Annotated in this window: 60 protein-coding genes, 1 tRNA gene, 1 pseudogene and 1 other annotated feature (2 of these 63 only partly in view); of the genes and pseudogenes, 21 read left to right on the top strand and 41 right to left on the bottom strand. The window is 49.2% G+C overall.

Annotated features, from left to right (window positions below; genetic code table 11):
* On the top strand, positions 1-507 hold the final stretch of the coding sequence (locus BZG13_RS05760; RefSeq protein ID WP_077485751.1) for an efflux RND transporter permease subunit. The gene continues 2,622 nt to the left of window position 1, outside the view; 507 of the gene's 3,129 nt are visible here — the last part of the coding sequence; its start codon lies beyond the left edge, outside the window; the stop codon is at positions 505-507.
* Here the strand turns inward: BZG13_RS05760 and BZG13_RS05755 are convergent.
* From BZG13_RS05755 to sohB, 3 genes are all read right to left on the bottom strand, one after another.
* Positions 494-1,417 (bottom strand): TIGR01212 family radical SAM protein, encoded by a 924-nt coding sequence (locus tag BZG13_RS05755; protein WP_077485749.1) that lies wholly within the window; start codon positions 1,415-1,417, stop codon positions 494-496. The genes BZG13_RS05760 and BZG13_RS05755 overlap by 14 nt on opposite strands.
* A gap of 142 nt (positions 1,418-1,559) precedes the next feature.
* The gene (gene topA / locus BZG13_RS05750; protein ID WP_077485747.1) at positions 1,560-4,190 is read right to left on the bottom strand and encodes a type I DNA topoisomerase; all 2,631 of its coding nucleotides are present in this window, start codon (positions 4,188-4,190) and stop codon (positions 1,560-1,562) included.
* Positions 4,191-4,576: 386 nt separating this feature from the next.
* Entirely contained in the window at positions 4,577-5,629 is a 1,053-nt protein-coding gene (gene sohB / locus BZG13_RS05745; RefSeq protein WP_077485745.1) for a protease SohB, read from the bottom strand.
* A gap of 125 nt (positions 5,630-5,754) precedes the next feature.
* Here sohB and BZG13_RS05740 point away from each other — a divergent pair, with 125 nt between their 5' ends.
* On the top strand, positions 5,755-6,498 hold the full coding sequence (locus tag BZG13_RS05740) for a YciK family oxidoreductase (protein ID WP_069362603.1): 744 nt from the start codon (positions 5,755-5,757) through the stop codon (positions 6,496-6,498).
* A 307-nt stretch (positions 6,499-6,805) separates the two neighbouring features.
* Here BZG13_RS05740 and rluB read toward each other — a convergent pair whose 3' ends face one another.
* The 4 genes from rluB to BZG13_RS15575 form a co-directional block, all read right to left on the bottom strand.
* A complete protein-coding gene (gene rluB / locus BZG13_RS05735) occupies positions 6,806-7,783 on the bottom strand; it encodes a 23S rRNA pseudouridine(2605) synthase RluB (protein ID WP_069362605.1) in 978 nt (325 codons plus the stop codon).
* A gap of 308 nt (positions 7,784-8,091) precedes the next feature.
* Positions 8,092-8,712, bottom strand: coding sequence for an L-threonylcarbamoyladenylate synthase (locus tag BZG13_RS05730; RefSeq protein WP_069362606.1), 621 nt, complete (start codon positions 8,710-8,712; stop codon positions 8,092-8,094).
* Between the two features lie 106 nt (positions 8,713-8,818).
* Positions 8,819-9,721, bottom strand: coding sequence for an RNase RNM (gene rnm, locus BZG13_RS05725; protein WP_077485743.1), 903 nt, complete (start codon positions 9,719-9,721; stop codon positions 8,819-8,821).
* Positions 9,722-10,073: 352 nt separating this feature from the next.
* The gene (locus BZG13_RS15575; protein ID WP_274533809.1) at positions 10,074-10,202 is read right to left on the bottom strand and encodes a hypothetical protein; all 129 of its coding nucleotides are present in this window, start codon (positions 10,200-10,202) and stop codon (positions 10,074-10,076) included.
* Positions 10,138-10,232 (top strand) — a sequence feature (Trp leader region). It overlaps the preceding gene by 65 nt.
* Positions 10,233-10,314: 82 nt before the next feature.
* Between BZG13_RS15575 and aroF the strand changes: the two genes are divergently transcribed.
* The 7 genes from aroF to trpA all read left to right on the top strand — a co-directional run bounded on the left by aroF (position 10,315) and on the right by trpA (position 18,133).
* Positions 10,315-11,328: a 3-deoxy-7-phosphoheptulonate synthase gene (aroF, locus tag BZG13_RS05720; RefSeq protein WP_069590121.1), complete on the top strand. Its 1,014-nt coding sequence runs from the start codon at positions 10,315-10,317 to the stop codon at positions 11,326-11,328.
* Positions 11,325-12,929 (top strand): anthranilate synthase component 1, encoded by a 1,605-nt coding sequence (locus BZG13_RS05715; RefSeq protein ID WP_077485741.1) that lies wholly within the window; start codon positions 11,325-11,327, stop codon positions 12,927-12,929. The genes aroF and BZG13_RS05715 overlap by 4 nt, the downstream gene beginning before the upstream one ends.
* Positions 12,926-13,540, top strand: coding sequence for an aminodeoxychorismate/anthranilate synthase component II (locus BZG13_RS05710; RefSeq protein ID WP_077485739.1), 615 nt, complete (start codon positions 12,926-12,928; stop codon positions 13,538-13,540). The genes BZG13_RS05715 and BZG13_RS05710 overlap by 4 nt, the downstream gene beginning before the upstream one ends.
* An 80-nt stretch (positions 13,541-13,620) precedes the next feature.
* Entirely contained in the window at positions 13,621-14,625 is a 1,005-nt protein-coding gene (gene trpD, locus BZG13_RS05705; protein ID WP_077485737.1) for an anthranilate phosphoribosyltransferase, read from the top strand.
* On the top strand, positions 14,622-16,010 hold the full coding sequence (trpCF, locus tag BZG13_RS05700) for a bifunctional indole-3-glycerol-phosphate synthase TrpC/phosphoribosylanthranilate isomerase TrpF (RefSeq protein WP_077485735.1): 1,389 nt from the start codon (positions 14,622-14,624) through the stop codon (positions 16,008-16,010). Before trpD ends, trpCF begins: the two co-directional genes overlap by 4 nt.
* Before the next feature lie 111 nt (positions 16,011-16,121).
* On the top strand, positions 16,122-17,312 hold the full coding sequence (gene trpB, locus BZG13_RS05695; protein WP_077485733.1) for a tryptophan synthase subunit beta: 1,191 nt from the start codon (positions 16,122-16,124) through the stop codon (positions 17,310-17,312).
* On the top strand, positions 17,312-18,133 hold the full coding sequence (gene trpA / locus BZG13_RS05690; protein WP_077485731.1) for a tryptophan synthase subunit alpha: 822 nt from the start codon (positions 17,312-17,314) through the stop codon (positions 18,131-18,133). Before trpB ends, trpA begins: the two co-directional genes overlap by 1 nt.
* 66 nt (positions 18,134-18,199) lie before the next feature.
* Here the strand turns inward: trpA and BZG13_RS05685 are convergent, their stop codons facing one another.
* Positions 18,200-18,505: a hypothetical protein gene (locus BZG13_RS05685; RefSeq protein WP_069362617.1), complete on the bottom strand. Its 306-nt coding sequence runs from the start codon at positions 18,503-18,505 to the stop codon at positions 18,200-18,202.
* A gap of 216 nt (positions 18,506-18,721) precedes the next feature.
* Positions 18,722-20,182, bottom strand: coding sequence for a cardiolipin synthase (gene cls, locus BZG13_RS05680; protein ID WP_077485729.1), 1,461 nt, complete (start codon positions 20,180-20,182; stop codon positions 18,722-18,724).
* Positions 20,183-20,699: 517 nt separating this feature from the next.
* Here cls and BZG13_RS05675 point away from each other — a divergent pair.
* The 3 genes from BZG13_RS05675 to yciA all read left to right on the top strand — a co-directional run bounded on the left by BZG13_RS05675 (position 20,700) and on the right by yciA (position 23,220).
* The gene (locus tag BZG13_RS05675) at positions 20,700-22,043 is read left to right on the top strand and encodes a sodium-dependent transporter (protein ID WP_069362619.1); all 1,344 of its coding nucleotides are present in this window, start codon (positions 20,700-20,702) and stop codon (positions 22,041-22,043) included.
* A 142-nt stretch (positions 22,044-22,185) separates the two neighbouring features.
* Positions 22,186-22,728 (top strand): septation protein A, encoded by a 543-nt coding sequence (locus BZG13_RS05670; protein ID WP_077458921.1) that lies wholly within the window; start codon positions 22,186-22,188, stop codon positions 22,726-22,728.
* Between the two features lie 93 nt (positions 22,729-22,821).
* Positions 22,822-23,220 (top strand): acyl-CoA thioester hydrolase YciA, encoded by a 399-nt coding sequence (gene yciA, locus BZG13_RS05665; protein ID WP_069362621.1) that lies wholly within the window; start codon positions 22,822-22,824, stop codon positions 23,218-23,220.
* A gap of 78 nt (positions 23,221-23,298) precedes the next feature.
* On the opposite strand, the gene BZG13_RS05660 is transcribed toward yciA, so the two are convergent.
* Positions 23,299-23,694, bottom strand: coding sequence for a DUF6232 family protein (locus tag BZG13_RS05660; RefSeq protein ID WP_077485727.1), 396 nt, complete (start codon positions 23,692-23,694; stop codon positions 23,299-23,301).
* A gap of 217 nt (positions 23,695-23,911) precedes the next feature.
* On the opposite strand from BZG13_RS05660, the gene BZG13_RS05655 reads away from it, so the two are divergent.
* Together BZG13_RS05655 and BZG13_RS05650 are read left to right on the top strand one after the other, a co-directional pair.
* Positions 23,912-25,387 carry a sensor domain-containing diguanylate cyclase gene (locus BZG13_RS05655; RefSeq protein ID WP_077485725.1) on the top strand — a complete coding sequence of 492 codons (1,476 nt, stop codon included), beginning with the start codon at positions 23,912-23,914 and terminating at the stop codon, positions 25,385-25,387.
* Positions 25,388-25,508: 121 nt separating this feature from the next.
* Complete coding sequence (locus BZG13_RS05650; RefSeq protein WP_077485723.1) at positions 25,509-26,273, top strand: hypothetical protein; 765 nt, start codon at positions 25,509-25,511, stop codon at positions 26,271-26,273.
* 3 nt (positions 26,274-26,276) lie between these two features.
* Here the strand turns inward: BZG13_RS05650 and BZG13_RS05645 are convergent, their stop codons facing one another.
* The 11 genes from BZG13_RS05645 to BZG13_RS15255 form a co-directional block, all read right to left on the bottom strand.
* Positions 26,277-26,672 (bottom strand): GFA family protein, encoded by a 396-nt coding sequence (locus tag BZG13_RS05645; protein WP_069362625.1) that lies wholly within the window; start codon positions 26,670-26,672, stop codon positions 26,277-26,279.
* Positions 26,669-27,166 (bottom strand): ASCH domain-containing protein, encoded by a 498-nt coding sequence (locus BZG13_RS05640; RefSeq protein ID WP_077485721.1) that lies wholly within the window; start codon positions 27,164-27,166, stop codon positions 26,669-26,671. The genes BZG13_RS05645 and BZG13_RS05640 overlap by 4 nt, the downstream gene beginning before the upstream one ends.
* 12 nt (positions 27,167-27,178) lie before the next feature.
* Positions 27,179-27,580, bottom strand: coding sequence for a hypothetical protein (locus tag BZG13_RS05635; protein ID WP_198935506.1), 402 nt, complete (start codon positions 27,578-27,580; stop codon positions 27,179-27,181).
* Positions 27,581-27,669: 89 nt separating this feature from the next.
* Positions 27,670-27,951, bottom strand: a complete 282-nt coding sequence (locus BZG13_RS15350) for a GNAT family N-acetyltransferase (RefSeq protein WP_198935505.1) — start codon at positions 27,949-27,951, stop codon at positions 27,670-27,672.
* A 226-nt stretch (positions 27,952-28,177) separates the two neighbouring features.
* Positions 28,178-28,474: a hypothetical protein gene (locus BZG13_RS05625; RefSeq protein ID WP_077485719.1), complete on the bottom strand. Its 297-nt coding sequence runs from the start codon at positions 28,472-28,474 to the stop codon at positions 28,178-28,180.
* 99 nt (positions 28,475-28,573) lie between these two features.
* Positions 28,574-28,855: a HigA family addiction module antitoxin gene (locus BZG13_RS05620; RefSeq protein WP_241824781.1), complete on the bottom strand. Its 282-nt coding sequence runs from the start codon at positions 28,853-28,855 to the stop codon at positions 28,574-28,576.
* 15 nt (positions 28,856-28,870) lie between these two features.
* Entirely contained in the window at positions 28,871-29,149 is a 279-nt protein-coding gene (locus BZG13_RS05615) for a type II toxin-antitoxin system RelE/ParE family toxin (protein ID WP_077485715.1), read from the bottom strand.
* A gap of 95 nt (positions 29,150-29,244) precedes the next feature.
* Complete coding sequence (locus tag BZG13_RS05610; RefSeq protein WP_077485713.1) at positions 29,245-30,060, bottom strand: hypothetical protein; 816 nt, start codon at positions 30,058-30,060, stop codon at positions 29,245-29,247.
* 155 nt (positions 30,061-30,215) lie between these two features.
* Entirely contained in the window at positions 30,216-31,103 is an 888-nt protein-coding gene (locus BZG13_RS05605; protein WP_077485711.1) for an IS3 family transposase, read from the bottom strand.
* On the bottom strand, positions 31,045-31,389 hold the full coding sequence (locus tag BZG13_RS05600) for a transposase (RefSeq protein WP_077485709.1): 345 nt from the start codon (positions 31,387-31,389) through the stop codon (positions 31,045-31,047). Before BZG13_RS05600 ends, BZG13_RS05605 begins: the two co-directional genes overlap by 59 nt.
* 177 nt (positions 31,390-31,566) lie before the next feature.
* Complete coding sequence (locus BZG13_RS15255; RefSeq protein WP_131825185.1) at positions 31,567-31,962, bottom strand: hypothetical protein; 396 nt, start codon at positions 31,960-31,962, stop codon at positions 31,567-31,569.
* Positions 31,963-32,126: 164 nt separating this feature from the next.
* Between BZG13_RS15255 and BZG13_RS05590 the strand changes: the two genes are divergently transcribed.
* Complete coding sequence (locus tag BZG13_RS05590; RefSeq protein WP_077458086.1) at positions 32,127-32,405, top strand: type II toxin-antitoxin system RelB/DinJ family antitoxin; 279 nt, start codon at positions 32,127-32,129, stop codon at positions 32,403-32,405.
* Entirely contained in the window at positions 32,398-32,676 is a 279-nt protein-coding gene (locus BZG13_RS05585) for a type II toxin-antitoxin system RelE/ParE family toxin (protein WP_077485705.1), read from the top strand. Before BZG13_RS05590 ends, BZG13_RS05585 begins: the two co-directional genes overlap by 8 nt.
* Here BZG13_RS05585 and BZG13_RS05580 read toward each other — a convergent pair.
* A pseudogene (locus BZG13_RS05580) lies at positions 32,594-33,721 on the bottom strand (ISAs1 family transposase). The gene BZG13_RS05585 and the pseudogene BZG13_RS05580 overlap by 83 nt on opposite strands.
* A 155-nt stretch (positions 33,722-33,876) precedes the next feature.
* On the opposite strand from BZG13_RS05580, the gene BZG13_RS05575 reads away from it, so the two are divergent.
* Positions 33,877-34,017 (top strand): type II toxin-antitoxin system mRNA interferase toxin, RelE/StbE family, encoded by a 141-nt coding sequence (locus tag BZG13_RS05575; protein ID WP_077485703.1) that lies wholly within the window; start codon positions 33,877-33,879, stop codon positions 34,015-34,017.
* A gap of 51 nt (positions 34,018-34,068) precedes the next feature.
* Here BZG13_RS05575 and BZG13_RS05570 read toward each other — a convergent pair whose 3' ends face one another.
* The 10 genes from BZG13_RS05570 to BZG13_RS05520 form a co-directional block, all read right to left on the bottom strand.
* Complete coding sequence (locus tag BZG13_RS05570; protein WP_077485701.1) at positions 34,069-35,088, bottom strand: hypothetical protein; 1,020 nt, start codon at positions 35,086-35,088, stop codon at positions 34,069-34,071.
* 67 nt (positions 35,089-35,155) lie between these two features.
* Entirely contained in the window at positions 35,156-35,980 is an 825-nt protein-coding gene (locus tag BZG13_RS05565; protein WP_077485698.1) for a DUF6602 domain-containing protein, read from the bottom strand.
* Positions 35,981-36,076: 96 nt separating this feature from the next.
* Complete coding sequence (locus tag BZG13_RS05560) at positions 36,077-36,505, bottom strand: hypothetical protein (protein WP_077485696.1); 429 nt, start codon at positions 36,503-36,505, stop codon at positions 36,077-36,079.
* A 169-nt stretch (positions 36,506-36,674) separates the two neighbouring features.
* On the bottom strand, positions 36,675-37,043 hold the full coding sequence (locus BZG13_RS05555) for a VOC family protein (RefSeq protein WP_077485693.1): 369 nt from the start codon (positions 37,041-37,043) through the stop codon (positions 36,675-36,677).
* Positions 37,044-37,162: 119 nt separating this feature from the next.
* Complete coding sequence (locus tag BZG13_RS05550; RefSeq protein WP_131825390.1) at positions 37,163-37,564, bottom strand: hypothetical protein; 402 nt, start codon at positions 37,562-37,564, stop codon at positions 37,163-37,165.
* 108 nt (positions 37,565-37,672) lie between these two features.
* Entirely contained in the window at positions 37,673-38,674 is a 1,002-nt protein-coding gene (locus tag BZG13_RS05545; protein WP_077485687.1) for a DUF4917 family protein, read from the bottom strand.
* A gap of 135 nt (positions 38,675-38,809) precedes the next feature.
* A complete protein-coding gene (locus tag BZG13_RS05540) occupies positions 38,810-39,562 on the bottom strand; it encodes a hypothetical protein (RefSeq protein ID WP_077485684.1) in 753 nt (250 codons plus the stop codon).
* Positions 39,559-40,014, bottom strand: coding sequence for a hypothetical protein (locus BZG13_RS05535; RefSeq protein ID WP_077485681.1), 456 nt, complete (start codon positions 40,012-40,014; stop codon positions 39,559-39,561). The genes BZG13_RS05540 and BZG13_RS05535 overlap by 4 nt, the downstream gene beginning before the upstream one ends.
* 737 nt (positions 40,015-40,751) lie before the next feature.
* Positions 40,752-41,648 (bottom strand): hypothetical protein, encoded by an 897-nt coding sequence (locus BZG13_RS05525; RefSeq protein WP_077485677.1) that lies wholly within the window; start codon positions 41,646-41,648, stop codon positions 40,752-40,754.
* A 118-nt stretch (positions 41,649-41,766) separates the two neighbouring features.
* The gene (locus BZG13_RS05520) at positions 41,767-42,360 is read right to left on the bottom strand and encodes a hypothetical protein (protein ID WP_198935504.1); all 594 of its coding nucleotides are present in this window, start codon (positions 42,358-42,360) and stop codon (positions 41,767-41,769) included.
* A gap of 332 nt (positions 42,361-42,692) precedes the next feature.
* Here BZG13_RS05520 and BZG13_RS05515 point away from each other — a divergent pair, with 332 nt between their 5' ends.
* Positions 42,693-43,652 (top strand): integron integrase, encoded by a 960-nt coding sequence (locus tag BZG13_RS05515; RefSeq protein ID WP_077485674.1) that lies wholly within the window; start codon positions 42,693-42,695, stop codon positions 43,650-43,652.
* A 193-nt stretch (positions 43,653-43,845) separates the two neighbouring features.
* Here the strand turns inward: BZG13_RS05515 and BZG13_RS05510 are convergent.
* The 4 genes from BZG13_RS05510 to BZG13_RS05495 all read right to left on the bottom strand — a co-directional run bounded on the left by BZG13_RS05510 (position 43,846) and on the right by BZG13_RS05495 (position 48,644).
* Positions 43,846-43,936, bottom strand: a tRNA-Ser gene (locus BZG13_RS05510).
* Positions 43,937-44,076: 140 nt separating this feature from the next.
* Positions 44,077-45,279, bottom strand: a complete 1,203-nt coding sequence (gene fabV / locus BZG13_RS05505) for an enoyl-ACP reductase FabV (protein ID WP_077485671.1) — start codon at positions 45,277-45,279, stop codon at positions 44,077-44,079.
* Between the two features lie 211 nt (positions 45,280-45,490).
* Positions 45,491-47,791 carry an acyl-CoA dehydrogenase gene (locus tag BZG13_RS05500; protein WP_077485669.1) on the bottom strand — a complete coding sequence of 767 codons (2,301 nt, stop codon included), beginning with the start codon at positions 47,789-47,791 and terminating at the stop codon, positions 45,491-45,493.
* Between the two features lie 166 nt (positions 47,792-47,957).
* Positions 47,958-48,644, bottom strand: a complete 687-nt coding sequence (locus BZG13_RS05495) for a TetR/AcrR family transcriptional regulator (RefSeq protein ID WP_069361486.1) — start codon at positions 48,642-48,644, stop codon at positions 47,958-47,960.
* A 229-nt stretch (positions 48,645-48,873) separates the two neighbouring features.
* Here BZG13_RS05495 and BZG13_RS05490 point away from each other — a divergent pair, with 229 nt between their 5' ends.
* A complete protein-coding gene (locus tag BZG13_RS05490; RefSeq protein ID WP_077485666.1) occupies positions 48,874-49,134 on the top strand; it encodes a hypothetical protein in 261 nt (86 codons plus the stop codon).
* 183 nt (positions 49,135-49,317) lie between these two features.
* Here the strand turns inward: BZG13_RS05490 and BZG13_RS05485 are convergent, their stop codons facing one another.
* Positions 49,318-50,172 carry an NAD(P)H-binding protein gene (locus BZG13_RS05485; RefSeq protein WP_077485664.1) on the bottom strand — a complete coding sequence of 285 codons (855 nt, stop codon included), beginning with the start codon at positions 50,170-50,172 and terminating at the stop codon, positions 49,318-49,320.
* Between the two features lie 333 nt (positions 50,173-50,505).
* Here BZG13_RS05485 and BZG13_RS05480 point away from each other — a divergent pair, with 333 nt between their 5' ends.
* Together BZG13_RS05480 and pyk are read left to right on the top strand one after the other, a co-directional pair.
* Positions 50,506-51,360 carry a MurR/RpiR family transcriptional regulator gene (locus BZG13_RS05480; protein ID WP_046073477.1) on the top strand — a complete coding sequence of 285 codons (855 nt, stop codon included), beginning with the start codon at positions 50,506-50,508 and terminating at the stop codon, positions 51,358-51,360.
* A gap of 158 nt (positions 51,361-51,518) precedes the next feature.
* A complete protein-coding gene (pyk, locus tag BZG13_RS05475) occupies positions 51,519-52,964 on the top strand; it encodes a pyruvate kinase (RefSeq protein WP_077485662.1) in 1,446 nt (481 codons plus the stop codon).
* Positions 52,965-53,067: 103 nt separating this feature from the next.
* Here pyk and BZG13_RS05470 read toward each other — a convergent pair whose 3' ends face one another.
* The 4 genes from BZG13_RS05470 to BZG13_RS05455 all read right to left on the bottom strand — a co-directional run.
* Positions 53,068-53,667, bottom strand: coding sequence for a GNAT family N-acetyltransferase (locus BZG13_RS05470; protein WP_241824780.1), 600 nt, complete (start codon positions 53,665-53,667; stop codon positions 53,068-53,070).
* A gap of 4 nt (positions 53,668-53,671) precedes the next feature.
* Entirely contained in the window at positions 53,672-55,213 is a 1,542-nt protein-coding gene (gene tyrR, locus BZG13_RS05465; RefSeq protein WP_046073479.1) for a transcriptional regulator TyrR, read from the bottom strand.
* 321 nt (positions 55,214-55,534) lie between these two features.
* A complete protein-coding gene (locus BZG13_RS05460; RefSeq protein WP_077485658.1) occupies positions 55,535-56,554 on the bottom strand; it encodes a YcjF family protein in 1,020 nt (339 codons plus the stop codon).
* Positions 56,555-56,565: 11 nt separating this feature from the next.
* Positions 56,566-57,289, bottom strand: the 3' portion of a protein-coding gene (locus BZG13_RS05455) for a YcjX family protein (protein WP_077485656.1). 668 nt of this gene lie beyond the right edge of the window; 724 of the gene's 1,392 nt are visible here — the last part of the coding sequence; its start codon lies off the right edge, out of view — the gene reads right to left on this strand; its stop codon occupies positions 56,566-56,568.

Below are 57,289 nucleotides of genomic sequence, written 5' to 3'. Positions count from 1 at the left end.
TATGCATTATTGGCCGTGCCCTTAAAAAGCTATACGCAACCACTGATTATCATGTCGGTGATCCCTTTTAGCTTAACGGGGGCTATTTGGGGACATTATTGGTTTGATATTGATTTAAGTATGATGTCGACCTTTGGTTTGATTGCCGCCGCAGGCGTGGTAGTCAACGATGCGCTGGTGATGACGGATTATATTAATCGAGCGCGCAACGCGGGTGTTGCGATCAAACAAGCAGTGATCGACGCAGGCTGTGCCCGTTTTCGGGCAATCACACTGACCTCTATCACCACCTTTGCGGGGGTACTCCCCATTATGTTTGAAACCAGCCTGCAAGCGCGGTTTGTGATCCCAATGGCTGTTGCACTTGGCTTTGCGGTGATGTTTGCCACTTTGCTAACGCTGTTTTTGGTGCCGTGTTTATATCTGATGTTGCAAGATATTGGCCAACTGCTGCGTCGGCTGACTCCCGGCGTATCGTCCTCACAATCAGAGCCTAACGCGCAGTAAAAGCAGTACCGAGCGCGGTGCCTTGTGCGCCATGTTGGTCCAGCTGGTTAGCAATGGCGGTCATCGCTAACCAGCGGTTCTCGCACCATGAAGGGGCCAGTAACGTCGGTGGACGCGCGCTCGCAGACACGCGATGATACACCACCTCAGGGGGCGTTCGCTGGATCATCATAGTGGCGCTGTCGACGTAGGCGTCTAATGTGATTTCGCTTTGACGCCCCGCCCGCCACGCTTTCGCCATGGTACTCCCCTCAACAATATGCAGCGGATGCAATTTGATGCCATCGGTGCCTGTGCTCACGACCCGGTCAATCGTTGTTTGATGATCGGTGATGCCCTCTCCAGGCAGGCCAACAATCAAATGCGTGCATACTTTGATACCGAGCGCACGGGCTTGTTGAGTGATCCGCTCGTACACCGACACATTATGGCCACGGTTAATGCGCTTTAACGTTTTATCATGGCCGGTTTGCAAACCCAGCTCTAACCAGACTTCAAACCCTTGTTGACGATAGTCCGCCAACAGCGTTAACACCTGGTCAGGCACACAATCTGGCCGTGTACCGACACATAACCCGACCATGTTTTCACGCGCTAATGCTTGCTGGTACAAAGCCTGTAATCGCGCGACTTCACCATAAGTACTGGTATAGGCTTGAAAATACGCCAGATAACGACGTGCTCGGTCTACCTCTTTCGAGCGCAGGCGCAGTTGATCGCTAACGGTTTGGTGCTGCGCGGTTTCATCGGAAAACGAGGCGACATTGCAAAAGGTACAACCGCCCCGCCCGAGCGTGCCATCACGATTGGGGCAACTAAAACCACCATGTAGTGTCAGCTTATGGACACGTTCACCATAACGGTGTTTTAAGTCTTGGCCTAGTGTATTAACAAGTTGATGCAGCTCCATGACGCCTCAGCGGTAAAAGACAAAGGCGGGATTTTAACAACTGTTGGCGAGGAGATATTGGTGCGGATCAAGCAAGAGCAAGCTTTCTCTAAAACAACAAACCCGCCTTAGCGGCGGGCTTAATCGTTGGCGCGTGCGCCTATTAGGCTTTGGCTTTCTTCTTGCGCTTATCAGTGACTTCCCACTGACCATCCACAAAGAAGGCTGACCAACCCGTTGGTTTACCGTTTTCTTCGCTGCGCACGTAATTCTCTTTAGTTTTACGCGCAAAACGAACCACAGTAGGACGCCCATCGGGATCTTCCTGCGGGGCATCGGCAAGGTATTTGAACTTGTCCGAAATGCGCTCTTTGAAGCGATGAAGCTCTTCCACCAGCGGTGCGCGTGTCTCGCGGGATTTGGGGAAGTTGCTCGCGGCCATAAACAAGCCTGAAGCGCCATCGCGTAGCACAAAGTAGGCGTCTGAATTTTCGCATGGCAGTTCTGGAAAGTGCACCGGATCCTCTTTCGGTGGCGCCACGTCACCATTTTTGAGGATCTTACGCGTGTTCTTACACTCGTCATTGGTGCACCCCATGTATTTACCGAACCGACCATTTTTCAGCACCATGTCGCTACCACATTTGTCGCACTCCACCACTGGGCCATCATAGCCTTTCGGCTTAAACTCGCCTTTTTCAACCACGTAGCCTTCACAGCTCGGGTTATTACCACACACATGCAACTTACGATGCTGATCAATGAGGTAAGAGTCCATGGCCGTTTCACAAATCGGACAACGCTTCATCGCCCGTAGATCAGCGGTCTCAACGTCCTCTTCGAGCACATTAACAATGCCATCTTCATCCATCAGATTGATGGTGGTTTTACACCGCTCTTTCGGGGGTAATGCGTAACCCGAACAGCCGAGGAACACCCCAGTCGAAGCGGTACGAATCCCCATTTTACGCCCACAGGTTGGACAGTCGATATCTGTCATCACCATGTTATTGGGCGTCATACCACCTTCATCTTCATCCTGCTCGGCTTGTTCAAGCTCTGCGGTGAAATCGGCAAAAAAGTCGTCAAGTACCCCTTTCCAGTCAGCTTGACCTTCCGCGATTTTATCCAGTGATGCCTCCATGCGAGCGGTAAAGTCATAGTCCATCAAATCGGCAAAACTTTGGTTGAGGCGGTCTGTGACAATCTCGCCCATTTTCTCAGCATAGAAGCGACGATTTTCGACCCGCACATAACCACGATCTTGAATGGTGGAAATAATAGACGCATACGTCGATGGACGACCAATGCCCGCTTTCTCCAATTCTTTAACCAAAGCCGCTTCAGTATAACGGGCGGGTGGCTTGGTAAAGTGCTGCTTGGGAGCAAGCTTGTCGAGTGTCAGTGATTCACCGACCTCAACCGCTGGCAAGGTTTGATCTTCATTTTTACCAGAAGGACGCTGTACCCGCGTCCAACCGTCAAAGCGCAGCGTACGGCCTTTGGCTCTCAAGGTGTAATCGCCCGCATCGACCGTCAAAGTGGTCGAGTCATATTTTGCCGGTACCATTTGGCAGGCCACAAACTGGCGCCAAATCAAGTCGTATAGACGATGCGCATCGGGGTCCATGCCCTGCAAATCATCGGCCTTAACCCCTACATCAGAAGGCCGAATCGCTTCGTGCGCTTCTTGTGCGTTGGCTTTAGCCCCGTAGACATTGGCCGACTCAGGTAAATATTTCTCACCGAATTCGCTGGCAATATGGCCACGAGCCGCTTCGACCGCCTCTTTACTGAGGTTGGTCGAGTCGGTACGCATGTAAGTGATATAACCGGCTTCATACAAACGTTGCGCCAGCATCATGGTTTTTTTCACCCCAAAGCCCAGGCGTGTACTTGCCGCCTGTTGCAATGTTGAGGTGATATAAGGCGCTGATGGTTTGCTGGTTGACGGGCGATCTTCGCGATCACGCACCACAAAGCTAGCGTACTCAAGCGCCGATACCGCTGCCATGGCCTCATCTTTGTTCTTCGGCTTAAAAGCCTTGCCGTTGTGCTGCGCCACGAGCAAACGCAGTGCTTGCTCTTTCGGTGTGAGCGTGTCGGCATGCACATCCCAAAACTCTTCGGGAATAAAGGCCTTTATTTGATGCTCTCGCTCAACAAGCAGCTTGACTGCGACCGACTGCACACGACCGGCCGATAGGCCACGCGCCACTTTCTTCCATAGCAGCGGCGAGACCATAAAGCCCACCACACGGTCTAGGAAACGACGCGCTTGCTGCGCATTAACACCGTCAATATTGACGTCACCCGGCGCTTCAAACGCCTGTGTAATCGCATTTTTGGTGATCTCATTAAACACGACACGCTTGAAACGGTCGTTATCACCACCGATAAGTTCGCGCAGGTGCCAAGCAATGGCCTCCCCTTCGCGGTCCAAATCCGTTGCGAGATAAACGTTGTCCGCTTGCTCAGCCAGTGACTTAAGCTCGGCGACGACTTTTTCCTTACCGGGCAACACTTGGTATTTCGCTTGCCAGCCATTGTAAGGATCAACGCCCATCTTATTGATGAGCGCCTTCTGTTCTTTTTCTTTTTTAATTCGCGCTTTTTCTTCGGCGCTGAGCCCTTTCGTGGACACAGGTGCGGCCTTTTTACCGCCTTGCGTCGCTCCAGTTGGCAAGTCACGAACATGCCCGACACTCGACTTCACCACGAAGTCTTTGCCGAGATATTTGTTGATCGTTTTCGCCTTTGCTGGGGACTCCACGATGACGAGAGATTTGCCCATAATGACCTAATTGACGCCCTTTGCGCTAAAACTGTCGAAAATTCGTTGCGTTGCACTTCCATGCTGGAGTGCCGCTATCTGTTTACAATATTGAGCGAGTCTAGCCGAATATCAACTAAATTCGCAGCAAAACACGCTGATTGCTCGTCCCTTCCACAATTGTTACGCAATTGTGATGGTAATGTCCCGGTTGATCTTCATGCCGGTTTCCGGCAGAAACGCGCTAATCATTACCATTGCCGCACGCAAAATAGCTAAATGGATGCGGTAATCTTTGGCTTGGCTCACATTATTATGGCTATTTCGCTCATTATCGTGCGCCTGTTGCCGCTATTTCTCTCCGTTGTCTAACGTCTAGCGCCAACAGACAGCACACAGGAAATGAATTAAACCAACGGACGCTGGCCACGACTAATCCATTTTAGCAGCACGCGATCGGCCACCTCCGCGGATGCGCCAGCCAGTTTTTCCGCAATGTTTTTACGCTGCTGGTACGACACCGACAGCACTTTTCGCTCGTTATTCGCCGCTTGGAATAAATACTCGTCGCTGGTACAGACCTCATCAATCAATCCTCGCTCCAATGCTTGGTTACCAAACCAGTGCTCACCGGTGGCAACCTTATCGACATTGAGAGACGGGCGATATTCGCTGATAAACGCTTTGAACAGGCCATGGGTTTCTTCCAGTTCCGTTTTGAATTTCTCGCGTGCTTTGTCAGTGTTTTCACCAAACATGGTTAGCGTGCGCTTAAATTCACCGGCGGTCAGCTGCTCAAATTCAATATCGTTTTTCTTAAGCAACTTGTTAAAGTTGGGTAGCTGGGCAATCACTCCAATCGAGCCAATGATCGCAAACGGCGCTGCAATCAACTTATCCGCGACGCATGCCATCATGTACCCGCCGCTTGCCGCCACTTTATCGACCGCCACGGTTAAGGGCACCCCTGCTTGACGGAAGCGTGCCAGCTGAGACGCTGCTAGGCCGTAGCCATGCACCATACCGCCACCACTCTCGACGTTGACCAAGACTTCGTCCTGATCGGTTGCTACCGACAAAATCGCCGTGACTTCTTCTCGCAACGCCTCCACTTCGCGAGCATCGATGCTGCCTTTAAAGTGGATCACAAACAATTGTGGATCCCGTTGACCCGTTGGCTCGTTTTGCTTTTTGGCTGCGGCTTTTTGCGCCTTTTCTTCCTTTTTCTTGGCTTTTTTCTCGTCTTTCTCTCGCGCTTTTAACGACGATTCATTGTACAAATGCTGCTCTAACGATTGACGATAATTTTTAAACCGCTCAGTTAAGTCAGTGAGCTTCAGGCTGCCCTTTTGACCCCCTTTGTCACTCGCGGCGCGCACTAAAGCGACCAACACAAATGCCGCCAATAAGAAAGTGACGACTTTGGCCAGAAAAAGCCCATAATCCGCAATGAAATCCAATGTTGTATCCTCTTTTTTATCGCTACGTTGGCAATGCCGTTAACCGTACATCACGCACTTGGTTGTCACACTTTACCTGCAACCTTACAATAATCTACGTTTAACAATAAATAAGGATTTATATCGTGGACTACCAAGTAAGCTCAAACGCGCTTGAAGGGCGTGTGATTTTGGTGACCGGTGCAGGCGCTGGCATTGGCCGCCAAGCCGCACTTAGCTATGCAGAGAAAGGGGCCACTGTCATTCTTCTCGGCCGCACCGTGAAAAAACTTGAAGCAGTATACGATGAAATTGATGCCATGGGCGCGCCACAGCCAGCGATTATCCCACTGGATATGCTGGGTGCCACGCGTCAGCATTATTTGGATATGGCAGATACCATTGAACAGCAGTTCGGGCGCTTAGACGGCGTGTTGCACAACGCTGGCCTTCTCGGTGTGCTTAGCCCATTCGATCAAATTGATGAAAAGTCACATGACGATGTGATGCAAGTGAATGTCAAAGCGACCATGCTGATGACGCAAGCCCTGTTGCCATTATTGAAAAAGTCTGACGATGCTCGCGTGGTGTTTACCACATCGACTGTCGGCCACCAAGGGCGGGCTTATTGGGGCAGCTATGCGATTTCTAAGTTCGCGACCGAAGGCATGATGCAAGTACTGGCAGATGAAATGTCTGATACCAAGGTACGTGTCAACGCCATCAACCCAGGCGGTACCCGCACCAGTATGCGCGCGAGCGCGTTCCCAGGGGAAGATCCAGAAACACTGAAAACACCATTGGATATTATGCCACTCTATCTGTATCTGATGGCACCAGAAGGTATTGGTGAGCACGGACAATGTATCGATGCACAACCTAAGCGCTAAGCACAGCGCCCCCATGGTTGGGGGCGCTCGTTTTAGCAAACCGATTTAAAAATCGATGCTGAGTTTGACTTTGATGTTGCGCTCGTCCCCATACCAACAGTTCAATTCATCAAAACAGCTGTAAGTGGTTTTATCGAACAAGTTTGTCGCAGATAGGGACAGTTTTGCACCTGATAGCGACGGTGATGCTTGCGATCGGCTAGCATGAGATGGCTGCTATCAATAATAAAGAGCAGGACGACAGCGACCCCGTCACACAAAAATAAAACCCGGCACATGGCCGGGCTTTAGCGAACATCACGCAGACTTACTTACGCGTTCTTGGTTTGCCTTTACCACGTGGCGCGCCCGAGCGCTGATTACCCTTTTTCGGGCTTCCGCCTTTCGGCCCTGCTGCGGGTCCATTACCCCGACGAGCCTGGCGTGTTTTCTTCGGCTTATCATTGCTGTCGATACGCTCCTCGTAGCGACGGACCGCACGGCGAATTTTCTGGCGCGATTTTTTACGCTTTTGATCTTCTGGCGTGATCACCGTCTGCGACTCTGGCTTCATCTCTACCATTTCGCGCAGATAGTTGACCTCTTTAAGGTCCATCTCACGCCAACCGCCACGCGGCAAGTCTTTTTCAAGATAGATATCGCCGTAACGCACGCGCTTCAAACGGCTTACCGTCACACCTTGGGTTTCCCACAAACGACGCACTTCACGATTGCGTCCTTCAGTGATCACCACATAAAAGGTGTGATTCATGCCCTCGCCGCCCGCATAAACGACGTCTTCAAAGCGTGCCACGCCATCATCTAGTTCTACGCCGTGAACCAGGTTTTTCACCATATCTTCGTTCACGTCACCAAACACACGCACCATGTACTCACGTTGCACTTGGCGGCTTGGGTGCATCAAGCGATTCGCTAATTCACCGTCGGTCGTGAACAGCATTAAGCCTGAGGTGTTAGCATCCAAACGGCCAACCGCAACCCAACGAGCATCTTTCAATTTAGGTAAGCGATCAAATACGGTACGACGCCCCTCTGGGTCGCTTCGCGTACACAACTCACCCTCTGGCTTGTTGTATGCAAGAACGCGACACACAGACTCAGAAGGCGCATTAAGCTGCACCGCGTGGCCATCAACACGCACCAACGCACTGGGATCATCAAGGCGGTCACCCAGTTTGGCAACAGCACCATTAACACTCACCCGACCGGCTTGGATATAGCCTTCCATCTCGCGGCGTGAACCTACGCCAGCACGCGCTAGCACCTTCTGTAATTTTTCGCTCATGTTTTCTTACCTTACTGTCGCCTTCACAGGCGTCATCACTGTCTCGGTTGGCATAAGAGCTAACGATAATAAGTTAGCCAGCCGTGTATGATACCAATAAGCGTAGAGATAGAGAACCAGTTTCACGCGTTCACGGCATATCAACTGTTGTGGCTGAGTCAATAGCAAAACACCGGGACAAAAAAACGCCCAGCAAGGTGGCTGGGCGGGAATGGAAGGTCAACCACAGGTTGACGCAACATCAGAACAAGAACATTGCATGGATAAGTACGCGCGACACGACGCGTTGGTTCACCTGTCGTCTAGCATTAATCAAACGGGGCGGGATCACCACTGCCATGACGGCGAATTTCAGGCAAGCCTTCGCTAAAATCGACCACTGTAGTGGGGTGCTCACCTAATACACCACCGTGCATAATCAAATCCACACTGTGCTCTAATTGATCGCGAATCGCTTCGGGATCGGATTCGGTGAAATCATTACCGGGCAGAATCAGTGAGGTCGACATTAGCGGCTCACCCAGCGCCTCGAGCAAATCCAGGGCGATTTGGTTATCTGGAACACGAATGCCAATGGTTTTCCGTTTTGGATTCATCAACCGTTTTGGCACTTCTTTGGTCGCTTTGAAAATAAATGTATACGCGCCAGGTGTATTGTTGCGGATCAAGCGAAATGCAACGTTATCGACCCGTGCATACAGTGATAACTCAGACAGATCGCGACATAACAAGGTGAAGTTATGATCTTTATCGAGATCGCGAATACGGCAAATACGCTCTAACGCTTGTTTGTTCTCAAGCTGACAGCCAAGCGCATAGCCCGAATCGGTGGGGTAAATGATCACTCCACCGTTTCGGACAATTTCCACCGCTTGTTTGATCAGCCGCGCTTGCGGGTTCTCTGGGTGGACATAAAAAAACTGACTCATGGTTCCTCCTGCTGTAGCTTGACCCCATCGGGATGCGCACCGCAAATCCAGCGTGAATGGTCTGCGCGCCGGATAATCCTTATCGCTATCAATATAACGTATCTCGTTATTGTAACGCGTCTGGCTTGTCGCTATCTAGTTGATTTGCTGATTGCCATTTTTGTTCCGCTGCGTCTAACCATGTCCAGTCATGCCAAACCGGCTGACTGTCTTTGGGTAGCCATAAATTGCGGCCCAACTCTGTCCACGGAGAGGGATAATGAAAATCCGATCCCAGCGAGGCCAACAAACCATAATCTCGCGCGTAATCGGCCAGCAAGCGACGCTCTTGTTGCGACTGCTGAGGAAGAGCGACTTCGATAGCATCGCCATTGGCGTCAGAAAACGCAGTCAGTAATCGTTTCAACCACTTGGCTTTGAGCTTGTATCGGCCCGGATGAGCAAGCACCGCCTGCCCACCGGCCTCATGGATCGCCGCAACCGCATCTGCAATCGAACACCAATTAGGCGGTGCATAGCCGGTGTTCCCTCGAGTTAAAAAGCGCTTAAAGCACGCTTGCATGGTTTTCGCGTGACCTTGCTCGACCAACCAACGCGCAAAATGCGCACGGGTGAGCGGCGCATCGCCAGCCAGTTCACGCGCCCCCGCAAGCGCCCCTGTGTAATGCGAGCGCTCTAACCGCTCAGCAATCAGCTCAGCACGTTGTTGGCGTCGCTCAGCTTGCTCGGCAATCAATACGGTTAATGCCGGATGCTGGGGGTCGACATTCAACCCTACAATGTGGATATCAAAGTTCTGCCACAAGGTCGAAATTTCAATGCCATTGACCAGTGTAAGAGGCAAGCGTTGATGGTCGATTTCTGCTTGTGCCTCCACCAGCCCAGCGGTGGTGTCGTGGTCGGTAATCGCCAACACGCCCACGCGACGCTCGACAGCGCGCTGCACCAAATCTTTTGGTGATAGGCGGCCGTCGGAGGCAGTGGTATGGCTATGTAAATCAATGATCATGGTGTATCGGGTTTCCTTAATGCGCTCGCGCCTTGGCACTGTCGGTTTGTGTCTTATCAGCCTGAGGCTAAGTACGCGCCATGCGGGCTCAGTCGATGCGAATGCGCCAAGTTAATCAGCGCTCGGCGAGCACGGTGAATATCTTTGTTCTTTATTATCGTGTGCTTATTCCGCACTTTTTCTGCATTCTTTTCGATTTCCCCGTTGACACAGAAGCAAAATATCAGTTTACTAGTACACAAGTTAACGCGCACCGTTTCTCAGTCTTGGGGAGCGATATGGCGCTAAGGGTAACAGTCAAGACGGAGTCTCGCAGCATGTATTTCAACGCCGCGTCTAGATCACATTCGATTCACACCGCACCCACTGCCGCACAGGCCGTGAGTGTGTTGGCGACATCCATGACCTCTGTTGCACTTATTTGGTGGCACGGCTCCTCACGGGCGGTGTGACGCGCTGTATAACCAGCTACCTTATTCACAACGCCCGCCACTGATGCGGGCGTTTTTGTCTCTCAATTTTGCATCACGCGTTATCGTGCCACTACGCATCCAGCCACGGTAACCCGCAACCATAGTTTAAAAGGATATTTAATGATTATTGTACTTAAGCCCCAAGCCACCGAGCAGGATGCCAACGTCCTCCTCAATCAAATCGAGCAATGCGGGTTAAAGCCGCTTTATATGCCGGGTGTGGAACGCATTGTACTGGGCGCACTGGGTGATGAGCGTGTGTTGCAACAATGCCACTTTGAGGCCAACCCGCTGGTTGAGGAAGTCAAACCGATTTTAACTAAGTATAAACGCGTGAGCCGCGATGTGCAGCCGCACGACAGCGTGGTGCATATCGGCAATGTGCCTGTAGGCGGTCAACACTTTGTGGTCATGGCAGGCCCCTGCTCGGTGGAGTCGGAATCTCAATTGCTGTCCGTGGCGGAGCGCGTTAAAACCCATGGTGCACGAGTATTACGGGGCGGCGCCTTTAAACCTCGCACCAGCCCTTATGATTTCCAAGGCATGGGGGTTGAAGGATTAAAACTGCTCAAACAAGCCAGTGAGCTGACTGGCATGCCAACCGTGTCTGAGGTGATGGAAATTAGCCAAGTCGACGCGGTGTGCGAGTACATTGACTGCTTGCAAATTGGCGCACGTAACATGCAAAACTATGGCTTGCTCAAAGCGGTAGGCGAAACGGGCAAACCTGTCTTGTTAAAACGGGGGCTTTCCGCCACTATCGAAGAGTGTTTGCTGGCAGCGGAATATATTGTCGATGCGGGTAACCCCAATGTGATTCTATGTGAACGCGGCATTCGCACTTACGAAACCGCCACACGTAACACCTTGGATTTGAATGCCGTGGCCTTGATGAAGCAGCGCAGCCATTTGCCAGTGTTGGTCGACCCAAGCCACGGAACGGGCGTGCGAGAGCTGGTGACGCCACTATCACGCGCCGCAGCGGCCGTGGGCGCGGATGGCATCATTGTGGAGAGCCACTTAAACCCAAGCGAAGCACTGTCAGACGGTCACCAAGCCCTAACCGGCGATATGTTCGCGCAGCTAATGCAAGAACTCACCCCCTTTGTGCAAGCGGCAGGGAGAAAGCTGTGAACACTCATGATCCCCAACATGGCGAGCTTGATACGCTCCAACTCTCGGTGCCTTATGTCGCCGACCCGACCGAGTTGTATGCCGCCGTGTGCCAAGATAAGCCTTATAGCATGCTGTTGGAGTCGGCAGAGATTGACTCCAAACGTAACCTTAAAAGTCTGATGCTGATCGATGCCGCGGTGCGCATTGAGTGCCGCGGGCAGCGCGTGACCTTACAAGCGCTCACCCATAATGGCAGTCATTTGCTGGAGAGCATCGCCCAGAGCGCAGCGCTGAAAGCCCTCGCCTGTGAGGTAGCGCAGACCAACGATGGAGACTTCCCCGCCCTGACGTTGACCTTCCGCCATCCCAACGACAATGGCGCGCTTTTGGATGAAGACGCCCGTCTGCGCCAAGCGTCGGTGTTTGATGCCCTGTGTGTTATTAAGCAAAGTGTTGCGTTGGATAACCAGCCTGACGATGCGCTCTTTGTCGGTGGGCTCTTTGCCTATGATTTGGTGGCCAGCACTGAAACGCTACCGGCGGTGGACGGCACCGAGCACTGCCCCGACTACCTTTTTTATGTTGCAGAAAGCTTACTGGTGATTGACCACCAGCACCGCCAAGCGCGCTTACAAGGCACCTTATTTGGGGGTGATAACGCCCGCGCTCACTATGTGGATTTATCGCGTCGTTTGCAACGCATCAAAGAAGCCTGCTTATCGCCTGCACCACTTCCAGAAGCGCCCGTGGTGACTGATCACAGCGTCGCGGTTTCTGTCTCCGATTCAGACTTTTGTCAGCAGGTTGAGGCGTTGAAAAAGCACGTGATTGCCGGTGATGTGTTTCAAGTGGTGCCATCGCGCCGCTTTACCCTCGCGTGTCCCTCGTCGCTCAATGCTTATCGAGCGCTGAAGCGCGGCAACCCTAGCCCGTATATGTTTTATCTGCGCGATAGCCAATTTAGCTTGTTTGGCGCCTCGCCAGAAAGCGCCCTTAAATATACTCAAGCGACCAATCAGGTTGAGATTTATCCCATCGCCGGTACACGCCGACGCGGGAAGACCGCCCAAGGCGACATCGATCACGACTTGGATAGCCGCATTGAGCTTGAGCTGCGCAATGATGAAAAAGAAAACGCCGAGCACATGATGCTGGTCGATTTGGCCCGCAACGATGTGGCGCGAATTAGCACGCCCGGTAGCCGCCATGTTGCCGATTTGCTCAAAGTCGACCGCTACAGCCACGTGATGCACTTAGTTTCTCGGGTGGTGGGTCAGCTGAAACCTGATCTAGACGCGCTGCATGCGTACCAAGCCTGTATGAATATGGGCACGCTTACCGGTGCGCCTAAGCTTCGCGCGATGCAGCTCATCCGTGATACCGAACAGTGCCGTCGTGGCAGTTATGGCGGCGCCGTGGGCTACTTTACCGGATCAGGCGAGATTGATACCTGCATTGTGATCCGCTCTGCCTACGTTGAAAACGGCCTTGCCACCGTGCAAGCCGGTGCAGGCGTGGTGTTTGATTCTGACCCACAAGCCGAAGCGGACGAAACCCGCGGCAAAGCACAAGCGGTGATCCATGCGATTCAAACCGCCCACCAAGGAGGCCAATCATGAGTACCCCGTCAATGGACATCGTGCTGCTCGATAACATGGACTCCTTTACCTATAACTTGGTGGATCAATTTCGCGCACTCGGTTACCCGGTCACGGTGTTCCGCAATCATTTAGAGGCCGAGGCGATTGTTCGTCATATTCGTACCCTGCCCCAGCCGCTACTGGTGCTCTCGCCCGGCCCAGGTGCGCCTTCCGATGCCGGCTGTATGCCCGCGTTGATTGAAAGGCTGCGCGGCCAGGTGCCGATGCTAGGGATTTGCCTGGGTCAGCAAGCGATCGTCGAAGCCTACGACGGCAAAGTAGCGGGTGCCGGCACCATCATGCACGGCAAGGCCTCGGCCATGCATCACCAACAGCATCCGGTATTTGGCCCATTGGCATCCCCGCTCACCGTGGCCCGTTACCACTCGCTGGTGGCGACTAATGTGCCTGCCAGCTTGGATGTCATCGCCACGACCTTGGATGGCGACGATCAGAAAGTGATGGCGGTGGTGAGCAATACCGACTACGTGGTCGGTTATCAATTTCATCCAGAGTCCATTTTGACCGCACAAGGCGCCGCCCTGCTCACCCACACCATCGATTGGGCCAGTGGCTACTATCAGCGCTAACAGCAACATCAGCGCTAACAACAACACGTGCCAGATAGGCACGGGGCTAGAACAGACAAATACCGAGGTTAAGTACAGTGATGGATCAACTACTAGAAACGCTCTACCAACAACAGTCACTCAGCCAAGCGCAAAGCGAGCAGCTGTTTAGTGCGATCATTCAGGGCGAACTCGAGCCAGCGCGATTAGCGGCCGCATTAACCGCATTAAAGATTAAAGGGGAAACGCCTGAAGAAATCGCGGGCGCGGCAAAAGCACTGACTGACAACGCCGAACCTTTCCCCCGCCCCAGTTATCCGTTTGCCGATATCGTCGGCACAGGAGGCGATGGCGCGAACACCATTAATATTTCCACCACGGCCGCCTTTGTCGCCGCCGCCTGTGGCGTGAAAGTGGCCAAACACGGTAACCGCGGAGTGTCGAGCAAATCGGGCTCATCGGATTTACTCGCCGCCTTTGGCATTGATTTAGCGATGCCTGCCGATCACGCCCGCGAGGCCTTGGATAATCTAGGCGTTTGCTTTTTGTTCGCACCGCAATACCACACCGGCGTACGACACGCGATGCCCGTGCGCCAAGCAATGAAAACACGCACCATCTTTAATCTACTTGGGCCGTTAATTAACCCAGCGAAACCTAGCATTGAGCTGATGGGCGTGTACGACCAAGCCCTAGTTGCGCCGATTGCACAAACCATGCAAAACCTCAACATGACGCGCGCAGCCGTGGTTCATGGTGACGGTCTGGATGAAGTGGCTATCCACGGCCCCACAACGGTGGCAGAAATCACCCCGACCCAAATTGAGCATTACACCTTAACCCCCAGCGACTTTGGTGTATCCCAATACCCGCTGGACAGCATTGCCGGGGGCACGCCGGAGCAAAACCGCGCAATGATCAGCGCGATTTTGCAAGGTAAAGGCACCGACGCCCAGCAAGCCGCGGTGGCCGTCAATGTGGCACTATTGCTACGCTTATTCGGACAAGAAGACTTGAAAGCAAACACTCAACAGGCCTTGGACGTGATGGCGTCGGGCAAGCCTTACACCATCATGCAAGCGTTAGCACAAAGGAGCGCAGTATGACCACCTCAGCCCTCAACGACACCATTTTAGGCCGCATTGTCGATGACAAAAAACGCTGGGTAGCCACGCGCAAAAGTGCTCAGCCGCCGGATAGCTTTATCGACCAACTAACGCTCAGTGATCGTGATTTTCGTGCTGCACTGGCCGCGCCGGGGTCACAGTTTATCTTGGAGTGCAAAAAAGCCTCGCCTTCAAAAGGCCTGATCCGAGAAGACTTCGATCCAGCCAGTATCGCCCGTGCTTACCAACCCTTTGCCGCGGCCATTTCAGTCCTAACGGACGAGGACCACTTTCAGGGCAGTTTTGATTTTTTACCTATCGTGCGCGCACAAGTCGATGCGCCTGTGCTTTGTAAAGATTTTATTATCGACCCGTATCAGGTTTACCTCGCACGTCATTATCAAGCCGATGCGATCTTATTGATGCTATCGGTACTCGACGACGCCGAATACCGCGAGCTGGCCGATTTAGCCGAGTCGCTAAAGCTGGGCGTGCTTACTGAAGTGAGCACCGAAGACGAGCTCGCGCGTGCCAATGCCTTAGGGGCGGTGGTGATTGGGATTAACAACCGGAATCTGCGTGATTTAAGCATCGATCGCGATCGCACCAAACGTTTAGCACCACAAGTGGGCGAAAAAGCGATCGTGATTTCAGAAAGTGGCATTCATAGCCACCGCCATGTACGCGATCTTGCCCACCACGCGGATGGCTTTTTGATTGGCAGTGCATTAATGGCAGAGCCCGATCTCACCCTCGCGCTACGTAAAGTGATCTTGGGAGAGAATAAAGTCTGTGGGCTCACCACCGCCGACGATGCCCTCGCAGCCTTCAACGCTGGCGCTGTCTACGGCGGACTTATTTTTGTTGAGCACTCCCCGCGCGCGGTGGCACCCGCCGTGGCCGAGCGCGTACAACAAGGCGCACCGCTTTGCTATGTGGGCGTGTTCCAAAATCATGCGCTAGACACCGTGGCTGAGTACGCACAACAGCTCAGCCTTCATGCGGTGCAACTGCATGGTGATGAAGACGCGGCGTATCTACAAGCATTGCGTGAGAAGCTCCCTGAGCACTGTGAAATTTGGAAAGCACACGGTGTCTCTGATGTCGCACCGGCTTTAGACGGCGTGAATGCTGACCGCCACCTCATCGACAGCCGAGTCGGCCAACATTCTGGCGGCACGGGCAAAACCTTTGATTGGCATCTGATCCCTAAAACTGCCAAAGACAAAGTCATGATTGCCGGCGGGCTCACCCCCGAGAATGCGGCCAAAGCGGCCGAACAAGGCTGCCTTGGGCTGGATTTTAACTCCGGCGTTGAGCATGCGCCCGGCGTGAAAGATGCCAACAAGTTAAACGCGGCGTTCCACGCCCTTCGCCGCTATTGATTTACCAAGAGATGGTTGATTTTCCGAGATGATTGATTTGGCTGAGAGGATAGATGTCGCTAAGACAGGCAACGTATCTCGGCCCCCAGTTAAAGACGTAAAAGGATAATTATGAGCAAGCTTAACCCGTATTTTGGCGAATTTGGTGGTCAGTACGTGCCCCAAATTCTGGTGCCTGCGCTCGATCAGCTCGAACAGGCGTTTATTGATGCCCAAGAGGATCCCACTTTTAAAGACGATTTTATTCGCCTGCTGCAAGAATATGCCGGGCGACCCACCGCGTTGACGCTTTGCCGTAACCTCACCAAGGGAACGAACACCAAGCTATATCTTAAGCGGGAAGACTTGCTGCACGGTGGGGCGCACAAAACCAACCAAGTACTGGGCCAAGCCATGCTTGCCCAGCGTATGGGCAAATCAGAAATCATTGCTGAAACCGGAGCCGGTCAACACGGTGTGGCAACCGCGCTGGCGTGTGCGCTACTGGGATTGAAATGCCGCATCTACATGGGGGCCAAAGACGTAGAACGCCAAAGTCCTAATGTGTTTCGGATGAAGCTGATGGGCGCGACCGTGATCCCCGTCCATGCGGGCTCCGCGACGTTAAAAGATGCATGTAACGAAGCGATGCGCGACTGGTCAGCCAACTATGATACCGCCCACTATTTGCTCGGCACTGCGGCGGGCCCGCACCCCTTCCCGACCATTGTGCGCGAGTTTCAACGCATTATTGGTGAGGAAACCCGTGCGCAAATTCAGCAGGTAGAAGGCCGCTTGCCGGATGCGGTAATCGCTTGTGTGGGTGGCGGCTCTAACGCCATTGGTATGTTTGCTGACTTTATCGATGACAAAGACGTGCGTTTAATTGGTGTGGAACCGGCGGGTAAAGGGCTCGATACCGATCAACACGGCGCGCCCTTAAAGCACGGCAAGCCCGGTATTTTCTTCGGGATGAAATCGCCATTGATGCAAGATGAATATGGTCAAGTGGAAGAGTCGTATTCAGTGTCTGCGGGGTTAGACTTCCCGTCTGTGGGGCCACAGCATGCGCACCTTAACGCCACTGGTCGTGGCGAATATCCGGCGGTCACCGACGATGAAGCCTTAGAAGCGTTTCAATCTCTCGCGCGCAACGAAGGCATTATTCCCGCGCTGGAGTCGGCCCATGCCATTGCCCATGCACAAAAGATGATGGCGGCGGAGCCGGACAAAGAGCAGCTTTTAGTGGTGAATCTATCCGGACGTGGTGATAAAGATATCTTCACTGTATATGACATTCTAGAAGGCAAAGGAGAGCTGTAATGACGGCACCATCTACTCGATATCAAGCGATGTTCGCAAACCTGGATGCCAAACAGCAAGGCGCCTTTGTTCCTTTTGTCACCTTAGGGGATCCAAACCCAGAGCAATCACTCGCCGTGATCGATGCATTGGTTGAAGGCGGCGCCGATGCGCTGGAGCTTGGCATGCCTTTTTCCGACCCATTGGCCGACGGCCCCACGATTCAAGACGCCACTATCCGAGCACGGAAAGCAGGGACCACGCCCGATACCTGTTTTGAGATATTGGCAGCGATACGCGAAAAACACCCTCACGTGCCGATTGGGCTGCTGATGTACGCCAACTTAGTCTACGCCCGTGGCATTGAGGCCTTTTATACTCGCTGTGCGGATGTCGGCGTCGATTCGGTACTGGTGGCAGATGTGCCACTTACTGAATCTGCACCATTTCGTGATCACGCTTTGGCACAGGGTATTGACCCGATTTTTATTGCCCCGCCTAACGCAGACGATGCAACCTTAGCTCAAGTTGCAGAGCTGGGTCGTGGCTATACCTATCTGGTATCGCGCGCCGGGGTCACAGGGGCAGAGGCTAAAGCAGGGGCGCCGGTTGAACACCTGCTCGGCACCTTGCATCATCATGAGGCACCGCGCCCGCTACTTGGCTTTGGCATCTCAACCCCTGAGCAAGTCAAAGCGGCGATCAGCGCCGGGGCGGCAGGTGCCATCTCTGGCTCGGCGGTGGTGAAGATCATCGAGCAGCATCAACATGATGTGCCAACAATGCTCCATGCGCTCACTCAGTTTGTCCGAGAAATGAAAACGGCAACAGCCCAAGGCTAGCCAAGGCCTAATAAAAAAGACCCACCAGTCGTTGTACTGGTGGGTCATGCATTAGTGTCTCACGTTTTAGCTTAGGTCGCGCATTAATATCTCAAACTCTTCTTGCGCTTGGTCAATCAATGTCGCGAGCTCGTTGGCATCGCCATGGTTCAAAGGTAACGCCCAATTATCATGTTTGCCGGGCTCAATATGCTCAGCCAGCAACTGGGTGATTTTGCCTTTGCGCTGAAACGTCACTTCATCAAATTCAGCGAGGTGGGGGCTTTCCTCGTCGGCGATGTGAACCATCACATTGCCATTGGGGATCACCCGCACATGCGCTTGACGCGCGGGAGTGGTGTTTAAGGTGTAACTCCGTGAATGGATAGACATGTCAGCCTCCTCTCACTCGACTTGGGGCACTCCCTATTATAGTGCTTCACCAGCAGGGATGACTGACTATCCCGCTCCGTATTGCGTAAGGTCATAGGTGGTTACACTCTTGTGGCATCACTCCATGCAAATACATATACTTATGCAATAATACTGTATACGGTAAATGAGTTAGCCCGCCGGTGTCATCGCGTATCGCCCAACAACTCAGCCCCCTTACAACAGCGGGCTAAACATGTAAAAGAACTGCTCGATCGGCTTATGATAAACGGGTCTTTGTTGCCAGGCTTCAGCACTAATGCGGGTCGATTGCGCCAGATAATGGCGGTGTAGCGCATGAATGCTCGCACAAAACTCGGGATCGTCGACAGTCAGTGTCAGCTCAAAATTAAGCCATAGGCTGCGCATATCGAGGTTCACCGTGCCCACGAGGCAGTACTGCTCATCCACCAGCACAGATTTGGTATGCAATAAGCCGCCCCCGAAACGGTAGATTTCTATCCCTGCTGACATTAAATCCTCAAAAAACGAGCGGCTCGCCCACTCCACCATCAAGGAATCATTTTTCTCGGGAATAATCAGAGTGACTGACACCCCACGCTGCGCGGCCGTTTGTAAGCTCACCATCAGCCCTTCACTTGGCACCAAATACGGGGTGGTGATCACAATGCTCTTCTCTGCTTGATGGATAGCCAGCGTCAGCACTTGTTGAATCATCCCTTCTGGCAAGCCAGGTCCAGATGGAATCGCTTGCACCGCGTGATTGGCGTGTTGGTGATCTTCAATCAGCAAACACTCTGGCGATGACGGCAAGTCGCGTAGCCCAGTTTCCACCTCCCAATCCCATGCAAACACACTACTTAAAACGGGCACCGTGGGACCCGAGACTCGCACCATCACATCCACCCACTGACCAACTCCCGCGTCTTGTTTGAAAAAGCGCGGATCCACCATGTTCATCGAGCCCGTGTACGCAATATGATTATCAATGATTGCTATCTTGCGGTGTTGGCGAATATCGAGGCGACGAAAAAACATCCGAAACGGATTTACCGCAAGGGCTTCAATCAGCTCTACCCCAGCTTCACGCATCGCATGTGGCCATTCACTGCGGAAAAAAACCTTGCTCCCGGCAGAGTCCAGCATGATACGCACAGAGATCCCACGTTTGGCGGTATCACACGCCGCCTGCGCAACCTCGTCAGCATGGCCCCCTGGATACCAGATATAAAACACCATATCGACGCTTTTCTGCGCCTGACGAATATCAAGTGCTATTGACTTCAGAATATCAGCGGGCTCGGTCTGCAACGCCAGCTGATTACCGGTGAGCTCCGGCACACCAATTCGGGCGTGGCAGAGGCGATTAACATGGTGAGACTGCTCGCTAATGTGCTGAGGACGATGTGCCGGGCACGCCTGCAAACTGAGCAGCCATTGACGATATGGCTCAAACATCGCTTTCGCGCGCATTGCACGTGTTTTACCGAGGTTCAGCTCACCAAAGAGCAGATAGGCAATCACCCCCACGATCGGGAGGATATAAATAATCATTAACCAAGCGATCGATACACCCAGCGCGCGACGCTTGAATACCACGCGGACTGTCACCCCAGCAATGGTTAACCAGTAGACCAACAGCAACAGTAAGGTCACGATCTCGTAGACTTTTTCCATGCCTAATTGCACACCTTAATAGTAACTGACGAAAGCCTGTTCTCTCGCCTTCTCTATTCTGCCTAGCTTGCCAATCGGTGCAAGCCATGATTTGTCTTTAGAAAAAGACACGCGGCGGAAAAATCGTGACAGCTAACACACCAACATGATGCTAAATACATTAGATCATGCATGTTAACGTGACCCAAAGCAGCAATGTTAACAATGTGTTAAATCAATAATTGCAGTAGAGAAAGCCACTGTGATACTCACTAAAGGCAGCGGATTACCCTTACTAATGACTAAGAAGTATTCACGCGGAGAGAGAATGTGGGGAAATACAGCCATACGGTGGTATTACATACGGCATGATCTTCAAATTTTACGCATAAACTGGTTTACTGACGAGTCTTTATAGAGGGAATGACTTGCTTCAATGTGTAATTATTAGTTTACACACTGAGCAAGCGTATGACGGGCGCAACTGAGTATGCGCCCATAAAAATCAATCAATTATCGAATACAATATCGAGTAGGTATGGCAAACACACAACGCGCACAATTTTCATCCCGATTAGGGTTTATTTTGGCGGCTGCTGGCTCAGCCATTGGGCTCGGCAACATTTGGGGCTTCCCCACGCAAACAGCCTCAAACGGCGGCGCCGTTTTTCTGTTTATTTATTTGCTGATGGTCTTTGTCCTCGCGTATCCCCTTTTAATAGCAGAACTCACTATTGGACGCTATGGCAATGCCAACCCCGTTCGCTCACTGTCAGCGGTATCCGGCGGACAAAAATGGATTGGTCGGTTACTTGGGTTAGTCGGCTTACTCGGCGCGACTGGCATTTTAAGCTTTTACACCATTGTGGCCGGTTGGTTGGTGGGCTATATGGTCTCACCCTTGCTTGCATTAACAGGCTTTACCGATGCAGCCGCCTGGTTAGAGTCGTTTAGCGAAACCCGTAACCTCGCATTGATGCTGTGCTTTATGGTGCCAACGATTCTGGTGGTCCGTAATGGTATTGCTAACGGGATCGAGCGTTGGTCCTCACGTTTAATGCCCGTCCTCTTTTTACTGTTCGTGATCATGGTGATTTACATCTTGTTCCAGCCCGGCGCGATGGAAGGGCTTAAGATGTACCTGATCCCAGATATGTCGCACCTCTCGCCGGGATTGGTCGTGAGTGCCATGGGGCAAGCGTTTTTCTCACTCTCGTTGGGTGTGTGTGTGATGATGGTGTACGGCTCGTATTTGTCCAAGACCGCCAACATCCCTAAAACCGCTGCACAAGTCGCATTGCTGGATACCGGCATCGCCTTTATTGCCGGGCTGTTGATCATGCCGGCGATGTTTGTTGCCCAACATAATGGTGTGGCGATCTACAGCGAGGCAGGCGCGCTCCTCAGCAGTGATACACTGGTGTTCAGCGTCTTGCCTGCCATGTTCGACACCATGGGAACAGCGGGCATCTTTATCGGTTTTGCCTTCTTCCTGCTGATGGTCATTGCCGCCCTCACTTCAGCCATCTCATTGCTTGAAGTGCCAGTGGCTTGTGCAACCGAGGAATTCCGTCAATCACGAGAGAAAGCGGTATGGTGGATTGGCGGCCTTATCACCATTGCCTCGGCAGTGATTGTTTACAACTTTGGCGATCTGTTTGGTTTAGTGGTTACCGTCACCACCGAGTACGCACAGCCTATCCTTGGCCTGCTGTTTGCTCTGGTTGCAGGCTGGCTATGGCACCGCAACGAAATCTTGAAAGAGCTGGTGCAAGGTAGCCCTGAGCTTGGCGAAACCTGGTTTTGGAAAATCTGGCCAGGCTACGTTCGCGTTATCTGCCCGATACTGATGCTACTGGTATTCGGCTGGGATTGGATTTAATCCTCAACGCGCCTTGGCATCCCCTGCCAAGGCGCCTACCTTGTGATTTGGCCTCTCACCGCCTTGTCGTTTCTCCTCCCTGCGCATTTGGGTACACTGCGTACATACTTAGCTTAAATACACCGAGTCACGCGGCGGCGTTATGAAACAACTAATTGATTTTATTCCTCTGATTATCTTTTTTGCCTTATACAAATTTTACGATATCTATATAGCAACAGGGGCACTGATCATCGCCACCCTGGTGCAAGTTGTACTGGTTTGGGCCTTGTATAAACGCGTGGAAAAGATGCAAATCATCACTGCCGTTTTGGTCGCCATCTTTGGCGGCATGACGCTATTTTTTCACGATGACAACTTCATCAAGTGGAAGGTAACTATCGTGTATGCCTTGTTTGCCATTGGCTTGGCGGTGTCCGAGGCGATGGGTAAACCGCTAATCAAGAATATGCTCAGCAAAGAGATCACACTGCCAGAACGCGTGTGGCGCACCATTAACTGGGCCTGGATCGGGTTCTTTTCGCTTTTAGCCGGGGTAAATATTTATGTCGCTTACAGCATGCCGCTTGATGCTTGGGTGAACTTTAAGGTCTTCGGCACTTTGATCCTGACCTTCCTGTTTATGATTGCAACTGGGGTGTATATCTACCGCCATCTACCCAAAGAGAGCAACTCAGACCAATAAAAACTTGCCCAAATGCTGTGTTAGCGGTCACAATTCTAATCTTATCCTGAAAAAAAGGGGCTAGCCCCTTTTGAATAAGATGTGAAGAGAGCCATGCCTGACAACAAAAACAACTGCCCCCGCGGCCAACTGCTGCTTCGTACATTAGCCATGCCCGCCGACACCAACGCCAATGGCGATATTTTTGGCGGCTGGATCATGTCCCAGCTCGATTTAGCTGGCGCGATCCTCGCCAAAGAGATCTCTGGTGGACGTGTCGTTACTGTGTCAGTCAACGACATTACGTTTAAATCGCCCGTCAGTGTTGGCGATGTAGTCTGCTGCTATGGGACGTGTCAACGTATCGGCAATACCTCGATCACTATTGAGCTTGAGGTCTGGGTTAAGCCCGTTAGCCATGATGAGATAGGCGATCGCAGCAAAGTGAGCCATGCGACCTTTAATTATGTTGCGATTGATGAAAGCGGTCGCCCTCGCGCCATCAATAAATAATGCGATCAACAAGAAAAAGGGCCTGTTAAATTGCAGGCCCTTGGTGTATCCGCTCGATAAACATCACCACCGGCGTGGCTACGAGACTAACAACCGCTTTAATTGTGCGACGTGCTGATCAAAAAGCAACTTATCTGTTTTCTTCCCACTTTTGGCGATGGTCAGCCACTGCACGCCCGTGTCATCCTGGTGGCTATATTCAATGCGTAGCACGTATTTTGCGCTAGTCAGCAAAGCTAACAACGCACCTGCAACAAAGCCCACGGCAGGTAAGTACTCCGCGTAAGGCAGCTCACCGACCAACATAAAAAATAAAAAGCTCGCGCTTAGTATTCCTAGCCCTAACATCCTCAGCAGGTGATCTTTCCACGTGAGCTCTTCAACGCTGGCATCAACAATATTGTGCATCGCGTAACAGTCATCATTCACACATAAACGGGTTAGGGTTTGTTTTATTACCACTGACTTTCTCATGCTTATTTCCATATCAAGGTGTGTGAGCCAGTCACACTGTCACAAGGTTCATTCCACTGTGGCGATTATTATGTCTATTTTTACTAACAGGGCGAGCACGACTAAACGCAAACGTGACCCACAACACTGAACACTTAATACGTTCCGTGTTAACTATTTATACACACGCCTGCTACGCTCAAGACAGTGGTGACTTTGTAGATAATGGACTATCGGCATGACCATCCTAACCGGGATCCAACCTGAACTTGATAGACACCAGCTCTCTGAGCTGAATGTCGACCTGCTGTCGGCTGTGCTACGCGGTGCAGACATGCTGGTCAGTGGTGATGATAGACTTGCCAATATTAATCACTTGCTCGCGGAAATTGGCGCGGTGACGCAAGTCAGTCGTGTGTGGGTGTTTCAAGTATTAGCGATCAGCGATACCGATATTTTGCAGGATTATGTCTTCGAATGGGCAAACGAGAAAAAGTACGCGCAAATTCGCCTCCCTCATTTTAATCATTTCAGCTCTAGCCTCGCGCACCCCGAATACCGTGAGCTGATAGAAAGCAGACAGCGGGGCGAATACCAAGCGGTCATTACTGATCAGTTACCCTCGTCTTGGCTCAAACGCTACTTAACACAACAGCGCATTTTATCGATGTTAACCATCCCCGTCATTGTCGATAATAAATGGTGGGGAACGCTGGGGTTTGATGATTGCGAGCGAGAACAACAGTGGTCAGAAAGCGATGTGACCTTGCTGCGCGCGACGGGACATCTGATCGCTAGCACTGTGCTAAAAAACGAGCTGTTTTCTAAACAACGCCAAATAGACATCATTAAAGACAATACCCACTGCAGCACTTGGCAAGTGGATGTACAACGCGGCATCTGCTGGTGCTCGTCAGAGATCATCGGCGACATTGGCATTAGCAGCATTCGTGACTCTCGCACTTACACCAGCCGGCACTGGCTGCGCCGCATTCATCCTCGGTATCGTCGAGCGTTTTTCTCACGGGTGCGCCACTTTTTATCTCCCGCTGGTAACGAGCTAAAAATGGACTTGCAGGTTCAACGCGACAATGGCGAATATACGTGGGTAGAAATCACCACCAATAACGGTCCTAAAAATAAGCCTCAAGGTGTGGTCGCCGGTGTAATGTGGGATATCAGTCAGCGAAAGGCGGAAGAACAAGCATTAATGCGCCAAGCCGCGACCGATCCGCTCACACAACTATACAATCGTCGTCAGTTTGCCAGCGACCTTGCTCGCTTTGGCGACAAAGCCCGTTACCGACATCAACCCCTATCCCTGCTTATTATTGATATCGACCATTTTAAACGCATCAACGATAATTACGGCCATATCGTTGGCGACCAAGTCCTCGAAGCTTTCGCGTCTTTGCTCGAAGCGCACCTTCCTCTGCACAGCAACATTTATCGTATTGGTGGGGAAGAGTTCGCTTGTCTGTTGCCTAATACCGACCAACAAGCGGCGCAACACTGCGGCTCTAAGCTATGCGAAGCAATTTATGATCACCACTCGATTCTCGACTATTCCCCCGCTATCCGTGTGTCCGTGTCAATTGGCTGTGCAGAGCTCGACGCCGCCATGCTCGATGCTAAGCACCTCTACCAGCATGCCGATGACGCTTTATATAACGCCAAACTCTCTGGGCGCAATCGGGTGGTCAGTTACGCTTAATCTTGTAGGGGCTTTTTCGGTCAGTACACTGACCTCACCCACCGCCGTTATTCAGTGACGACGGTGATTTGCTAAACTATAGGTAACACTCTAGGTTTTAGATCCCCCTCAAGGAGCTTCTATGCCAGCTCGCCCGGACTTTCTCGACAACCTCTCTCCTCATCACGGCAAAGTCGTCCCTGGTGCACTGAGCCAAGAGACACAAACGGCTCTTGCTGCCAAACTCGACGCAATGCCCAATGGGCAAACTTGGTATGCCGACATCTACAAAAAGGCGATCTATGGACCCATGGTCTTCCGCGATCCAGATCTCAACATCGCTGACACTATTGAGGCACTGCTGCCAGACTATCGCATTTTGGCTGACTTATATTTGGAGAAAACGCCTGACGATCAAGGCTTTCCTTTCCATACTGATTTTGACTCAATTGGCTTTATGGAGCGGCCGGAAGATATGCTCACGGTATGGATTCCACTGACCCCCGTGAAAGAACTCGGATCAGGGCAGCTATCTATCGTGATGGAAGAAGGCGCGGTGCGCCTATCGCTGATCCGCGAAGCCAATCAATTGCACTCACTGGTGCGCATTGCCGACCCGTCGGTGCCCGAGCACCCGCCATTTCAAATCACCCAGCAAGAGTATGACTATATGGAGAAGGGCAAAGTGACCCCTGCGTTGGATGCAGGTGATGCGCTGCTTTTTTGTAACGCTTTTTTCCATAAATCAGAGGACGTCTACCAAGGAAAACGCGCCGCCTACATCATGCGCTTGGTGCCTAAAGATGCCAAATTTAGCAAAACACGCCTGCTGGCACTGAGAAAACTCGGACAGAACCTGGCGGTAGTCGAAGAGTTACTGAAAACGCACTATCCAGAGGCGTTGTAAAACTTAGCGATCCGCTGGATGATGAACCCCATCCATCACGGGAATATTCTCCAACTCAAACGGATTGACGCCATCTAAGCAGGCAATATTGAATCCAAACTCACTCGGATTGGAGCGACGTTGGTGATGGGTGTAAATGCCACAGCGTGAGCAGAAGTAGTGCTTAGCCGTGTGGGTATTAAAGGAATAGACACTGAGTTGTTCACTGCCAGCAACGACACGCAATTGTGCAAGCTTGACTGAGCCAACAATGGCGCCGCGGCGTCGACACATCGAGCAATCGCAACGTCTGGGTTTTTCAATGCCATTGGGTAACGTAAGGGCTAACACAACCGCTCCGCAGTGGCAGCGCGCCAAATGTTCGGGTTGGATGGGCGTTTGACCGACTTGTTTTATCATGCGCTTACCTGCTCAGTTTCATGATTATCGAGTGGATAGACTTTCTTAAAACGCTCTAACACCAAAGGGGATTGGGTTGTAAACGGCACGCCGAGTGCTTGTCCCTCTTGCTCAAAAAACGCAAAATGCGCCTGCCGCCACCATGCATAACTCTTGTCGCCTTCACCTTCCGCAGCGGCAAATTCAGCAGTCACTTGATCAAACGGGCACTCGCTCACTTCAGTCACCTTGATAATACAAACCGGCTGCTGCGCCCAATTAAGCACCACGGTTAAACGTCCGACTTGCGGGTAAGGTTCGTTTTCGATCTCGTAGCATGCTTTTAGGCTGCACGATGCGCGTTTTATGCCTTGATCAATCAAACGGGCGCATTCGTTAGCATTGTATTCATCCGCGCAAAAGTACTCGGCAATCGTTTCAGGCACCGCCTGACGCTCGGCGTCACCTAGAGTGGCAAGATAGGCGTTTAAAAATGCCTGTTGTTCTGTATTCATAAGCATCCTTGTTTATTCAATTATCCAATTCGCGGCGCCAGCTCCCGACTCCTGAAAGCGAAGTTTTATCGGATAGCTGTCACCACAGCCTTCGACAATCCATAGCTCCCGCCACACCCTTGTACCTACCTCGCCTGATGGCATTTCCCGCACATAAGGCACAAATTCCTCTGGCTTCTCACAGCCTTGTGAAGCCACCGTAACCAGCACCCCTGCCATGGCATCTTGGATCAATTTTTGATTAGCTAGCGATCCTTCTTGGATCGCTCCTTCGGGTAGCGACTGCGCCATCGATGAAAAAGAGACCGCCAAAGCCCCAAACACGAGTAAAGCCCGTAGCCAATTCGTCATACTCAAAAACGCCCTTAAAAATGAATCATCAACAGTCTCAATGGAGGGGTCTACAGACAGCATTCAATCTCCATGAACATCAGCCACAAACGCCTCTCCCACTTATCATATTGCGATAACTCCACCAATGCGTATTGGGTCGTTGCCGCTACTCATAGTTCTGCCAGTATTTGAATATGGCTGTGAGCAACAAAGCCTAACGACTCGCAAAGGCGTCGAGAGGCAATATTTTCCCGGTTGGCGCGATATCGGGCGACACGTCCCCTCTTTTCAACCTCTTTGACCCACCTTGAAATCAGTGCCTTGCCGACACCACGCTGACGGCAGTTTGGTGTCACTAAGATAGACAGCGATTCAAAGGGCTCGACACCACAATCGTAATGATCACGCAGTGGCACCACCAGCAAGCGAGAATGGATGCTCGCTCCTAGCACTATGAACCGGTCCTCTCATCAGAATGGTCTGCTATCAAACGGCCGAACTCGTCTGTAAAGGCGGTTTTGGCCTCGTCGAACGAGAGCTTGTGCTTCTTGCGATGAGCGGCTTTCTTGCGAGGATTCCAGTCAAAGATAAGACGACTCATGCATTACATTGTAGGTATTATCAACACCGCTAACGCCCAATTAGCACTGCTCAAACTGAACACCTGTGGCTAAAAAGTCAAAATGGTGTTCCGTCCTCGTCTTCTGTTGCATCTAATTCGGTAGACGGCTCAGGAGCAGAAAGAGCGCCTTCAACCGGCATCTGCTCCCACATCTCATTCTGATGGAGCCAGATCGGATCAGCATTTTCCTCAATGAACTGATCTATAGGAATACCATCCGCGGTTGGTGGCCGCTTTATTCTGACTTGCTTGCCATTCATAAAAATCCACTGGTACTTCCTTTGCCGCTCTGCTTTCGCGGCTTTCTTTGCTCTCTTTTGAGCCGGAGTGAGCTTTTTCTTAACCTTTGCCATATCTGAACTTTTTGGTGCTAACACCTGCCATAAACGGCCGCGTGAAACGAGGTCTGGCGACAGAAGAAACGCATTTAATATGCTTGGTTATGTGCTCTACTACTCTGCGACAAGCTTCTTGACCCTAAGGTCTTTACGGTGTTGCTCAGCATGCCACAGTTCATATTGGGACTGCTGCGTTAGCCAGCTCTCCGATGAGGTATTAAAAGCAATAGAAAGCCTAATAGCCATTTCCGGACTAACACCGGCTTTGCCATTCAAAACGGCGCTTAACGTTTTCCGGCTCACCCCGAGCGCCTCCGCAGCTGCTGTAACAGATAGGCCAAGGGGTTCTAGGAAAAGCTCTCGTATGACTTCACCGGGATGGGGAGGGTTGTGCATCAACATAGGGGTACCTCAATGATAGTCTTCGTAATTCACTACCTCGGCGTCTCCATCCTCAAACCGAAACGTGACGCGCCAGTTATCGCTTACCGTCACAGCCCAGATTCCCGACCGGTTGCCGGAAAGTTCGTGGAGCCTTAGGCCCGGCAAATCCATATCTTTGGCGCCGGAAGCCGCATTGAGCCTACCGAGAATAAGCCGAAGCCTCTTTGCATGAGCGGTTTGGATCCCTGCAGTGCAGCCGGACTTGAAGAATTTCGCCAAGCCCTTGTGTTTAAAGCTTCGAATCATCTCCTTGTTGTAACCTGTAACGCATCAGGTGTCAATGTGCATAACGCTGCGTTCACTGGCAAATTTGCCAGTGAGCGCCTTGTTATGGCATGACGCTATTCGCAGACATACCAATTATTGGGGTAGTCCCAAATTAAAGTTGGCTGGAACCCATTGACAGTAAAACGAGCATCCCTTTTGTATACAGCTTGAGCTACATTAATTTTTACTTTTTCATCCGTTTTGTCTTCTATGTATCCAACATAAACATGATCACCACGATCAAAGTCCTTGCATATTCTTGTGCCTATTTTTGACGCTAGAACTAAATTTCCTTGCTCAGCTTGCTTTTTAAGCTTTTCTTGTAACGTGCGCCATTTTTCTTCTCTCTCCATTTTTAATCTTTGTGTAAACTCAGTCGGAGATTCAAATCCAAGTTTAGCCGTGGAAATATCGAGCCAACTCTGATTTGAAATTTTTGAGTTTTTTTCATACGCCAAAACACCGATGTCTTCACCTGCGCTACAGAAAGCTGTGCTTGATTTCTCTCCCACCATGCCCGCTTTACCAATAGAAACTTTATAAATGGGCGATTCAGAAATTTTATCGCTACACCAACCATTTTTATAGATTCCGCCGTTGGCACTGCAATGGCCATTGATAAGACTCTCAAGTTCTCCCTTCGTCGAACTCGAATCTAGGCACCACCAACGTCTGAACATTCTATATTCGTTGCCGTCCACAATTCCTGGATTCTTCCCTGAAGGGTCGAACAACTTATATGGACTAATAAGTCCCGCTTGCGATGCCTCATAATATTGGCTCAGGGTATCAACTATGGATGAAGAATAACTTACCGTCGGCTTTTTCGCAGCCATGTTTACACAGCCAGAAATTAGTAATATGCAAGACAATAAAACTGTGTATTTCAATTTAGAACTCCTTTTTTTGCCATAACGCCCAATTAAGGTGTGAAGCACGCTACCACTACACTCAATTTGAACACCTTAATCACTAAAACTGACTCGACCTAAAAATGCCAAGCGTGCTGAATGATGTTGATCCACTTTAACGGACACGTCTTTCGTTAAGTACATTGTTTTTCAAACGCTATCGGCGACATATAGCCAATGCTACTGTGTAACCGTGTTCGATTATAAAAGTACTGAATATATTTTCTGAGCTTCTCTCGTAAGTGCCTTAAGTTAGCAATCGGTGCATCTTTGATTAACTCGCCCTTAAGCGATTTAAAGAACGACTCGACTTCTGCATTATCCGTACATTTCCCTGGCCGATTCATGCTCTGCTCAACACCGTGTTCCGCCAGTAAATGTCGCACCCTATCCGCACAATACTCGCGCCCTCTGTCGGTATGAAATAGCAGTCCCCGTTTAGGCTTTCGGCTAGCGAGTGCTTTGACGATGGTGAACATCGTCAAGTTTGAATCAAGTCTGTCGCTGAGTGCCCAGCTAAGTACTTTTTTTGAGTAAACATCAATCACTACCGCTAAGTAGCCCCATCGGTTTCCTACTTTTATGTAGGTAACATCCGCGGTCCATTGTTGATTGATTTTGCTCGCTTTTTCTTGTTCTAAACGTCGATTGACGAGTCCTTTAAAGAACGTCCGACTCTTTTTCTGACGACGGTAAACACGGTCCACTCTCGCCTTTAAACCGGCTTCTCGCATCAAGCGGGCCACACGCTTACGACTCACTGCGAGACCTTTTGCCTTCAACGCCGCATGGATTTTAGGACTCCCATATCTGCCTTCGCTTTTACGGTAGATGAACGCTATCTCTGCGCCTAGCCCACTATCTGCGCGCGCGTGTCCTGACTGTCCGCGGCTTAGCCAATCATAATAGCCACTACGAGGCACAGAAAGGTGCCTACACAGCTTCTTTACTGAGTAAACATCACTATATTGCTTTACGAATCGGTAGGCTTGCGCCTTTGTTCTGCTTGAAAGCGTTGCCACTTTTTAAGATATCGTTCTCCTCTTCAAGCTCCGTGATCCGTCGCTTGAGCGCCGATAACTCATCCTTCGCCTTGTCTGGCTTCACTTTATTTTTTAGGGACTTGACCATACCAAACTCTCCATCTCGATACGCTTTAGGCCATTTCGATAGCATGAATGGATGGATATCAAGCGCCTCTGCAACCGACTTCACTGTTCGATGCGTCTCATAGCTCCATTCAACCGCTTTCAGTTTGAAGTCTAGTGAATATTGCGCTGTCTTTTTACCCGTTTTATAGGCTGGCATACTGACCTCCTCAGGTCGTCGATGCGTGTCCAGTAAAACGGATCAAGTCCACTGTCGCTCTGCCGCTGATTGTTAGGGCTCGTTATTTCCACCGCGCTCAATTACCAACCTTAATCGCTTGCTTCTTTTTGAATGGGACTGTGATGCCCATACCATAAGGTGCCCTTCATGAGCCATTTATTGCAATGAAAGATCTTTATCGACTCTTTCTTGTGGGATAAGGCCTGTCCATTCATCTCCTGGCTGGATAACGCGCGGTAGTGGTAAATTATCATTTGGGTTAGGAAATAAAGCCGCATGGCTTGGCTTTCCCAGCAATCTCTGAGCAAATGAATCATAGAACTCGATACCAACCCCCTTAAGAGTTGTTGGACAACTTCCGGTATTTGAAATAGTAATAGAAACCCAAGTTTTACCCTCTCGGGATGGATCTCCGAGTACCTGCATATTTGGAGATAAAAGCATTGATAACTTGGGGCCGTTGCTTATCCATTTAAATACGTCCCAAACTAGCACTATCGTTGCGACTAAGGCACCCCACCACGCAGCGATTTCACTTACACTAAGAGCCATATATTTTGTTCCTCGAACTCGGTGCCCTAACGCCGCCAACAGGTGCCCATTTGTAGTGAAGCCGCAGGCACAACGAAAAATGGGTCGCCCTGCTTGGCATTGTTACATGCTTTTGCTATACTTTGTATCACATTGTATTACAGATTCACACATTTGGTGATGTTATGAAAAACGAAATGCTGAGCACCCGAATTGACCACGACACCAAGTTAGCGTTTACTCACGTTTGCGAGAACATGGGACTTAGCCCCTCTCAAGCAATAAAGCTTTTTGCCAAAGCGGTCGTTAATTACGGCGGCATACCCTTTGAGCTTAAAGTCAAGCAACCCAATGCAGCAACAGCCTCAGCCATCTCCGAGCTCGAGTCCGGCAAGGCAAATACCGCCAGCAATATTGAAGAGCTATTCGAAGAATTCAATATCGGTAAGACCGACAATGCTTAAACTCGAGTACTCAAGACAATTTAAAAAGGACTTCAAGAAAATAGCAAAACTTTCGATTCCCGATGTAGTTGAAGTCGGTCATGTCATTAAACAATTACAGCTCGGGGAAACACTACCGGAAAAATACGTTGATCATTCTTTGTCTGGAAACTGGCAGAATTATCACGGAAAACGCATGAACATCCCCGTCACGAAAGGCTTCCCAGCACGGTCGCCAGGTACTCTTGGTCCATCGCGCACATCATTCGCTTGCGTTGAATACCGGCTTTAAAACTCTTCTCTTGCTTTAATAAATTCAGAACCATTTGCCTTATTCGTGCAAAAATTTCCGCTCGGTCATCGACTCTTATTCGGCAAGCATCTTCTTTTAATCCAACATCAAGTTGCCAATGCATTGATTCAATTAATCAGTGTGAGCGCGTGGCATCATGAAGCTCTTTCGCTGTCAGTGCTTTTGAACTTATATAATAGCGCACAGAAATATCGGATTCTTCGGCGTGTTTGCCTTCTTGTCGAACACTCACCATGATGCCCATCGTTTTTAGTTCAGGCCAATCATAAGCCAAATCACCTAATACACTTAAATTAGTATTAATCAGGGCACATCGTGTTTCCAAACGCCCATGCGATTTCTCTTGTGATGAATAGCTATCGCCATCAAAATTTTGAAGCATTGAGGGGCGGTAATAATTATCAAACGCTTCATCTAACCTGCCTTGATTTCCTTTAACAGCAAGCAAGTAATCAGCATTTTTATCGATGATTTTCTGTGCGATTTTGTGCTGACAACCCATAGCATCTATGGTAATCAAACAACCTGAAATATCGAGCAATTCCAGCAGCTTAGGGATGGCCGTAATCTCATTGGTTTTACTATTTACTTTCGACTGTCCGAGGCATACACCATTTGCTGTTGCGAATGCATTAACCATATGAATAGCAGCTTGGTCTGTTGCTCGATTATATGAGCCCCTTAATGTTTTTCCATCAATGGCAACCACTTCGCCATCCGTTAATTCATGACAGGATTTCATCCATTCTATAAAGGCTTTTTGTAATGCCTTTGGACTGATGGTTCCCATCACTCTTGCGATCGTATCTGCCGACGGTGACGTTTTACCTGAAAAGCCAAAACGTAATAAGAAATCGCGCTGCTTACGGCCATAATCACTAATACCTTTCCAAGTATCATGGCCAGAAAGAACCGCACAGATCGTTATCAAAATAATATCTGATAACGTATGTTCAACTTTTCCTTCTTGGCGAATATCTTTGATGGAAACGAAATGCATAAATGGACTTTTTTCTTCTGTCATTTTTAATCTCCTAAACATTAGGAGACCATTAAATCGCACTGAAAATGATCAACAAATTGATCCTTGATTTTCACTAGTTTTAATTAATAAAGATGATACAACGCACGGTTTTAAGCCTTAATTGACAACTAAGTCATTAAATCGCTAACCCAGTCATGGCGCGGATCTTCATACGTTTTCCCTGGCAGAATTATCGAGATTGCCACGTAAAACCGGATTTAGTTTTGATTTACAAAGTCGATGACACCTCTATCAAACTGGCTCGAATTGGCACCCATTCCGAACTATTTCGATAACATGTAACGTTTCAAGCTGTGGCTGCGAAGCAGTCCGACAGTCTTGACTTGTTATGTACGGCGCAGATAGTTGTTAAGCTCTTCAACCAACTCAAGCGCTTCATTTTTTGTAAGATAAGGTACTTTTATAGTTCGAGCCCAAAAGAAACTTTTACCTGTTTTTGAGCTAACCTCAGAAAAAGGCATAGCCAACAATTTATTATCTTTGCGGTTCGGTATAGGAGTTAAAAAATCCACATCTCGATACAAAGTTTCGCTGTCTGGAGCTTTGGCCTCACCCTTGACTTTTGCGGCAGCTATTAGGCCACACCATTTGTGCGAAAAGAAAACAATATCTCCCACATGAACATGATGAACGAACCTCTTCGCATCGCCATATGCTTCAAGACGACTATTATCCATCATTGACCAAATAGAGTTTTCATCCCAACTACGATTTGTGTCGAATAGCACTCCTTTCACATCACTCGGATTTTTATGTTTATCATATGGAAGAGCAAAAAACTCAAAGTACTTTTCTCCAGAAAGTTCGTAAACTCGATATGGCAAAAAATCAATAGATATTCCATTTTTCTTCCAGTAATCTACGGATGATATTAATGATTCATCTGCTGCACTACCGATAACCAATAGGTGTTGCTTATTGTTTATTTCTTTTGGATCTAATTGATACTCAAGATTAAAAGCCTCTCTGTGAGCTTCAACTAGCGACATTTCACTTTTGGTATATTCTTTGAACTTTCTTTCTAACTTTTGGTAGCTCCATTGGCCTGCATCTTGTGCATACCTTAGTGCTTGATGAACAGCATCTTGAGCAGCTGATGCACGCTTTAACTCAAATATAACTAATTCACCACTTTCATTAAGTGCATATATATCAGCTTCTGCTTGCCATTGCCTTTCCTGAAAAACAGGCATTAACCTAGCATCCTCAAACAATACATCTAAAATACTATTTGCAATTAAGTTTTCTAAATCTTTCTCAAGCTTTCCGAAACTAGAAAAATCTTTGAACTCTACGGGGTCTAGCTTTTCAAATACGTTAGCTTGTTCTTCTATTTTGTAGAGCATCTCAACATTCCTTTTAGTACATAACGCCTAAATCAGGTGCGCTGTAGGCGTCACCTGGATTTACTTGTTATGTGTGTATTGGATACCGCCTATTCTCAGTTCTTGGTGACTTTAGGTAATTGACCATATCAATCGCCGAAATATGATTATCACAAATATCGCCACATAAGAGCATGAACCATTTTAGAAGTGCATACTCTGACTCAGACTCTAAACTATGATACACACCAACTGCTTTCCTTGGATCTGTTATCAGGCCGGAATCTGAATGATACGAGATAATCCCTTTATTTAACACGCAAATCATATTTGGCCACAAATGTTTTGCCTCTTGGCTAAGCTCCTCTATAAAATTCTCGGTAACTACTTTTAGCGCAGGGCTGTCAGAACAAAAAACAAACGTCCATATTGCATCGCAATTGTGCTTCTCTGGAGATAAACCTTCCTCATTCATTCGATAATGGTAACCCATACGAACTCGATTTTTACCACGGCCCGTGCGATCAAGCGCTCGAACTCTTTTTAGTTTTCTGAGGGAATCTAACAACTGATTTTTGTCCAGAAAGCTCTTCACTTCTCCGGCAGCAACTACAGACTCGCAAGGATATAAATATTTACTACTCGTGACTTTGAACTTTGGTGCAACAAATCTATCGTAAATTATTATGTCTGTTTGTTGAGAAACATTACCATCAACATCAACAATAAAACCAGAATTCACTCCGAAACGTTCAGGTAGGTATTCTCGAAGAAGCTTGATGACGACTTGCTCCCTGCCCTCTCCTCTTTCGCCAAAATGAGGGATGTGCTCCGCCAATTCATCATAATCAAGCTTTATCTGCTTAGATACGGACTGGAAAATACTCTGTAAATCAACCACATCATCTTTCATAAGAATCTCTTTTACACATAACGCCCGCTTCAGCTGCACAAAAACACTCCTGTTTTGGTGTCAACCTGCAAGCGCTTGTTATGTGAAAATAAAAAATCATTCACTCAAAGAAAATAAATTTGTTATTTGCTCCCAACCATATAAGTATTTTTCCTCTTTTTTCGGATCCTTAATTTTAAATAACGGGACATTTGCCTCCCAATTAACTGATTTACTTATTTCTTCGCTTGGAACAACAAATACTTCAGGCTCCTTGCTCTCATCTTCCCATATATTGCAAAACACATAGAAAAAATGTGCAGAAGGACTTGGTTGATGCTTACCCACCATCCATTGCCTTGGTTGATTCCGTCCCTGAGAAGATTTTACTTGAACACTAACTACATCTTTGCCATCGTTTGTAACAAGCATATCAACACCTTGAGCACCTTGATTCATAAGTGCTACAGCTAAACCTCTGCGGCTCAGATTGTACGCAACTAGATACTCACCAGCATCCCCAACGATTCTACTATTTAATTTCATAATTCTCTGACTTATCGATAAATTCAAATTTTTCACATAACGCCAAATTAAGGTGTGAACAACGCTAACCACCTACCTAATGCATTGTGCCATAAACACTAAACTTGCTTGAAGTGAGAGCGATTAGCGTTGTGAATCACCCTTAAATTTTATTGTTAGGGCGCAGAACCTATTGGTATACGCTGACTTCGATTAAATTCTTATCAAGATCCAAAAAATAGACCGATTGGATTGAACCAACAGCTCCTGATTTTTCTACGGGACCCTCAATGATCTTGACATTTTCTTTGACCAAATGCTCTATCACTGACGCCAACGACCAATCAGTAATTAAGCAAATATCACCTGAACCCACATTGGCTATATTTCGTGGTTCTTGACCCAGAAGCTGAAAGTTAATTTTCTGATTTCCAAACGTTACAGCTTTCCGACCGTTGGAAAAAGTGACTTCATCCATGCACAAAACCCGCTTGTAAAAATCTACTGATTTTTCTATGTTGGAAACTGTAAGGACAATATGATCTATGTGACTAATCATCACTTTACTCCTTGCGCCCTAACGCCTCGTTCACCGGCGAGTAAGTTGGCGCTGTTTTGCGTGCATTTTCTTTTAGCAAAGACCGCGACAACTGTATCGAGTCCGAGTGCAACGACTTGTTAAGTGTTGTTTTTACCACCAGAGTGCATAGCCTTTTCTGCATCATTTAATGCTGTAGATAACGCAATGTACTCTAATGGGTTAACAATGCCGTCGTTAGTTTTAATTTTTTTATTGAATATTTTTATAAAATAGCGATGTGGAATAGGTATAAGTGTAGAAATAACCAAAGGAATTGCAAGACAGCCAAGCGCAAACCAAATACCTAAGTTTTGATAAATCAAATACGCAACATAATATCTACCAATTTTAATTGGCCAGATTAGCGCATACCAATAAGGCAACATTAACCGCCCTTGCTTCGGATCTATTTCAGCATTTCTACTTATTTCAAGGCACGAACGTTGCATAGCAAAGAAATATAGTTCAACAAAAACAAGTAGAAAAAATATATATAACACGATAACTCTCTCCTGAAAAACTTAACGCCCAAGTAACATGCTAATAAAGCTTGGCTATTATTGTAAGCGCAGCGAACCAAGCCTTATTAGTCCGTGTTGATTTGCTTGTTAAGCGGCGTTGTTCCACGCTCCCTGACTTGTGCAGTCAAAGAACACTACTTCAATGTCATTTCCAAAGTAATCTCTAATCATCTGATGCACTCTTGTGCAATAACCTTGATCTTCATCGAAAACGGACACAGCTATTCTAGTAACATTTGACTCGGCAATACGCCTAAGAATATGGACATCATGCTCACCAAAGCCCCAACCATATATAGTTATATTGTTTCCAACTTTTGGTAACACTTCGCGGTAAACAGTATTAAGGTAATGGCTGTTGTGAATTGCTTTAACTTTTTGACTTGAAGTGCCCTCGCTAACGAACAATGGAATATAGTTTCCAGATTCCCATTGTCGCAGGATTGCACGCAATAAATCCCTAGAACCAGCTTCTAGTTTAACTTCCTCTTCCACAACATTTCGAGCTAAAACCAAACTACCGTGAGGATAAAAAACCAAAGTATTGCGTCTATCCCAACGGCTAATTGACTCTCGGAATCTTTGCCAGTCCTCATCAAACTCACCACGTAAGAAACAGTCCTTAAAACTATGTCCATTAAACTCACGATTGGCATACATTATTACCCAATAAAGTGACAGGTCGTAGTTAAGAGAAAGTACTGTTTTGAAGGAGCTAAGGAAAGTTGCGATGTCAGAAAATTGCTCCTCAACTGCATGGTATTCAGGGTGGATACTACGTACAGCCTGAATCAAGCACTCTCGAACATGTTCATAAGCGCTTCTAGTTGCATTGTCAGCAATTTCTAGAGCAAGATTGACTCGATTGGCTTGCCATACAAGACGCAAGATCAATTCAAAATCATCAGTCTTAAAATGACTAAAAAGCTGTTCAACATGGTGGGTCAACAACCCATTATCAATCGTATGTTGTTTTAATGAAGAGTAGGAAAAACTACCATCAATGCCAATTGAAGCACCATTTCCAAGTAGTAGTGAACCATCAAACCTATCCGATATATCGGACCATTTCTCAATTACGTATGTCATTTTTATTATCTCCTAGCCGCTTAACGCCCAACTAAAGGGCAAAAACCAAGCCCATTAACCCAATCAAACCAGCTAAAACCTCAAAAACAAACCGAAGCAAAAGTGCTACGTGTTTTTGTCCCTTTAAGTTGTTTGTTAGGCAAATTTCTGGGAGAGTTTCAAAAGCCTATCATAATGCTCCACACCATCAAGAACATAATCTTGGAACGCGTCAGGTGATTTATCCGAACCCGACACTGAAATATTCGATTCAACGTCCTTTACAGCTAGCTTCTGAAGATCTCGAGTTGCAGGTAGCTGTGTGGTTGAGTCGAATGGCGTTGGATATGACTCATGGATAGTTTTTCGACACAAGCGCCCAAGAGAAAATAATTGGTTTCTTAATAAAACATCGAGTGTCTCTTTGAGTTCATTAGCCAACTCTTTTTCAATATCTAGGTCTTTTATTACTTCGTAGATGTACCAGAAATTATCTATTCTTTCATCTTTGTTACCCCCTTCGTAATAAAATCCATCACTCACAGGGTTTCTGACTAGCTTGATGTGCATCTTAAGCATCTCAATCGTTGATGATTTTAAACCCAAGACGGTATCTTCAAGCTCCGATTTAACTTCTCGCAGCTTAATAATATTTCCACCAATAGATAACTCGGATACGTCTTTCCAAAAAGCCGTTATTAGTGATAGCAGCGCAATCCCGAAAGAAAATGCAACGAACTCACTTCCATTTAGATAACCGTGTACTAATAGTAAAAAGGAAAACAGTAAACCACTACACCCTATTACTATGAAAAATATAGTGCGCAAATACTTCAAATTATCTCCTTTGCCTAACGCTTCATTCAGATGCGCCGAAGGCGTCACCTGGAATGACTTGTTATAAATCATTTTGCTAACTCACCCGTTAGCGCTTCGCCTTTCGATTTATCCCACTCTTGTTTCAATAATTCTTGAACTTTACCTTCTAGCTCAACCAATTTCACCTGAATATCATTTTTGATTGCTTCTTTTTCAAGCATGTCCACAAGCTCTTGAGAGAGGGAAATTATTGCTTTGTCAAGATGATGCTTATTATCTGAGCTTGGATTAACTCTTAACTTCAGATGAACTTTAAGCTCATTAATTCTTGGTTTATTACTAACGCTAGAATTATTCATTTGTTCATATATTAACTTCACAAATTCTGCGCATGTATCTCTTAGTTCTTTCCTCCAGACAGCCCGCTCATCTGTAACAGTTTTAATAAGCAGGTTCTTATTGTTATTTTTTAACGCAACTCTTGCAGTAAAAAATACACCGAATACAGCAATGATTGCCACTGAAATTTCTTTATATTCCATTACTACTCTCAAATTTTAAAAAGTCCCGATACATGGGATGGTTTATAACGCTGCCAACACGGGTAGCTTTGTAGTGGAGGCGAAGCCGCAAAGGAAAAGCTGTCCCAGTGCTTGGCCTTGTTAAAGCTTTGATGCGGAATAGTCATCAGACGGGTGCCCGCAACCACATTTCAATAACGTGCCAGCCAATGTAAAAACACGCACCAACTATCAACGCTCGGAACTGAATCTGACCAAGGGAACTAGCTTTGCTGACATTGCTATCTATGGCTTGCCTAATGCCCTCACTTGCAGCTTGAACCATTTCAGGGTGGCTTCCCACGCTGGGATGCCGGCCTGCTTCAATCTGCAACATGGCTGCATTCGAATAAAGAGTAGAGCTAACATATTCGAGGTGACGACAACCGCAAAAAAAGCTCACGCCCCAACACAAAATTGCGATCCCGAGGGGCAGATGGCTCCACGTTAACGCTAAACCCTGGGTTTGATTGAGAGAGAAACCGATTGAGGCACCCGCCGCGGCAAGCAAAAAATATGTATATTTACTCTGTGACTCTCGAAGAGCCCGATATATTTCTCTGTACTCGTCAGAAGCCATGAAGGTCTCTCAGTTTTCGCTTTAACGCCCCAATCACGCGCCCAAATTGTTGGGTGCTTTTTGGTGATACACTGACGCGAAGCGGCAATCACCCAAAGCCGCGCGACGATTTGGGTCGCCTTGAATTGGTTTGTTAGTTTCATTTTTTAAGAACAAGACATTGATATTGCGCTATTCTATTTAAATCCGCCGTATATTGCGGAAACTCAGATTGTAACAAGCATAGAGCATCAGCAAATGTGATTTGATGCAAATTTGACTTGTAATCAAAGATTAAGCAATTTATACGTGATTCAAACGACTCTATACCCGGCTCAGCTTTGCATTGCCCCCACATGACTTGATCGATTTCATCTTCGGGGTCTTCCAAAGGACTATTGGCCTGAACATATAAGTTTGACAGCATTGCTTCATACAGCGATGTTAATAACTGATCTTTGCAACGTAATAGCCAAGCCAAAGTGATCAAGTTGTGTCCAAAGAAACCAAACTGCTCAATACAAGATGATAATACATCTGAGAGACTGGCCTTTACTGGCACTGGTTTCGAGTTAACGTTATCTATATTTGAAAACGTAGACGTAACGAACTCTGTAAAACGATTAAGAAAGGCTGGGATCTGATGTTCATTCAATTGCCTATAGACACTATTCATTGCAAGCAATATCGTCACATTGTGGGATAAGTATTCATTGGCAGATGCTGCTTTGGTGGCAAAGTGGCGAAAAATCTCATCAAAACCTTTGTTTTGATACCACTGAAAAGTAGCTTGATAAGCTGCGGGATAAATACCACGATTCAGTATTCTTTGAATACGAAAGTCTTGTAATGCTGGTGCTTGAACAGATTCCTCATATGTAGGCTGTACCAAAACTGAATCATTAGCCATCAAAATAGACGTATGAGAAAAAAGTTTGTCATTTTCACCAAAACGTTTAGCAAGGAAATTTGCTGATAAAAATGCTTTCAACGCATGAGGTTGATGAATTATTGCCCCACTATGTAAGGCTTGTTCTAACAATTCCAAATTGTTCATATATCTTCCATGAAACTAACGCTTGCCTAACCGGCGCGAAATAGCAGGCTAAAATTAGCGACGAAGGAGCGCAAGCCTGCTGTTTTGCGTCCTTTGGTTTAGGCACTTGTTATATGCCTTAGTGCTCGATACCTACCCGCAGTTTTGCAATTTCGAAAGAAAGTACAAAACCAAATGTGGCAAGAAGACCTAAACACTTTCCTCTATCATCTTCACAGTCTTTAAACTTATCATACATGTCAGGTCGTCGTTTTTTCACGTACGAATCAGTTTGTGTTAGTTCTCTATACTCAAATCTGGGCTTAGTGACATCGTGAGCTAATGAATTTCTTACCTTCTTTATCTCATTTAAAGGCTGGATTAGCTTCCGATACTCTTCAATATCCTCATCTTCTTCAGGTGTGTAAATTTTTAAAAAATCCTTAAAAACATCAATTTTTGCTCCCAGCATCTTATTTTCTATATCATCATCAATGACCTTGAGGAGATTAACCAACTTATGCTCAATTAGCAGAACAATAGTAAAAAACATACCAACCAATTCATAGTCTTCTTTTTCTCGCTCTCTTGCCCATTTGTTCCCTTCAATCATGAGCTTTTTTAACTTCTCACCAATATCAATCGGTTCGTCTGATTGAATATAACGAATTGGCTTGTATTCTTTCTTCTTTTTTCGCTTGTAATAGCCAAGCATGTTTAAGAGCTTTTCCATGATGCCTCCACAGGCATATAACATTGTATTAGTGCGCGTGCTCGATTTGTCAAAACCGTTATACGCGTCATTTTTTAACTAACTACCTATAATTAAACACATTTTTAACGCTTGAAGCAATCACCTTGTCTGCGAAAGTGTGCATGCCGCCTATCCCGGACAAGGCGTTCACACTATCCTCAAAGGATAACTTGTAACCCTCTGATTATATTGAACTAATAATTTCTCTTTCGGCGATAATGTGAATGTGTCTCGAAAAAGCGTGCACACTATTTGGCTTTCTCTACCAATAAGCTGTATGAATAAACAGTCTTAGATGGAGGGAAAGGATCATGACCAAAAGCCCGTTTATGGCAAGCCTTCAGCACGAGCTCAGGCGGCGAGGCTATGCGATCAAAACTGAGAAGAGTTACCTATACTGGGTGCGCCGATTTATCCTTTTCCATCACAAGCAACACCCTACAGAGCTCAGTGACGAGGATGTAAAAACGTTTCTGTCTTATTTGGCCAATGCGCAACAAATTTCACCGAATACGCAAAAGGTTGCACTCAATGCACTGGCCTTTCTATACAACCAGTTTTTAGACCAGCCGCTAGGTAAGATTGCGTTTAGTCCATCCAAAAAATCGCCGCGAATTCCAATTGTGCTCAGTAAAGAAGAAGTTGCCAGAATTTTTGCCTACCTTGGCGCAAGAGATAAGCTGATTTGTGGGCTGATGTACGGCAGTGGCCTACGCATCAATGAGTGCTTGAGGTTACGCATCAAGGATTTGGATTTTAATCATAACGCGATCACTGTTCATAATGGCAAAGGTGGAAAATCACGCACCACCTTGCTGCCTAATCAATTGGCCGATGAGTTACATACATTATGTGAAAGAGCTGTCGACATTCAGCAAGGCGACAATCAAAAAGGTATCGGACCCTCCATGCCTTATGCGCTGGATAAAAAATACCCCAATGCATACCGTAAGGCAGGCTGGATGTTTATTTTTCCTTCTTACAATTATTGCCACCACCCAGTGTCTAATAAGCTCTGCCGACATCATCTGCATGATTCCAATGTGCGTAAAGCCTTGAATCGAGCAGTGCAAAAGGCCGGTATCACCCATAAGCACGTTACCTGTCATACGTTTCGCCATAGCTTTGCCACGCAGATGCTTTTGGCGGGTTACGATATTCGCACCATTCAAACCTTATTGGGCCATACCGACCTCTCTACCACGCAGATCTATACCCATGTGATTGGTCAGCAATTTGCGGGCACAACAAGCCCAATGGATTTGCTTTAATACCCACGCTACCGCCCTTTGGTTTGCGGCGTCCAAAAGGCCTTACAGGGCAATTTTTGCGGGCTAGGTTATCAGACGCTTGGCAGTGTGTTTAGGCAAAGGGGTCTAAAATGTTGGTGGGGTCAGAATTTAGAAATTTGCGGGGGGTTATAAACGCAAAAAGCCGCTGACTGAGCAGCGGCTTTTTGATATGTGGCGGAGAGATAGGGATTCGAACCCTAGAAGGGCTATTAACCCTTGCCGGTTTTCAAGACCGGTGCTTTCAACCACTCAGCCATCTCTCCGGAACGCGGCGTATATTATTGGGTTGGGGTTGGCTTGTAAAGTGAAAAACTATAATTTGGAGTGCGTTTGGTTAGCTTTCAGCCAATAAAAAAAGAGGCCAGTGTTTGGCTGACCTCTTTTGGGAGTTTGCTAAGCGGCTTTAGATGTTTTCGACATCAAATTCCACTACCGGGCTCACGTCTGCGTCGTAGTCGACGCCTTCAACACCAAAGCCAAATAGCCTCAAGAACTCGGCTTTGTATTCGTTGTAGTCAGTCAACTCGGCGAGGTTCTCTGTGGTGATCTGTGGCCACAGGTCACGACAGTGCTGCTGAATGTCTTCACGCAGCTCTAGGTCATCTAAACGCAAGCGACGCTCGCTATCTACCTCTGGCTCGCTGCCATCGGCTTGATACAGGCGCTGAGTAAACATGCGATAGATTTGCTCCATGCAGCCCTCATGGACGCCTTCTTCGCGCATTTTCTTGAATACCATGGCGATATAAAGCGGCATCACCGGGATCGCTGAGCTAGCTTGGGTGACCACGCTTTTCAGTACCGCCACGTTGGCGCTACCGCCTTTAGCTGAAAGCGTTTGGTTTAGCGCGTTGGCAGCACGGTCTAAGTCCATTTTCGCTTTACCCAGCGCACCTTCCCAATAGATTGGCCAGGTAAGCTCTGTGCCAATGTAGCTGTAAGCGACGGTTTTGCAGCCTTCGGCGAGGACACCGGCGTCATTAAGGGCGTTGATCCAAAGCTCCCAGTCTTCACCACCCATCACGGTAACGGTATCTTGAATCTCTTGCTCGGTAGCCGGTTCAACACTGGCTTCGATGATTTCATCTTTGTTGGTATCGACGGCGGTTGAGGTGTAGGTCTCACCGATAGGTTTGAGTGACGAGCGCACCAACTCACCGCTGTCAGGTAGCTTACGCACTGGCGAGGCTAGCGAGTACACCACCATGTCAATTTGGCCAAGATCTTGTTTGATGAGCTCGATGGTTTTTTGCTTGGCTTCATGCGAGAAGGCATCGCCATTGAGGCTTTTTGAATACAGGCCTTCTTGCTTGGCAAATTTGTCGAACGCGGCTGAGTTGTACCAGCCTGCGGTGCCAGGCTTTTTCTCAGTGCCGGGTTTTTCAAAGAACACGCCAATGGTTGCAGCGCCGCCACCAAAGGCTGCCGCAATGCGTGAGGACAAGCCATAGCCGCTAGAGGCACCTACAACCAGTACACGCTTAGGCGCATTGGCAATCGGGCCTTGCGCTTTGGTGTAGTCAATTTGCTCTTTTACGTTGGCTTCACAACCAACGGGATGGGTGGTCGTACAGATAAATCCACGAATTTTAGGTTTGATGATCATATTCAACGTCCCTCACAAAATTGAGGCTAGGATAAATACTAACGCCTGCCTATGCATCCCCTTTTACGGAAAAAGGGCAAAAATACCCAGTGGTTGGAGGTGTTGCAGGCAAGAATAGTGGGCAAGATCTCAGCATTGTTGCCCTAAGGGCCAGGCCAATAAAAAAAGCGCCTGCGAGGTGCAGACGCTTTTTCGCGCAAGTTAGCGACCTTTATGCCGCTTTGCTTGGATTGGGCTTGGCAATGGCACCGCCTTCTAACTGGCTAGAGGTAAACCATTCGGCTTTAAAATCATCCACTTGCACCGCATAAGCACGCAGCGCATCAGCCTCTAGCAGTTTGTCACGGGCCTCGGCAGTGATGAGGTTTTGGTCAACCGCTTGTTGCGAGCGATCCGCCAAGCTGGCTTTGCCATCAATCTGCTTGGCTTTCACCGCCTTGATCAGGGCTTTTTCGGTGTCACGACACGCCCACATTGCAGTAAAGGCACGATCCATCACCGCCACCGGATCGTCGGCTTTATCGCCCACGTAGCATAAGTGCGTCCAACGGTCGCGCTCTGCGCTCGGTATCATTAACTGCTCGGCAATCTGATTAAGCAGCTTGTCAGAGGGCATTTTGTAGTGCATGCCGAGTGGGAATAAAAGCCCCCGTAGGCTGCGGCCCACCCCTTTGGCGGGGAAGTTATTAAAGGCGCCATCAAACGCTTTGGCACACTGGGCTAGGCAATATTGCAGCGCATAGTGCACCATCGGCAGATCTTGGCTCGGACGGCCTTCATCTTCATAGCGCTTCAACGTTGCCGATGCCATATACAGATGGCTGAGAACATCCCCCAGACGCGCAGATAGCATTTCTCGGCGTTTCAGCTCACCGCCCAGTGACAACATCGCCACATCAGTGGTCACCGCTAGCGCACGACTCATGCGGGTAAGGTGACGATAGTATTTGGCCGTCTCGCCACTCACCGGTGCGCGGTTGGTCAGCGATCCGGTCAGCGCGTTGACCAGCCCCATCACGCTGTTTTTGGTAGCATGCCCAATATGTTTGAACAGTAATTTATCAAACGCTTGGGCGCCGGCTTCTTGGTCTGGGTTCGCCGCCGCTTCCATCTCTTCGAGCACGTAAGGGTGGCAACGGGTCGCCCCCTGACCAAAGATCATGAGGTTGCGGGTAAGAATGTTGGCGCCTTCCACCGTGATGGCCACCGGAATACCAAAGTAATGATGGCCGATGTAGTTAAGTGGCCCTAACTGAATCGCACGACCCGCGTGCACGTCCATCGAATCATTCAAGATGGTGCGCGCAATTTCGGTCATGTGGTATTTGGAAATCGCGGTGATGATTGCCGGTTTTTCTCCCTGATCCAGCGCGGTGGTGGTCAGGGTGCGAGTCGATTCAATTAAGTAGTTCAACCCGCCCATGCGGCCCAGGGCTTCTGCCACCCCTTCAAAGCGGCCAATGTGCATACCAAACTGTTTACGCACATAACTGTAAGCGCCTGTGGTACGGGTGGCGAGATGCCCTACCGCCGTCCCCAGTGCGGGCAACGAAATCCCCCGCCCAGCAGAGAGACACTCCACCAGCATGCGCCAACCACGGCCTGCGTAATCTTTACCGCCGATGATCCAATCAATCGGGATAAAGACATCCTCGCCCTTGGTGGTGCCGTTCATAAATGCCATGTTGAGCGGATTGTGGCGATCGCCAATTTCAACGCCTGGGTGGTCTGCCGGAACCAGGGCACAGGTGATGCCGAGGTCTTTTTTGTCCCCCAGCAGGCCGTCTGGATCACCCAGTTTAAACGCCAAGCCCACCACGGTCGCTACGGGCGCGAGTGTAATGTAGCGTTTGTTCCAGCTTAAGCGGATCCCCAGCACTTGTTCACCATTGTGCTCACCCATGCATACCACGCCGTGATCGGGAATACTGCCAGCATCGGATCCGGCTTCTGGGCCGGTTAAGCCAAAGCACGGCACTTCGCGGCCATCGGCCAAGCGTGGCAGCCAATAATCGCGCTGGTCTTGAGTACCATAATGAGTCAGCAGCTCACCTGGCCCCAGTGAGTTAGGCACCATCACGGTCACCGCGGCACTTAAGCTACGGGTGGCAATGCGCGATACGATGGTAGAGTTGGCCAGCGCCGAGAACGCGAGGCCACCGTATTCTTTGGGAATGATCAGCGAGAAAAAGCGCTCTTTTTTCAGATAATCCCAGACTTCTTCCGGCAGATCTTTTTGCTCTTGGACAATTTTAAAATCATCCAACATCGCCAAGAGGGTTTCTAGCTGGTTGTCGATAAACGATTGCTCTTCCGCTGTGAGTGTTGGCTTACCATACTGGTGCAACGTCTTCCAGTTTGGCGATCCGGAGAAGAGTTCACCGTCCCACCACACACTGCCGGCTTCCATCGCTTCACGCTCAGTGGCGGATAACGGTGGCAGCACTTTTTTGAAGAAAGTAAACGCTTTATCACTCACCAGTGAACGACGTAATGAAGTTTGAGAGCTCATGATTCAGGTCCTTTTGTTGATCATGGTTGCACTCTTTTTACTGTTATTGTGCGACCAGAACGGGTTTTTACATTGCACCTCACGCACCGTGATACACCTGTCGCTGCGCTGAGTGGTTCAAATAAGCGGGACGCACCGCATCCTCACTTGATGTGTTTTGCTTGCCCTACTCCGCTTGTGACTCCGTCGCGAAGGCGAGCACTTGCCCCTGTTGTGCCATTGCCGCGGGCTTGGCGTTCATCCCTGCTGCTAGATACGGAATTAAGCGGTCAACGATCGCTTCGGTATCGAGGGTGCGACCAAAATCGTTTTCGGCAATATCACGCAACGCTTCGCTAGACGCCATGGTGAAAATCGCCGCCCCGAGGGTGAAGTGTAAATGCCAAAATACCGCCTCTGACGTCAGTTCAGGGTTAGCTTTGCGTACCGCTTGGTTAAACAGCGACAGCACGTGTTCGTAACGGGTGGTGATAAACCAACGTAAATGCCCTTGTACATCGGTGTAACCACGGCCAATCAATTGCATAAAGGTGGCTGCGCCATGTGGTCGATACGCATCAAGCGCAAGCACTGGCTGCTTTGCACATGAGAATACTTGCTCCATCGTGCACTCTGGTCGCACTAAAAGCGCTTGCAGCTGTTCACCGAGCGCTGGCATAAACGCTTCGAGGTAGCGTCCGAGCACCGCACGCACCAGTGATTTTTTGTCGCCAAAGTGATAGTTCACTGAAGCAAGGTTGACGCCAGCCTTGCTGGTAATCGTACGTAACGACGTTTCTTTAAACCCGTGCTCGGCGAAGAGCTGCTCCGCGGCATCCAGAATTTTTGCTTTGGTGTCGCCTCGTCCTGCCATTGTTCATTCACCTGTATTAAACGCTTGTTTAACTTTATACGCAGACATGCCTTTTAACAACCCTGAAACACACACGCATCGCATGAGTAACATCACATTATTGAGTGATTTCTTCGAGACCGCGGCCAGGTGGCTTTACACCGGCGTTTGCTGCATGACCGTATATTGTTTGGTAAATAAAGATGGAGGGTTTTCGTGCTTGGCTGACTATGTAATGCGTTGAATAAAAATGGTTAAGCAGCCCGTTCAGGCACTGCCCCAGCCATCGCTGCGCTTTTTTTGTACAAAAGTGGGAACCTATGCGCATTTCTGGCAGTCACACCTTGTGCCACTGCTTTTTCTAGAAGACTTTTCTTCTATGCCCACTCGCCGTTTGCTTGTGGGCTTTTTTATGCGCGGTTACGGAAGAGATCGCGTGCAGAAATCCGTTTTTATTGTGATTAAAATCACGAAACGGTCGCCAATCGACAAGATTTATCGACTTTTTTAAATCATCAGGAACTTCTTGGTCATCGCCCAGTCCTAATGGGTGCATCGGTAAGAAATGCCTTATTCCCCTCAGTAGTGAGGGAGCATGATTCCTCTTTCTTTCCGATCTGCTGCTGCTTTTTCTACTTACTTTAGAGTTTGTTTGTCTCTACCTTTATTTTTGCCCACCTTGTGTGGGCTTTTTTTATTTTGGGGCCGGGTCGTCTGAAGTCACCTGACCGTCGGCGATCATTTGATACGGTGAGGCATAGCGTAAGTTCAGCCCCAATTGCGCCAGCGTCTGCGAGGCATCAATCCATTTGCCATTACCTGTACTCGGCTGATATTCAGGCGGCTGTAACCCCATCTCGCGCGCCGCCCAGCCATAGTAAACACTTTTTGATGGGTGCAGTTCCGCGCACAGATGAAAGGTATGACCCCATTGACGCTGATGAATAATCGCACTGATCGCAGCGATCACATCGCTGCGGTGAATCAAGTTCACCGGCTCATTGCCGCCTGATAAGCCTTGTCGACCCGCGAGTATGGTTGAAGGATGGCGCGCACCGCCAATCAACCCCGCGAGCCGCATGATTGTTCCTTTCTCTCCATACGTTTCGCGCAGATGCGCTTCGATATGTTCGTGTGCTTTGCCCGACGCCGTGGTGGCGGCGGTCGCGGTGTGCTCGGTCACCTGCCCTTTAAGCTCCCCGTATACAGAAGTGGTGCTGATAAAGAGCACATGCTCAACGCCTGCTTGGGCCAGGCGGTCGATAAACGCGCACATGGCATCGCGGTATGCATCAAAGTGGGCGTGACGACGCCCCGCCGCGATATTGATCACCACGATGTCAGTCTCGAGCAATGCCGCCGCTGATTGATAATCCGGCGCCATCACATCAAACGGCACCACGGTGGTCACCAGCGTCTCGCTCAATGCTTGCGCCGAGGCTGGCTCACGTTTGGTCCCCACCACGTGGTGTCCAGCGCCAAGTAGGTGTGACGCCAGCGGTTGGCCCAACCAACCACATCCACAAATTCCAACTTTCAATCCTGACACACGCGCTCCTTATGATTACCTAGGGTTACGTAATTATTTTTCAATGTAATGGTTCACACTATTCATTTCGACTGATTTTTGACCGTTTATTTATTTCACGCTGTAAATATATTCCTTAATTATGTAAGGAAATAACTAAAAGCGTGAATGGTGACAAAGTTTTTATGCTCAGATAGTCATAATAATGTCATTACAATCCGCGAGACGATAGACTATCTGTTACTAAGCGGCAGTCAAAAGCCGTGGTGAATGACACACTTAACACTTCATTGAAGCTCGCTCTCACCGAGCGACAATTTTTAACTTTGGTCTTGAACGTAAGCGGTAACTCAGATGAATACTCTGGAAAAAATACAAAAAAATCTTGAAAACTTCAGCAAATCTGAAAGAAAAGTTGCTGAAATCATTGTCGCCTCCCCTCAAACCGCTATTCACTCGAGTATTGCGACGTTGGCAAAGATGGCTGATGTGAGCGAGCCAACGGTTAACCGTTTCTGTCGTCGCCTCGACACCAAAGGCTTCCCAGACTTTAAACTTCACCTCGCGCAAAGCTTGGCCAATGGCACCCCGTATGTGAACCGCAACGTTGAAGAAAACGATGGCGCAGATGCTTACACGGCGAAGATTTTTGAGTCAACCATGGCCTGTTTGGATGTGGCGAAAAACAGCATCGACACGCACCAAATTAACCGTGCTGTCGATATGCTGACCCAAGCGAAAAAAATCGCCTTTTTCGGCCTGGGCGCCTCAGCGTCAGTGGCGCATGACGCGCAAAACAAGTTCTTCCGTTTTAACATTCCGGTGGTGTGCTTTAACGACATCGTGATGCAACGAATGAGCTGTATTAACTGTAATGACGGTGATGTGGTGGTGATGATTTCACACACCGGGCGTACCAAGAGTTTGGTCGATGTGGCTAACTTAGCGCGCGAGAACGGTGCCACCGTCATTGGCATCACCCAGCGCGACTCGCCGCTAGATAAAGTGTGTTCGCACACCATCCAGCTCGACGTGCCAGAAGACACCGACGAATACATGCCGATGGCCAGCCGTGTTGTGCAAATGACGGTGATCGATGTGCTGGCCACTGGTTTTACGCTTCGCCGCGGGCCTGGATTTAGAGATAACTTGAAGCGTGTCAAAGAAGCCATTCGCGATTCACGCTTTCATAAAGAATCCCTGACCTAACTAAGAGGAGTGCGTTGGCACTCCTTTTTTGTGTCATCTATTCGACGTTTTTAATGCGCTACACTGGTGTCAGCACCTCGTCGAATCCACGACTTGGCGGTGATGTTGCCCTTTCTGATTTATCCCTTAAAACATCATCCTGTATATAGGAGTTAATCATGTCTGCAAAACTGAGAAGAACGAAGATTGTTACCACACTCGGCCCAGCCACCGACAAAGACAGTGTATTGGAATCGATTATTGCCGCCGGTGCTAACGTCGTTCGCCTTAACTTCTCTCACGGCAGTGCGGAAGACCATATTAAACGCGCCGATCAAGTGCGCGCGATTGCGGCGAAGCTTGGTCGTCACGTGGGTATTTTGGGTGATTTACAAGGCCCTAAAATCCGGGTGTCTACCTTTAAAGAGGGTGCCATCACCCTGGCGGTAGGCGATAAATTCACCTTGGATGGCGAGCTTTCGCCTGGCATGGGCGACCAAGACGCGGTCGGCCTTGACTATAAAGCCCTGCCCCAGGACGTTACCAATGGCGATATTCTGCTGCTCGATGATGGTCGCGTACAGCTCAAGGTATTGGCGGTTGAAGGGGCCAAGGTACACACCGAGGTCACGGTAGGCGGTAAGCTCTCTAACAACAAAGGGATCAACAAAAAAGGCGGTGGTCTGTCTGCCCCTGCGTTGACCGAAAAAGACAAGCAAGACATTCTCACTGCTGCCAAAATTGGTGTCGACTTCTTAGCGATCTCCTTCCCGCGCAATGGCCAAGATATGCACTATGCCCGCTCGTTGGCACGCGATGCTGGCTTGGACGCGCGTTTGGTGGCCAAAGTCGAACGCGCCGAAACCGTGATCAGCGATGAGAGCATTGATGACATTATTGAAGCGTCTGACGTGGTGATGGTCGCGCGCGGCGATCTGGGTGTCGAAATTGGTGACCCAGAGTTGGTTGGGGTACAAAAGCAACTCATTCGCCGCGCCCGCAGCATGAACCGTTTGGTGATCACCGCCACCCAGATGATGGAATCAATGATTTCCGCCCCTATGCCTACTCGCGCGGAGGTGATGGATGTGGCCAATGCGGTACTGGATGGTACGGATGCAGTGATGCTATCGGCAGAAACCGCTGCCGGCCAGTACCCATTGGAAACGGTACGCTCAATGGCCGAGGTCTGTATCGGGGCTGAGAAGATGCCGTCGGTCAATATCTCCAACCATCGTCTCGATCGTCAATTTGATAGCCAAGAAGAAACGGTCTCTATGGCCACCATGTATGCGGCGAACCATATGCAAGGGGTGAAAGCCATGGTGTCACTGACCGAGTCTGGCCGTACGGCCTTGATGATGTCGCGCATCTCTTCCGGTAAGCCCATTTTTGCGCTATCGCGTCATGAACACACACTTAACCGTGCCGCCCTTTATCGTGGTGTGACGCCGGTGTATTTTGACAGCGACAGCGGTGCCGGCCTGCAAGTGGCGGAGCGCGCCCTGCAAACCTTGAAAGAAGGTGGCTTTTTGGCCGAAGGCGATCAGGTGATCATGACCCAAGGCGACCAAATGGAAGTGATTGGCTCTACCAACACCATGCGTGTGCTGACAGTGAAATAACTCGCGGATAAGCGCACACTGAAAAAGCAAAAGGCGACCTAGCTGGGTCGCCTTTTATGTTTGTCGTTGGAATCCGCTGATGCCCCAATGAGACCCTCGCGAGTCAATCTGGTTTAGGTCGCCAGTGCGGGTTGATGTGCGCCATTAAGATATGATCTTCCCATTGGCCATTAATCAACAAATAGTCGCGCGCTCGGCCCTCATGTTCAAAGCCGACCGCCTCCAATACCTTGGCACTACGCTGATTACATGGCATGTAGGACGCGCACACACGATGGATGTGGACGTTATCGAAAAGCCACTGATTGGTCGCGGCAAGCGCCCGACGCATGATCCCTTGTCCTTGTGCCGCTTCATCAAGCGAATAACCCACGGTGCACGAATAAGACGGGTATTGCATCACACTGGTATACGAAATCACCCCTAACACTTGAGGCGAGTCTTGCTTGGCAATCAAAAAGTAATACGCCAGCTGATGCTTTTGTAACTCCATCAACTGCAGCACGCGTCGCTTCCACCCCTGCTCAGTATAAAAGCCCGCCGCACGTTCAGGCTCCCAAGGCGCGAGAAAATCGCGGTTGCGCTGAAAGTACTGCACCACCCGGGTCACGTCTTCATGGCTGATGGCATCAATGCGCAGCTCATCAACGGACAAACGCGGGAAGTGGCTAATCGACGACTGATACATACTGGCTTCCTGCATCGGCTTACTTTTTACCAATCCCGTAGTCGCGCAGTTTGTTAGCAATCGCGGTGTGCGAGACATCCAATCGCTTGGCCAGCTTGCGCGTTGAAGGGTAGCTTCGATACAGGTTATGCAAAATCCCCGACTCGTAACGCTTCATGATTTCATCCAATGAACCATCCATCGATTCTTCACTCATAAACTGGGTGTTTTCAATTTCTGGCAGTTGGACGTCATCGATCGTCATCACTTCTGCATCAATTTGCGTCATCGCATGAAGCAGTACATTGCGTAACTGGCGGATATTCCCAGGCCACGCATAATGTGTCAGATAATCAGCCAAGGCTTCGTCGATACGCGGCTTGGATTGCCCCAAGTCGGCAGCAAATTGTTTGACGAACAGCTCCGCCAGCGGCATCACATCGGCCGTTCGCTCTCTAAGTGGTGGCACGGTTAGCGATAACACATTGAGCCGATAGAAGAGATCTTCACGGAACTGATGGGCCGCCACCAGCTCGGGCAAGTTTTTCTGGGTAGAACAAATAACGCGCACATCCACCTGCATCTCGCGTTCTTCGCCGACACGACGGAAGGTCCCGTCTTGCATAAAGCGCAACAGTTTTACTTGCAGGTGGCGGCTCATTTCGCCGACTTCGTACAAGAATACGGTGCCGCCATCCGCTTGCTCTAAAATGCCTTTTTTGGCGCTACCGCCTTCTTCGGCGGCCGCCATGCCAAACAATTCGGTTTCAGCGGCGTTATCTGGCATAGACACACAGTTAACGAGTAGAAAAGGTTTGTCTGCGCGCAAGGAGTGACGGTGGCAGGCACGCGCTATCATTTCTTTACCTGTGCCCGTTTCGCCTTGTACTAAGAGAGGTGCATCCAACATCGCCAGCTTTTTCGCTTGGCTAATAAGCTGCTTAAACTTGTTTGACTGACCCACAAGATGATCAAACCCGTGATCGCTCGGGGTACGGAACACAGTTTGCGAGGTGTTATTCATCGCCACCTGCTTGAGCTGCACCACCGCACTCACCAATACAGGCTGCTCACTTTCGTCATTGATGTGCACTGGCATCACTTCCATGAGGAAGTCGAGTCCGGCCATCACCACCATCCGACAACTTTGACTGGCTTCTTCTTTTTCCAGCCAGTGGGCAAACTGGAAGTCGGGAAACACGCTGTTGGCATGTTCATCGATAAGTTGGTGTTCACTCGAGCCAATCAAGTCTTGCGCCGCCTTGTTGGCCATATCAATGTAGCCATCGAGGTTAATCGACACCACAGGATCGGTCAGGCTTTCAACTAGTGCGCGCAACTCTTTGTGCTCGCGCTCAGCCGGTAAAAACTGTACTTTGCGTACGTCGGTGACCCCAGAAATCAGTCGAATTTCTGACATCAACTGGCTAAAGGCGTCGAATTCAATTTCCGGACAGTTGAGGTATATGATCCCGACCTGGTCAATTTCAATACCCCGCAGGTCGATGTCGCGGCGCACCAGAATATCGAGGAGTTCGCGGGTAAGCCCGATCCTATCTTCACAACAGACTTTCAGTCTCATAATGGATTCCTGTGACTTGACAGTGATACCCAATACCGGCAGCAAGCCTTGTGGCGATGTATACTTAAAACTCTGCCCGCTTCAACGGGTTACTGAAGCATTCATCGTCGTGGCTGCCTGCGCTGCATTAGCTGTCAGGATAAGTTGACACTGAAGCGGAGTTTGAGCGGGTTAGGGGGAACAGTCAAGCCCTGATACGATTTTTGCCTTACGCCGTCACGTTTGTAGCACAGATAACACGCAATTAACTCACTGATTATTCTATGAATACGAGCGTGGCTGGTGAGCTTGCCTCCCAGCCACCTTCTCGGGGTTGCATTATCACGCATTTTGTTGACGCTTGCCCGCCAGTCGCTTGATTAACTCACGGCGAAGCTGCGACAGGCTGGGCGCGGCTTGACCATGCCAAGGCAGTGGCCGCATCAATGTCATGGTTTTTAGCCCTAACCGCGCGGTGAGCAGGCCAATACCGAGCCCCTGCGCCACCCGGCCTGATACGCGACCCGCGATATTCACCGACAGCACATCAAAGCCCACATCGGTCATCGCCTCACTGGCACCCGCCAGCGCCATGTTGGTGAGCACCATTTTCAGTAAACGAAAACGCGCTTTAACGCCCAGTTGGATCCCGTAGATCTGCGCGATACGCGTCATCAAGTAAAAATTACGCCACGCCACCAGCAACATATCTGCTACCGCCAACGGGCTGACCGCCACCATGAGTGCGGCTTCTTGCGCGTGCTTGGTGACCAAAGCACGCGCCGCTTTATCTTGTGCACTCAGTACTTGCTGCTCATAGAGGCTCAGAATTTCACTGTCATTATGTGTGGCCGCCAGTTGCTGCTGCCAGTTGGCAAAGGCGGCCGTTTGCGCCTGCCCGGTTTGCTCGGCCAGTTGCTGACAAAACCTTTCTCCTTGCCCCACCGCATCACTGCTTAGCAGCTGTTCTGCTTGTTCTCGTACTGCTTCACGCTCCACCAAGCGGCGCATCGCCCGCCACTCTTTGCCTAGCATCACCAGTCCAGTGGTGGCAAGCGCGATCAGCAGGCCTTGCCAACCCAGGCTCAACCAATCTCGCGCCAGCCAACTTTGATAGACGCTGTCCGCTGATTGCCACACCGCGAGTAATACGGTCACTAATAGCAAAAACGGCCATACGCGGCGACGTTGTCGTGGTGTTGGCGTGAGGGTCGCTTCAAGTTCCGCATCCCACTCTTCACTCGGTGCAGGGGTAAAATCGGTTTCCGATTGGAACTGTATGCCTTGTTGAATTCGACTTTCCGTGTCGTGTTCTACATCCACATCCTGTGCAAAAGTTTGCTTTGGCTTGTATTGCGTCATCGCGCTCTCACTTATCGAAATTTATCGCCCAGCAAGTAATCCAATGCCTTATCCATACGAATGTGCGGTAACGGCGCATCCAGGGGGGCTTGCTGAGGGCGGAAAGAGGGAAAATCAAATCCTTGCGCTTGCCAGAATGTCTCTTCAGGTAACTGCGCTGGCACATCACCCGGGTACAAGGTGACTGGCGAATTGTCGGCAAGAAAACCTTTTAGCGCGCGCTGGTTTTCGCCTTTTACCGAGACATAACCGGGTGTGGTGGCTTCAATCGCGGCAACACTTTGGCAACGCATATCAATGCCCTCGAACGCGGCTTGCTGCCACGCCTGATGAACGATTTGTTGTAATAAGCTCACCATGTTCGGGTGTTGATCGGGGGTCACATGATCGGCTTTAGTGGCCGCAAACAACACCTTGTCAATCCGTGGTGAAAACAGTCGTTTCATCAACCCTGATTTGCCATATTTAAAGCTTTGCATCAGCTGCTCAACGGCAAGACGCATATCATGAAACGCCGCGGGGCCGGCATTCAGGGGCTGCAAGGTATCCACCAGGATCACTTGCCGGTCTATTTTGGCAAAATGCTCGCGATAAAAATTAGCAACCACGTGCTCGCAATAATAGTCGTAGCGCGCTTTTAGCACACCGTAGTTGGAGTCTTTCCCGGCTTTGGCCAACGCTTGCTCGTCCTGTTTCCCCACCCATGGGAAGAACTGCACCACAGGCGCGCCCGCT

The organism is Salinivibrio sp. ML323 (assembly GCF_001995745.1).
GTDB lineage: Bacteria > Pseudomonadota > Gammaproteobacteria > Enterobacterales > Vibrionaceae > Salinivibrio > Salinivibrio kushneri.
The sequence above is the reverse complement of the archived record's forward strand: the minus strand, read 5'-3'. Positions and strand labels throughout refer to the sequence as shown.

Bases quoted from the DNA above. Each gene is read 5' to 3' on its own strand.
- BZG13_RS05755 (WP_077485749.1), bottom strand. From the start codon at position 1,417: ATGGAGCTGCATCAACTTGTTAATACACTAGGCCAAGACTTAAAACAC.
- topA (WP_077485747.1), bottom strand. From the start codon at position 4,190: ATGGGCAAATCTCTCGTCATCGTGGAGTCCCCAGCAAAGGCGAAAACG.
- rluB (WP_069362605.1), bottom strand. From the start codon at position 7,783: ATGAGCGAAAAATTACAGAAGGTGCTAGCGCGTGCTGGCGTAGGTTCA.
- BZG13_RS05730 (WP_069362606.1), bottom strand. From the start codon at position 8,712: ATGAGTCAGTTTTTTTATGTCCACCCAGAGAACCCGCAAGCGCGGCTG.
- rnm (WP_077485743.1), bottom strand. From the start codon at position 9,721: ATGATCATTGATTTACATAGCCATACCACTGCCTCCGACGGCCGCCTA.
- aroF (WP_069590121.1), top strand. From the start codon at position 10,315: ATGATTATTGTACTTAAGCCCCAAGCCACCGAGCAGGATGCCAACGTC.
- BZG13_RS05710 (WP_077485739.1), top strand. From the start codon at position 12,926: ATGAGTACCCCGTCAATGGACATCGTGCTGCTCGATAACATGGACTCC.
- trpD (WP_077485737.1), top strand. From the start codon at position 13,621: ATGGATCAACTACTAGAAACGCTCTACCAACAACAGTCACTCAGCCAA.
- trpCF (WP_077485735.1), top strand. From the start codon at position 14,622: ATGACCACCTCAGCCCTCAACGACACCATTTTAGGCCGCATTGTCGAT.
- trpB (WP_077485733.1), top strand. From the start codon at position 16,122: ATGAGCAAGCTTAACCCGTATTTTGGCGAATTTGGTGGTCAGTACGTG.
- trpA (WP_077485731.1), top strand. From the start codon at position 17,312: ATGACGGCACCATCTACTCGATATCAAGCGATGTTCGCAAACCTGGAT.
- BZG13_RS05685 (WP_069362617.1), bottom strand. From the start codon at position 18,505: ATGTCTATCCATTCACGGAGTTACACCTTAAACACCACTCCCGCGCGT.
- cls (WP_077485729.1), bottom strand. From the start codon at position 20,182: ATGGAAAAAGTCTACGAGATCGTGACCTTACTGTTGCTGTTGGTCTAC.
- BZG13_RS05675 (WP_069362619.1), top strand. From the start codon at position 20,700: ATGGCAAACACACAACGCGCACAATTTTCATCCCGATTAGGGTTTATT.
- BZG13_RS05670 (WP_077458921.1), top strand. From the start codon at position 22,186: ATGAAACAACTAATTGATTTTATTCCTCTGATTATCTTTTTTGCCTTA.
- yciA (WP_069362621.1), top strand. From the start codon at position 22,822: ATGCCTGACAACAAAAACAACTGCCCCCGCGGCCAACTGCTGCTTCGT.
- BZG13_RS05660 (WP_077485727.1), bottom strand. From the start codon at position 23,694: ATGAGAAAGTCAGTGGTAATAAAACAAACCCTAACCCGTTTATGTGTG.
- BZG13_RS05655 (WP_077485725.1), top strand. From the start codon at position 23,912: ATGACCATCCTAACCGGGATCCAACCTGAACTTGATAGACACCAGCTC.
- BZG13_RS05650 (WP_077485723.1), top strand. From the start codon at position 25,509: ATGCCAGCTCGCCCGGACTTTCTCGACAACCTCTCTCCTCATCACGGC.
- BZG13_RS05645 (WP_069362625.1), bottom strand. From the start codon at position 26,672: ATGATAAAACAAGTCGGTCAAACGCCCATCCAACCCGAACATTTGGCG.
- BZG13_RS05640 (WP_077485721.1), bottom strand. From the start codon at position 27,166: ATGAATACAGAACAACAGGCATTTTTAAACGCCTATCTTGCCACTCTA.
- BZG13_RS05635 (WP_198935506.1), bottom strand. From the start codon at position 27,580: ATGCTGTCTGTAGACCCCTCCATTGAGACTGTTGATGATTCATTTTTA.
- BZG13_RS05625 (WP_077485719.1), bottom strand. From the start codon at position 28,474: ATGGCAAAGGTTAAGAAAAAGCTCACTCCGGCTCAAAAGAGAGCAAAG.
- BZG13_RS05620 (WP_241824781.1), bottom strand. From the start codon at position 28,855: ATGCACAACCCTCCCCATCCCGGTGAAGTCATACGAGAGCTTTTCCTA.
- BZG13_RS05615 (WP_077485715.1), bottom strand. From the start codon at position 29,149: ATGATTCGAAGCTTTAAACACAAGGGCTTGGCGAAATTCTTCAAGTCC.
- BZG13_RS05600 (WP_077485709.1), bottom strand. From the start codon at position 31,389: ATGCCAGCCTATAAAACGGGTAAAAAGACAGCGCAATATTCACTAGAC.
- BZG13_RS15255 (WP_131825185.1), bottom strand. From the start codon at position 31,962: ATGGCTCTTAGTGTAAGTGAAATCGCTGCGTGGTGGGGTGCCTTAGTC.
- BZG13_RS05590 (WP_077458086.1), top strand. From the start codon at position 32,127: ATGAAAAACGAAATGCTGAGCACCCGAATTGACCACGACACCAAGTTA.
- BZG13_RS05585 (WP_077485705.1), top strand. From the start codon at position 32,398: ATGCTTAAACTCGAGTACTCAAGACAATTTAAAAAGGACTTCAAGAAA.
- BZG13_RS05575 (WP_077485703.1), top strand. From the start codon at position 33,877: ATGGCGCGGATCTTCATACGTTTTCCCTGGCAGAATTATCGAGATTGC.
- BZG13_RS05570 (WP_077485701.1), bottom strand. From the start codon at position 35,088: ATGCTCTACAAAATAGAAGAACAAGCTAACGTATTTGAAAAGCTAGAC.
- BZG13_RS05565 (WP_077485698.1), bottom strand. From the start codon at position 35,980: ATGAAAGATGATGTGGTTGATTTACAGAGTATTTTCCAGTCCGTATCT.
- BZG13_RS05560 (WP_077485696.1), bottom strand. From the start codon at position 36,505: ATGAAATTAAATAGTAGAATCGTTGGGGATGCTGGTGAGTATCTAGTT.
- BZG13_RS05555 (WP_077485693.1), bottom strand. From the start codon at position 37,043: ATGATTAGTCACATAGATCATATTGTCCTTACAGTTTCCAACATAGAA.
- BZG13_RS05545 (WP_077485687.1), bottom strand. From the start codon at position 38,674: ATGACATACGTAATTGAGAAATGGTCCGATATATCGGATAGGTTTGAT.
- BZG13_RS05540 (WP_077485684.1), bottom strand. From the start codon at position 39,562: ATGATTTATAACAAGTCATTCCAGGTGACGCCTTCGGCGCATCTGAAT.
- BZG13_RS05535 (WP_077485681.1), bottom strand. From the start codon at position 40,014: ATGGAATATAAAGAAATTTCAGTGGCAATCATTGCTGTATTCGGTGTA.
- BZG13_RS05525 (WP_077485677.1), bottom strand. From the start codon at position 41,648: ATGAACAATTTGGAATTGTTAGAACAAGCCTTACATAGTGGGGCAATA.
- BZG13_RS05520 (WP_198935504.1), bottom strand. From the start codon at position 42,360: ATGGAAAAGCTCTTAAACATGCTTGGCTATTACAAGCGAAAAAAGAAG.
- BZG13_RS05515 (WP_077485674.1), top strand. From the start codon at position 42,693: ATGACCAAAAGCCCGTTTATGGCAAGCCTTCAGCACGAGCTCAGGCGG.
- fabV (WP_077485671.1), bottom strand. From the start codon at position 45,279: ATGATCATCAAACCTAAAATTCGTGGATTTATCTGTACGACCACCCAT.
- BZG13_RS05500 (WP_077485669.1), bottom strand. From the start codon at position 47,791: ATGAGCTCTCAAACTTCATTACGTCGTTCACTGGTGAGTGATAAAGCG.
- BZG13_RS05495 (WP_069361486.1), bottom strand. From the start codon at position 48,644: ATGGCAGGACGAGGCGACACCAAAGCAAAAATTCTGGATGCCGCGGAG.
- BZG13_RS05490 (WP_077485666.1), top strand. From the start codon at position 48,874: ATGGTTAAGCAGCCCGTTCAGGCACTGCCCCAGCCATCGCTGCGCTTT.
- BZG13_RS05480 (WP_046073477.1), top strand. From the start codon at position 50,506: ATGAATACTCTGGAAAAAATACAAAAAAATCTTGAAAACTTCAGCAAA.
- pyk (WP_077485662.1), top strand. From the start codon at position 51,519: ATGTCTGCAAAACTGAGAAGAACGAAGATTGTTACCACACTCGGCCCA.
- BZG13_RS05470 (WP_241824780.1), bottom strand. From the start codon at position 53,667: ATGCAGGAAGCCAGTATGTATCAGTCGTCGATTAGCCACTTCCCGCGT.
- tyrR (WP_046073479.1), bottom strand. From the start codon at position 55,213: ATGAGACTGAAAGTCTGTTGTGAAGATAGGATCGGGCTTACCCGCGAA.
- BZG13_RS05460 (WP_077485658.1), bottom strand. From the start codon at position 56,554: ATGACGCAATACAAGCCAAAGCAAACTTTTGCACAGGATGTGGATGTA.